Here is a 55,295-nt window from a genome sequence, read left to right as displayed (position 1 = left end):
GGAGGCGCTGCAACGCGACGGCAGCGTCACCGGGGCGATCTACGAGGCCGGCTATGGTGCCGCCAGCCGCTTTTACGCCGACGGCGCGCGGCGACTGGGGATGAGCCCCGGTGCTTGGGCGCGCGGCGGTGCGGGGACGACGATCCACTGGACGGTGGCAGCGACCAGCCTCGGCCCGCTGCTCGTCGCGGCCACCGACCGGGGACTGTGCCGCGTCGCCTTCGACGAGGATGCGGCCGCGCTCGCCCGCCGCTTTCCGCTGGCGACGATCGAGCCGAGCGATGCGGCGCTGGCGACGCTGGCCGCCGAGGTGGTCGCGCTGGTAGAGTCGCCCGGGCGCGACGCGGCGCTGCCGCTCGACGTGCGCGGCACCGCGTTCCAGGAGGCGGTGTGGCAGGCGTTGAAGACGATCCCCGCGGGCGAGACGCGCAGCTATGCCGAACTCGCCGCCGCCGCCGGCCGGCCCGGCGCGGTGCGTGCGGCAGGAACGGCGTGCGGCAGCAACCCCCTGGCGGTCGTCGTCCCCTGCCACCGCATCACCCGCAGCGACGGCGGGCTCGGCGGCTATGCCTATGGCGTCGCACGCAAACGCGCGTTGCTGGATCGGGAGCGGCGTTAAGGTCGGACACATCGCCGCAACTGTACCGGCGATAGATGCGGTCCGGAAACACGCCGAAGCAGGACGACGTCATGATGGACACCGGTGATCGCGGCAGCCTGCCATACGTGCGGCATGTCCTGTCGGCCGCAGGTCGAAGCAACCGTTTCGGGTAAAGACAGTATTGTCGTTAAACCCGATGACCGCAGTTTTTACTGTCGCTTCTCGCGATTTCCCCGCGTGAAACCTCTCATACAGGGGTATAATGTTGTTTTTACCGTGCCGATCCGTAATTTTGCGGTGTCGACGGGTTGACGCGCAATTTGGTCGGCGTACGGCTGTGGTTGGTCAAAGGAGCAAACTATGACTGATGACACGTCCGAACTGAACGCCGTCGAACTTGCAACCGAATTGACGATTGCTTGGCTCGGCAACCCCAACACCCGCACGTCCGCCGATGAGGTTCCCGCCTTTCTCGGCAAGATGCACGACACCGTGTCGGCGCTGCTTGGCGCGACCGGTCCCGCCGCAGAGGTACAGCCCGCCGCCGAATATACGCCCGCGGTTTCGGCGCGAAAGTCTCTCGCGTCGAAGGATCACATCATCTCGATGATCGACGGCAAGCCTTACAAGACCTTGCGTCGTCATCTCGCGACGCACGGCATGACGCCGGCGGAGTATCGCGAGCGCTATGGCCTGAAGCCCGATTATCCGATGGTCGCCGAGAATTATTCGGAAAGCCGCCGTGCGATGGCCAAGAAGATCGGCTTGGGTCGCAAGCCCGGCGCCCGCAAGGGCGACGATGCCGCTGCCGCCGCGCGCCGTGGCCGCAAGCCCGCGACGGAAACGCCAGAAGCCTGAGACTGCCTGAAACCGGGGCCTGCCTCCCCCAGGGCAGGCCGTCCGGCGCATGACGAAACGCCCGGTGGAGACCAGCTCCGCCGGGCGTTCGCATGTTCGCCTCGTTCGTCGGGTCAGGTGCCGAACACGCCCGTGCGATACAGCAGGGTGATCGCGACGCGGCGGTTGCGGGGATCGCCCGGATCGTCGGTAATGATCGGCTCGCGGTCCGCGACGCCCTCGATCCGTTCGAACCGCGCTTCCGGAATGCCGCCCAGCGCCAGCCGGCGGCGCGTCGCCTCGGCCCGGCCGGAGGACAGCATCCAGTTGTTCATCGCGCGCGGATCGCCATAGGGCACGCTGTCGGTATGGCCGCGGATCATGATCGTGTTGGGCGTGCCCGCGATCGTGCCCGCGATCATGCCGATCAGCTCCGACGCCTTACTATCCAGCGCGGTCGTGCCGAGCCCGAACATCGAATAATCGGCATCGTCGACCAGATCGATGCGCAGTCCGTCCTGCGTCGGCACGAAGCGGACGTGGCTGGACAGCTTCGCCAGGCGCGGCGAGCCCTTGATCTGCTTTTCGAGCTGATCCTTGATCGCCTGGAACGCCTGCCGGTCGAGCTGCATCGACGCCGGATTGCGCAGCGATCCCTTGTCACCGGTGCCGCTCCGCTGCCCGCCCGCCTCGCGCATAGGGATGCCGATCGACGCGATCGGCGCCGCCGCCGCCTTGGGGCCGAGCTTGTTGTTGCTGAGGATCGATTCGCCGCCCAGCACGCCGCTGCCGCCCAGGCCGAGTACCTTCTTGTCGATCAGCGTCGGCGCGAAATAGTCGGCGATGCCCTTGCGCTGCTTTTCGGTGGTCGCCCCGAGCAGCCACAACAGCAGGAAGAACGCCATCATCGCGGTGACGAAATCGGCATAGGCGACCTTCCACGCGCCGCCGTGATGGCCGCCGTGGCCGCCGTCGATGATCTTCTTGACGATGACGATCTTGGGCGGCTGGTTGGTGCCGTGAGGCGCGGCGCGGGCCATGGTCTATCTGCCCCCTGTCTTACTTGCCGCGCAGGCCATCGAAGACCTCGGCGAAGCCGGGCTGGTTTTTGTGTGCGATGCCGGAACGGGCCGCCTCGATCACCAGCGGCTGCGGATGGCCGTGGAGCGAGGCGATGATGATCTGCTTCACCACGTCGTAAATCGCGGCATCGGCGTCGATCACCTGCTTCAGCCGCCCGGCCAGCGGCGACACGATGCCATAGGCGAGCAGCACACCCATGAACGTGCCGACCAGCGCCGAGCCGATCATCCCGCCGAGCACCGACGGCGGCTTGTCGATCGATCCCATCGTCTTCACGATGCCGAGTACCGCGGCGACGATGCCGAGCGCGGGCAGCGAATCGGCGAGGCTGGACAGTGTCGTGTGCGGCCCCTCGACCTCGTGGTGATGCGTCTTGATCGAATGGTCCATCACCTCCTCGACCGCGTGCACGTCGAGCGTGCCCGACGACACCACGACGAGGCGCAGCGTGTCGGCGATCAGGTTGATGAGCGTGTGGTCGGCGAGCAGGCGCGGATATTCGCTGAACACCGCCGACGACTTGGGGTCCTCGACATGCGGTTCGAGTGCGATCGGCCCGTCCATTCGCAACATCTTCATCAGCTTGCTGACGAGGAAGATGACGTCGAGATAATCCTGCTTCTTGTACTTCGGTCCCTTGAACACCTTGGCGAGGCCACCGCCCATCGCCTTCAGCTCGGTGCCCGAATTGCCGATGATGAGCGCGCCGGCGGCGGCCCCGCCGATGATGAGCATCTCGTGCGGGATCGCCTCCATGACGGGGCCGAGCGCACCGCCGGTGATGGCGAAGCCGCCGAACACCATGCCGAGAAGGACGACGAGACCGATGGCAGGAAACACTGTGGGATACCCCGTTTTCGCCGGCATGCCGGCAACCCGATGACACCGGGTTAACCGCATTTCCTAGACAAGTGGTTACCAGACGCGAAGGTTTTCACCGGGCCCTCCGGCCGGCGCGCGGCCGGCGCCGCCGGCCCGCCCCGATGCGGGCGGCCCGTCATCCCCGTACCGCGCGACGCGTTACTTGAGGTAATCGAACAGCGACAGGCTGGAGAGCTTGCTGAAGCTCGCCTGCGACGCCGACAGCGCGGTCATGAGCTGTTGCAGCTGGACGACCGCCTCGGTGACATCCACCTGTTCCAGCTGGCCGCGCAATTCGGACCGGTCGGTGTTGGCGGTGGTCAGCAATTGCTGTTGCAGATCGACCCGCGCGGCGCGCGCGCCCACCGACGACTGGACGTCGGCGATCTGGTCGGTCGAGGCGCTCAGCGCGTCGAGCGACTCGGATGTGACGTCCGACACGTCGCCACCGGCTTGCAGCGCGGTCGCGAGTCGCGACAGCATCGCCAGCGCGTTGTCCGTATCGCCGATCTTGAAGATGCGCTCGGCGCTTTCGGTCGCCTGCACGCTTTGCCCGTCGGCGATCGGCACCTCGGATACCGCAGGTTCGGCGGCGGCGAAGGTGAAGGTGCCGTCGCCGTTGTCGGTGACCGCCTTGCCGCCCGCCGCATTGCCGAACAGCGGCTGGCCGCGGACGTTCTTCGAATTGGCGAGCGCCACCATCGATTCGACGATCGATTTCAGTTCGGTGCCGATGATCTTGCGCGTCGCGTCGGTCTGCGTGCCGGTCGCCGCCTGCGTCGCCAGTTCGGTCGCACGCGTCAATTGCGTGCCGATCTGTCCCAGCACGCTGTCCGCCTGCTGGAGCAGCGACCCGGCCAGCGTCATGTTCGTGCCATAGACGACCGCGTCGGCATCCTTGCGATCGAGCTCGGCGATCTGCTGCGACGCGGCGGGATCGTCGGACGGCTTGATGGTCTTCTTGCCGGTCGATATCTGCGTCATCAGGTCCGATGCGCGGGCGTTCATCTTGGCCATGCGGTTCGACGCATTGCCGTAGAACATGCTGGTGGAGATCTGCATCGCGCGCCCTACCGTATGTCGAGGATGGTCTGCATCGTCTCGCGCGCGATCTGGATCACGCGACTGGACGCTGCATAGGCCTGTTGGAAGCGGATCAGGTCGACCGCCTCGGAATCGAGGTTGACGCCGGTCGCCACCGATTGCGCGGTCGCCGCGCCGTCGCGGATCGCGGCCTGCGCCTCGGCGATCGTGTTCTTCTGCTTGTAGGCGGTGGCGTTGCCGGTGATCAGCGTGGTCAGCGACGCCTCGAACCCCTTGGTGACGCGCGTCGATTCGAGCGCCGCCAGGTTGGACGAATCGCGCACGCCGCCCGCCGGCTTGGTCGACGTCGCGGCGGAGGCGGCGGCGATCAGCTTGCCGTCGTCGAAATCCTTGTCGATCTGGATATTGGTCGCGGCCCCGATGACCGAGAACATCGGCTTTCCGGCCACGCCCGCGCGGTCGACGCCGGCGGCCTGATTGTCGTTCACCGAGGTCACGAATTCTTCCGCGACCGCATTCAGCGACTGGCGGATCGCGGCGACGCGCTGCGCGCCGTCGGTGATCCCGGCCAGCGTGCCGCCGTTGGCGGCGACGTCCTTCACCTCACCGCGGATCGTCACCGAAAAGGCGGCGGTGCCGTCCTGGTTGCGCGAATAGCTGACCGTCCCCGTCGTCGCGCCCTGCACGAACGCCGCCCCCTCGGGGCCGCCGAGCTTGACCGTGGCGCGGCCGATCGTGTCCATCCGCACGTCGATATCGACCATCTCGCTCATCTGCGACAGGATCGTATCGCGCTGGTCCATCAGCTGCGCCGCAGCGGTGCTGCCGGGCTGCGAACGGCTGATCCCCTCGTTGATCTTGGTCAGCGAATTGCCGAGCGAGGTCAGCGTCTGCGCCGCCTGCGTGCCCGCGGTCTGCAGATCGGCATCGACCTGGTCGAACGCCTTGCCGGTCGCGGTGAACGCCAGCGCCGCCGAAGAGGCCGCGCTCAGCATGCCGGTGCGCAGCGCGGTCGAATCGGGTTCCGCGGCCAACGCCTGCGCCGACCCGAAGAAGGACGTGACGCGCGACGTCAGCTGGTTGCCGGTCAGCGCGCTCTGGATACGGTCGAGCCATTCCGCACCCTTGGTGGTGCGGGTGAGGTCGCTGGTCGTGGCGCGCAGCGCCGCGGCGGAATAGATGTCGCTCGAACGGTTGACGCCCAGCAGGTAGACGCCGTTGCCGGCGCCATAGCCGTTGGTCGATCCGCTGCCGCCGGCGACCTCCGCCAGCGTCACCGCACGGCGCGCATAGCCGACCGTCCCGACGTTGGCGATGTTCTCGCCGACGGTCGCTAGCGCGGTCTGGTACGCGCGGACGCCTGACGCGCCGATCGACAACATGTCGCTCATTGCGGCGGATCTGCCTTGGACTCGTTAAGATCGGCTTGAGATTTCGCGAGAAAGTCGGTCATCGCCTTGCCGATGCCGAGCGGCGTCGATTCCGACATGCTCTGCGCGACGCGGGCGTCCTGCATCTCGGTGAAGGTGTCGAGCGCCTTCGAATCGAACAGCGGGTCGGCCAGTTTCGCCTGGCGCATGCTCTTCAGCATCATGCCGGTGAACACCGCCTCGAACTGCTGGCCGGCCTTCTTGAGGTTGTCGGCGCTCTTCAGCCGCGACGTGTCGGTGGAGATGCCGCCGACGCTGGAGATCGGGAGCCCGCTCACAGGACGATCAATTCGGCCTTGAGGCTGCCGGCTTCCTTCAGCGCCTCGAGGATCGCGACCAGATCGGCCGGCGAAGCGCCGATCGCGTTCACCGCCTTGACCACGTCGGCCAGCTTGGGGCCGGGATTGAGCAGGAACATCGGCTTCTTCTCCTCCTCGACCGACACGCTGGATTTCTGCTCCAGCGCGGTCTGGCCCTGACTGAACGGCGCCGGCTGGCTGATCCGCTGGTTCTCGTCGATGCGCACGGTCAGCTTGCCGTGCGTCACCGCGGCAGGACCCACCCTGACCGCAGAATTGATAACGACCGTTCCGGTGCGGGCATTTACAATTACTTTCGCGGACGGTTCGGCCGAGGTGACGTCGAGATTCTCGATCATCGACATCAGCGTCGCGCGCGTGTCCGCGCCCGGCGGTGCCCGCACCGCGACCGACACGCCGTCGATCGCCTGCGCGGTGCCAAAGCCAAGCTTTGCGTTGATCGCCTGCGCGACGTTCTGCGCGGTGGTGAAGTCCGAGCGGGCGAGGTTGAAGGTCAGCATCGGCGCCGAATCGAACCCGGTAGCGACCGCGCGTTCGACGGTGGCGCCTTCGGGGATGCGGCCGGTCGAAGGCACGTTGACGACGATCTTCGACCCGTCCGCGCCCTCGGCACCCAGCCCGCCGACCGCGAGATTGCCCTGCGCCATCGCATAGATCTGGTTGTCCGCGCCAAGCAGCGGCGTCAGCACCAGGCTGCCGCCGCGCAGCGACTTGGCCTTGCCCATCGACGCGACGGTGATGTCGAGCCGCTGGCCCGGCTTGGCGAAGGGCGGCAGTTCGGCGGTGATGAGCACGACCGCGGCGTTCTTCATCCCCGGATTGGCACCGGGCGGCAATTGCAGGCCGAAGCGCGAGGCGACCGCCTTCAGCGACTGTACGGTATATTCGAGATTGTCGTCGCCGGTGCCGGGCAGGCCGACGACGACGCCATAGCCGGTCAGCTGGTTCGAACGGATGCCCTGGAACCCGCCGAGATCCTTGATGCGGTCCGCTGACGCGGGCGCGGCGAGGCACAGGGTCGCGATCAGCGAAGCGAAAAGACAACGGAACATGGTTACGATACCTGCGCCAGAAATGGTTAGCGGGTTGCTAACGCCGCCCCCGCCCTTCCTGCCCTGCTGCGTCGGGCGGGGCCCTTCCCTCTCCCGGCGGGAAAGGACGACGATGCCGAAGGCGACGACGGGTGAGGCGGGCAAGCCGTTCATCAGAACGGCGAAACGACGGAGAAGAAGCGGCTCAGCCAGCCCTGTCGTCCGGCGCGGGCGACGTCGCCCTTGCCGGTATAGGCGATCTGCGCATCCGCCACGCGGGTCGACAGCACGCGATTGTCGGCGCCGACGTCGGCGGTGCGGACGATGCCCTTGATCCGGACAAATTCGTCGCCGCGGTTGAGCGTCACCCGCTTCTGCCCCTGCACCAGCATCGTGCCGTTGGGATAGACTTCGGCGACGGTGACGGAGACTTCGCCCGACAGCGAATTGGCTTGGTCGGCCTGCCCCTGCCCGTTGAAGCCACGACCGCCGCTCAGCGTCGCATCGGTTGTGTTGAACAGGTTGAGCGCGCCGGTGGTCGGTAGCGTGATGCTGCCCTGCCCCTTCGAATCAAGCTTCGAGCTCGACGATTTCGACGCGGCGGTGCGCTCGACCAGCACGATCGTCAGCGGATCGCCGACGCGGCGGGCGCGCCAGCCCTCGTACAGCGCGGCATAGCCGTCGCTGACCTGAAAGATCGACCCGTTGGCAGGCGCGGGCGCGGGTGCGACCGGCGCGCGGACGACGGTGAAATCCTCCGGCGGCTTCTTCTTGCCGAAGACGCTGGCATCGGCCTGGCCGGGCGCGAGCGCGGCGAGGACCAGCAGGCCGGACGCCGCGGCGAGCACGATCTCGGCCCAATGTCCGGCCAGAAAGGCGCCGGGGCGGAAGGGGTTGGGTGTGGATGCCATGTTACAGGTTCTGGTTCACGTATTTGAGCATTTCGTCGGAGGACGAGATCATCTTCGAATTGACCTCATAGGCGCGCTGCGTCTCGATCATGTCGACGAGTTCCTCGACGACATTGACGTTGGACGCTTCGAGATTGCCCTGCCGCACCCGGCCGCGGCCATCCTCGCCGGCGATGCCGAGATTGGCGGCGCCCGAGGAGGCAGTCTCTTTCAGGTAATTGTCGCCGGTCGATTGCAGCCCGGTCGGATTGGCGAAGCTCGCCACCTGGATCTGGCCGATGTTGGTGCCTTCGGTCTGGCCCGGCACCTGCGCGGTGACGGTGCCGTCGGTGCCGATCGTCACCTGCGTCGCGTTGGTCGGCACGGTGATGCCGGGCATCACCTGATAACCTTCGGACGTCACCAGCAGCCCTTCGGGGCTGCGGTTGAAATTGCCGGCACGGGTGTAGCCGAGATCGCCGCCGGGCAGCTGCACCTGGAAATAGCCGTCGCCGTCCAGCGCCATGTCGAAGCTGTTGCCGGTCTGCGTCAGCGACCCCTGCGTGTCGATGCGGGCGGTGCCCTGCACCTTCACGCCGGTGCCGAGGTTGAGGCCGGTCGCATACTTCGTCTCGGCCGTCGACTGCGCGCCGGGCGCGGTGATCGTCTGATAGGCGAGCGTTTCGAACGCGGCGCGGTCGCGCTTGAACCCCGTCGTGTTGACGTTGGCGAGGTTGTTCGAGATGACCCGCATGCGCGTATCCTGGGCGTCGAGCCCGGTGCGCGCGATGTGCATGGCGGAGGAGGACATCGTGTCTGTTCCTTAGCTCGGGAGGCGCATCACGGATGTGCTGCTCTCGTCCATATCCTTGGCCGATTTCATGAGGTTGGCCTGAACCTCGTAACTGCGCTGGTTCTCGATCATGTCGACCAGCGCCTGCGTCATATTGACGTTGGAGCCTTCCAGCGCGCCGCCCTGGACCCTGGCGTCGAGGTTGGCGGGCAAGGTGCCGCCGCCCTTGACGCGGAGCAGGTTGTCCATGCCCTTCAGCGTCACCGAACCCTTGGTATCGACCAGCTTCAGCCGATCGAGCACCTGCGGGTTCCGGGGGTCGCCGCCCTGCGGCACGATGCTGATCGTGCCGTCGGCGGAGATCGTCAGGCTGTCGTGCGGCGGCACCGTGATCGGCCCCGCCTGCCCCTGGACGATGAAGCCGTCGCCGGTCTGGAGCACGCCCGATGCGGCGACGTCGAGGTCGCCGCGCCGGGTATAGGCCTCGCTGCCGTCGCCGGCCTGCACCGCCAGCCAGTCGCTGGCGCCGCTGATCGCGACGTCGAGCGCGCGGCCGGTCGACTGGATCGATCCGGGCGCGCGATCGGCGTCGGTCACTTCTTCGCTGGTCGGCATGCGCGCCTCTAGCTGGGCGCCGCCGCCCTTCAGCTCGATCCGGTCGAAGACGACGCGGTCGGCGCGAAAGCCCGTGGTGGACGCGTTCGCCATGTTGTTGGCGATCGCCGCCTGCGCCTGCATATGCGCACGTAGGCCCGTCGCCGCCGTATAGACCAACTTGTCCATCTAGACCTCCGCTCCGCCGCCGTCGCTCAATTGCGGATCTGGATGATGGTCTGCGAAACCTGGTTCGCGGTATCGAGCGCCTTCGAGTTCGCCTGGAAGTTGCGCTGTGCCGCGATCAGGTTGACCAGTTCCTCGGTGATGTCGACGTTCGACCCCTCGATCTGCCCCGACATCAGCGACCCGAAGCCGTCGGCGCTCGCCGAACCCAGCGTCGCCGTGCCCGACAGGCCGGTCGCCGACCAATAGCTGTTGCCGATCTGGCGCAGGCCGGTCGGCGTCGAGAACTTGGCCAGCGCGACCTTGCCGAGCGGGACGATGTCGCCGTTCGAGAAGCTCGCCTGGATCAGGCCTTCCGAATTGACCGTCACGCCCGACAGCTGGCCGACGGCGACGCCGTCCTGGCTCTTGCTGTTGACCGCGAAGGCAGAGGCGAGCTGCGTCGAATTGGCGAGGTTGAGCGAGATCGTCTGCACCGCCGCGCCCGACAGCGGGATGAAGTCGTCATATTTGATCGGTGCCGTCGGCGTCGCGATCGCACCCGTCGTGTTGAAGGTGATCTCCTGCGGCGCCTTGCTGCCGCCCACCTCCAGCTGCTTGTCGCCGATGAAGGTATAGACCTGCCACGTGCTCGCGGTGTTGGTCGTCGCATCCGGCACCTTCGAACGGACGTAATAGCTCGTCATCGTCATCGGGTTGCCGTTGGCGTCGTAGATACGCGTCGCGACCGAGTTGTTGTAGGTCGTCGTGTCGGTACGATCGAACACCTTCTTGTTGACGGTTGAGGTGCCCGACAGGTTGATCGCGGTCGACACGTCCTTCGTCGCGACCGGCGTGCCGCTCGACTGCTGCAGCTGCAGGTTGGTGAGGCCGTCCTCGCCCGTCGCGGTGACGTTGCCGTCGCCGTCGACCGGATAGACCATCAGGAAGCTGCCCTGCGCGTCGACGACGTTGCGGCTCGAATCGACCGAGAAGGCGCCGTTGCGGGTATAGGCGATCGTGTCGCTGGCGCCGGTCGTCTTCACCGTGAAGAAGCCTTCGCCCATCACCGCGAGGTCGAGCGCGTTGGTCGTCCCCTGAAGGTTGCCCTCCTTGAACTGCTGCGTCGTCGCCTTCACGACCACGCCCGAACCGACCATCTTACGCGGATCGGTCGACACGCTCGATGCGATGACGTCGGAGAATTCGACGCGGCTCTTCTTGAACCCGGTGGTCGAGACGTTCGCGAGATTGTGCGAGATCGTGTTCATGTCGGTCTGCGAAGCCTGGAGACCGGAGAGCGAGGTGTAGAAGGACATCGGGTTACTCCTTGGAATCTGTAATCGGTTGGTGCGGGATCAAAGGGGCTGGATCAGGTGGCCGAGCGGACGTCGGACGGATCGACGTCGCCGACGCCGACGACCTTGAGCTTCGGCGCGCCGCTGGAGGGCAGCGACACCGATTCGACCGGCGCCCAGACGAGCGTGCGGCTGGTGACCGTCTTGTCGCCGCTGGTGGCGAAGGCGGTGATGGTGAAGGGACCGGCGCCGACGTCGTTGCCCGAACCGTCCTTGCCGTCCCATTCGAACGCCGTGGTCCCCTTGGCCTGGGCACCGAGCTGCAGCGAGCGAAGCGTGCCGCCCTGCGCATCGGCGATCGAGATGGTGACCGCGGTCGCCGCATCGTCCAGCTCGACCGCGCCGTCGAGGCCGCCGGCCGCGCGCGGATAGGCGGTCGATCCCTCGGTCAGCACGGTCTTGCCGACATAGGCCATCGCATCGCTGGCGGTGGTCGAGCCGAGCTTGGTCGCGACGCCGGACAGCGTCTTGTTCATCTCGCTGATGCCGGCGACGGACGAGAATTGCGCCATCTGCGCGACCATCTGGGTATTGTCCATCGGCGCGAACGGGTCCTGGTTCTTGAGCTGCGTGGTCAGCAGCGTCAGAAAGTCGGACTGGTCGAGCGTCGTCTTGGTCGCCCCCGTGGCGGTCGATGCGCCGCTCGCGGTGGTCGTGTTGGCGGTCGACTTGGCGCGCGTGATACCGAGGTTCTGCAGCGTGGAGTCGAAGGCGGTCGATGTCGTTGCCATGGTCTTAGCGGCCCAGCTTGAGGGTATCGATGGTGAGCTGCTTGGCAGTGTTCATCACCTCGACGTTGTTCTGGTAGGAACGGGCCGTCTCCATCATGTCGACGAGCTCGCGGCTTTCGTCGACGGCGGCCTGGTAGATATTGCCATCCTTGTCGGCGAGCGGGTTGTTCGGGTCGTAGACCTTGGTTGGCGCCTCGCCCGCGGTGACGATCTTCTCGACATCAACGGTGGCAAGGCCCGACGCCGCGTCGAAGCTGGTGCGGAACACCGGCTTCATCGTCTTGTACGCGGTCTCGGCGGAGCCGGTCGTCCCGCCGGCATTGGCGAGATTCGACGCGGTGGTGTTCATGCGGACGAGCTGCGCGCTCATCGCGCGGCCCGCCACCTGAAAGACGCTCATCGGATCGGCCATCGGCTTATTCCCCCTTCAGCGCGCGGGTGATCTGGCCGATCCGCCCGTTCAGGAACGACAGCGTCGTCTGATACTGGACGGCGTTTTCGGCGAAGGCGGTCTGTTCCTGGTTAAGCTCGACGGTGTTGCCGTCCATCGAGGTCTGCAACGGCACGCGATAGCCGGTCGCGGCGGTGATCCCGCCCTGGCCGCCATCCTGCTCCATCGAGGCGAGCGCCGACTTGAAGTCGATGTCGCGCGCCTTGAAGCCGGGCGTGGAGGAGTTGGCGATGTTCGACGCGAGGACGCCCATGCGCTGCGAGCGCACTTCGAGCGCGGCTCCGTGAACTCCGAACAGACTGTCTGCGGCCATCGGCCCAAATCTCCGGCGCACCATTGCGCTGCCGGGGAATAAGCAACCACCGTGCCAGTTCTCGAATCCCGGGGCCGGAGCCGCGAATTTTTCCGCTTTGCCGGGGGATGGCCGGGCGGCGGCAAGGCGGGCGGCAACCGGTTGCCGGTGATTGCCGCCGCTTGCCGGAGGGCGGCAACCGGCGCCGGGACGTATCGCCGCCCCGTCGTCGCCGGCGGTCAGGCCCGGCTGGCGGCCTTATCAAACTGGCCCGCAGCTTGCAGGGCAATCGCGCATGTTGATCGCCCAACTCTTCGATCCCGTCGCGCTTGCCATCGTCGGTGGCGGCACGCTGCTTGCCACGCTGCTCCGCTCGCCCATGCGCGACGTGGCGCGGTCGCTGTCGGCATTGCGCGTCCTGACGCGCCGGCCGTTCCGTGCTGACCCGCTGCTCGAACAGATTGCGGCGCAGGCGCGGATCGCCAAGCGCCACGGCATCGTCGCGCTCGACAAATCGGTGATCGCCGATCCCGATGTCGCCGCCGCGATCGCCGCGATCGTCGACGGCGCGATCCCGCGCGAGGTCGAGGCGGTGCTGCGCTATCGCCGGCAGGCGCGCGTCGAGCGCCATGTCGCCGCCGCCGACGTCTGGTCCGCCGCCGCGGAGGCCGCCCCGGCGATGGGCATGGTCGGCACGCTGATCGGCCTCGCCGGCATGTTCGCCAACATGACCGATCCCAAGGCGATCGGCGGCGCGATGGCGATCGCCCTGCTCGCGACGCTGTACGGCGCGCTGCTCGCCAACCTGCTTCTGATGCCGATCTGCCATCGCCTGCGCGCCGCCGGCCGTATCGAGGCGTTCGAGCGCTTCCGGATCGAGGCGCCGCTGGTCGCACTCGCGCTGCGCGAGACGCCGCGCCACCAGTTGCAGAGCGTCGCATGACCGACGCGGCGCTCTATCCCGATACGCCGCCCGCCAAACCACTCTGGCTGGTGACGCTGGCCGATCTCGCCCTGCTGCTGGTCGGGTTCTTCGTCCTGCTCCAGGCGAGCGAACGGCCACGCGCCGTCACCGATGCGCTGCGCGCCAGCTTCGGCGGCAACCCCGCACCCGCACCGCTGCCGGTGATGGCAGCGGGCATGCTCGACTTCGCGCCGGGATCCGCCGGCCTGCCGGAAGACCCCGCGGCGGTGGTCGCCTGGACGCGCGAGGCGGCACGCGATCCGCGCGTCGCGCTCACCGTCACCGGATCGACCGACGGCAGCACCGCCGACGTCGACCCCGCCACCGGCAGCGCCGCGATCCTCGCCGCCGACCGCGCCCGCGCACTTGCCGCGACGCTGACGGGGGTCAGCCGCCGGATCACCGTCACCACCGCCCATCGCCCCGGCCGCCGCGCCGCGATCGTCACGCTCGCCTTTGTCGGCGAACAGCCTTCGGACCATCAGCCATGATCCTGCTTCCGTTCCTCCTCGCCCCCCTGCTCGCGGGCGGCGCCCCGGTTGGCGGCGCCATCGCCTTTCAGGACACCGCGGGCCTCGACCGCGCGGTCGCCGCCTTCACGAGCCGGCCGGTCGGTGCGGAGGGCGGCGCCCGGACGCCGATCGATCCGCGGCTGCGGCTGGCGCAATGCTCCACCGTCGCGCTCGCATGGCGGACCGAGGCGCACGATGCGGTGGTCGTTTCCTGCTCGGGGCCGGACTGGCGCATCTTCGTGCCGGTGATCCGCCCCGCATCGGCCGCGCCGCCGACCGCGACCGCCCGCCCCGCGATGGTCGTCGCGGCGAAAACCGAACCGGTGATCCGGCGCGGCGACCCTGTGGTGATCGAGGCGGGGTCGAACGGCTTTTCGATCAGCCGCGAAGGCGTCGCGATGGGCGATGCGCCCCCCGGCGGCCGTTTCCTGGTGAAGGTCGAGGACGCCAAGGGCCCCGTCCAGGCGATCGCGATCGAGCCGGGCCATGCGACCCTGCCCGGCTGGGGCCAGTGATGCGTTTCGGATCGTGGAATCTTTTTTGCTAAACCTGCATCGCAACCGGCCGTTTATCCCTGTGTCAGGCAACACAGATAGGTGCGGACATGGTGGACTCGATCGGCTCAACGCCGCTGAACGGAAGTGGGAGCGTCTCGCGCGTCGCCGCACCCGCGGCTGCGCCGACGGTGCAGCCCGCACTGAAAAAGGCCGCAGAACAGGCGCCTGCGACGGATACGCAACTCGGCGCGCTGGCACGGTCGCTCGCGGCATCGCCGCCGGTCGACGGCGATCGTGTCGTGCTCATCAAGGCGGCGATCCAGAACGGCTCCTTTCCCATCCTGCCGGCGACAATCGCCGACCGGCTCCTCGCACTCCGGCTGAACTGGGACGGTCATGACGCGGCGTGATGCCCTGATCCGCGTCATCGACGCGCTCCATGCCGAAATCGCCGCGCTGAAGGCGAACGACGTCACCGCGCTGGAACGCGCGACGCAGGACAAGCTCGCCGGGATCGAAGAGGTCGCCTCGCTCGGCACCGGCCCCGCCGGCGACGAGATCCGCGAGCTGGCCGACGAAGCCAACCGGCTGAACGAAACCTGCCGCATCTACGTCAATCTGATGGCGGCAAATGTCCGCCGCCGCCTGCAAATCCTGACCGGCGATGCCGGTCACGGCTTCCGCCCGACGCTGGTATCGGCCTACGCCTGACGCGATCGGGGGTTTCGCGCCCTCCTCACGGTTGCTGTCGTCCGTCCACCCTCCGTCATCCCGGCGCATGCAACAAACGCAGCGGCTGACGGGGCTTCGACCCTGACGTCGGCGTAACCATGGGCTCCGGCGTTTGCCGGCATGACGAACTGGCACGGTCCTTGCTCAACACCCATCGACAACAGGGGTGTGTTCTTTCCGCAATGACCGTCAATCCGATTTCTGCCGGACGCGTCCAATCCGCGATTGCGCTTGCGAGCAGCAAGACGGGCGTCGATTTCGACTATCTGCTGGGCCAGGCCAAGATCGAAAGCGGCCTGAACGCCAGCGCGCGCGCCGGCACCTCCTCGGCATCCGGCCTGTACCAGTTCGTCGAACAGAGCTGGCTGGCTGTCGTCAAGAAGCATGGCGCGGAACACGGGCTCGGCTGGGCCGCCAACAGCATCGGCCAGACCGCCGGCGGGCGCTATACCGTCGGTGACAGCGCCACCCGCTCCGCCATCCTCAATCTGCGCAACGACCCCACCGCCGCCTCGCTGATGGCGGCCGAACATGCCTCCGACAACAAGGACGTACTCGAGGGCGCGCTGGGCCGTTCGGCCAACGGCACCGACCTCTACATGGCGCATTTCCTCGGCATCGGCGGCGCGAAAAAATTCCTGTCGGCGATGCAGACCAATCCCGGCGCGACCGCGGCGTCGCTTTTCCCGCAGGCGGCCGGCGCAAACCGCTCGATCTTCTACGCCGCCAACGGCCAGCCGCGCACGCTGTCGGCGATCTACCAGCGCTTCGCCGACAAGCTGGGCGCGGCGGGCGACAGCGTCACCGAGACGCGCAACGCCAACCTCGCCTTTGCCGCGCAGGCGCTCGCCATGGAGGATTCGACCGTCGTCACCGGCGGCAACGAAAGCGCCGAGGATGCGCTCGCCTGGGCGACGCAAGCTCTGAACGGCATGGGCGGGCGCCTCAACACGAGCGCGACGGCGGTGAACAGCCTGCTGCGCCCGTCCCCGAACAATGCGCGGCTCGCCTATATGATGCTCGCCGGCATGGGGGGCCGCTGACGTGAACAAGCTGCTCGCCACCGGTCGCGGCGCGGCGCTGCCGCTCGCCATCCTCCTGCTCGTCGTCGTCATGGTCGTGCCGATCCCGGCGTTCCTCCTCGACATCTTCTTCGTCGCCAACATCGCGATCAGCCTCGCGGTGCTGATGGTGTCGCTCAACGCGCAGAAGCCGCTCGACTTCTCGTCCTTCCCGACCGTGCTGTTGTTCGCGACCCTGTTCCGCCTCGGCCTCAACGTCGCCTCGACCCGTATCGTGCTGGTCCACGGCCACGAGGGCGAGAGCGCCGCGGGCCATGTCATCGAGGCGTTCGGCACCTTCCTGATCGGCGGCGACTATGTCGTCGGCATCTTCGTCTTCGCGATCCTGATGATCATCAACCTGATCGTCGTCACCAAGGGCGCCGGCCGCGTGTCGGAAGTGTCCGCGCGCTTCACGCTCGACGCCCTGCCCGGCAAGCAGATGGCGATCGACGCCGATCTCAACGCCGGCCTCATCACCCCGGAAGACGCCAAGACGCGCCGCGTCGAGGTTTCGACCGAGGCCGATTTCTACGGCTCGATGGACGGTTCGTCCAAGTTCGTGAAGGGCGACGCGGTCGCCGCGCTGCTGATCCTCGCCGCCAACATCATCGGCGGGCTGATCCTGGGGCCGGTCAGCCACGGCATGACGATCGCCGCCGCCGCCAAGAGCTATATCCTGCTCGCGATCGGCGACGCGCTGGTCGCGCAGCTGCCCTCGCTGATGCTGTCGATCGCCGCCGCCGCGATCGTCACGCGCGTGTCCTCGGACAAGGACCTCGCCGGCCAGATCGGCGGCCAGTTCGGTAGCCCGCGCACCTGGACGCCGGTCGCGATCATCCTCGGCCTGCTCGGCCTGCTGCCCGGCATGCCCCACCTCGTCATCCTCGCCACTGCAGGGCTCGCCGGTTTCGCCGCGTGGAAGCTGCGCCAGATCGAGAAGCGCCCGGTCGCCGCGCTGCCCGTCGCCGCCGAGGAACCCGTCGACCCCTCGACGATCGGCTGGGACGAGGTCACCGACGGGATGCAGGTCAATTTCGACATCGGCTACGGCCTCGTGCCGCTGGTCGACCCGCGGCGCGGCGCGCCGTTGATGGGGCGGATCACCGGGGTGCGCCGCCAGCTGTCGCGCGACCTCGGCTTCGTCGTGCCGCAATGCCGCGTGCGCGACGACATCAACCTCGCGCCCTACACCTATCGCATCCTCGTCAACGGCGTCGTGCTGGGCGAGGACCAAGTGTCCCCCGACGAGATGCTCGCGCTCGACACCGGCCAGGCCTATGGCGACCTCACCGGCAAGAAGGCGAAGGATCCGACCTTCGGCCTCGATGCGACCTGGATTCCCGCCGGCGACGCCGATGCGGCAACCGGTGCGGGCTTCCTCGTCGTCGATGCCGGCACGGTCATGGCGACGCACCTCAACCACGTGCTCGGCGCCAACGCCACCGACCTGCTCGGCCCAGACGAGGTCCAGTCGCTGCTCGACGGGCTGAAGGAGCGCGCCGCGCAGCTGGTCGCAACGCTGACCCCCAATCCGCTGCCGCTCACCACCCTCACCCAGGTCCTCAAGGGCCTGCTCGCGGAGAACATCCCCTTGAAGGAGTTCCGTCGTATCGCGCAGGCGATCTCGGTCGCCGCCACCCGCAGCGCCGATGCCGAGGAGATCATCGAACTGATCCGCCCCGAGCTCGGCCCGCTCATCATCCAGAAACTGTGCGGTGTGCGCGAGCCGCTGCGCGTGATGACGCTGGAGGGGCAGCTGGAAGGGTTGCTCGGCCAGGCCGCGCGCGCCGACCAGTCGCGCCGCCACGTCATCGAGCCCGACCTCGGTCGCCGCATCGTCGATGCGCTGCAACAGGCGGCGCAGCCGCTGATCGCCGAGGCCAAGCCGTTCGCGCTCGTCGTCCAGCCGGCGATCCGCATCGCGATCCGCAAGCTGGTCAAGACCGTGCTGCCTGACACGCCGGTCCTCTCCTTCTTCGAGGTGCCGGAAGAAAAGGCGGTCGAGGTCGTCGCGGTGATCGGCGGATCGCAGCAGCATCAGGCGCTGGCGGCATGAGCGCCGAACCGATGAAGCTGGCGTTCAGCGACGCCCAACCGGCGCCGGCCGGGATGGTCCCCATGCTGGCGCCAGCCGGCACGAGCCACGTCCAGCCGCTGACCTATTCGCGCGCGACGCGGCCCGGCGGCGATCAGGAAACGATGATCCGCCACTATCTGCCGCTTGTCCGCCGCATCGCCTGGCATGTGCATGGATCGATGAGCACGATCGTCGACGTCGAGGACCTCGTCCAGATCGGCCTCGTCGCGCTGGTCGAGGCGGTCGGGCAGGCGCAGGAACAGGGCGCACAGTTCCGCGCCTATCTCCAGACCCGGCTGCGCGGCGCGATGATCGACGAACTGCGCCGGCAGGCGACCGCGACGCGCGGCGCAATGCGGCGGCGGCGGCAATATCAGGCCGCCATCGCCGCGGTGACGGCAAGAACCGGCCGCCCCCCCGACGAGGCGGCGCTGGCGACGGAACTGGGCGTATCGGTGGAGAAACTGCGTGCGGATTACGAAACGGCGGACGGGGTGAGGTTCGAATCGATCGACGAGGTCTATGCCGATGACCTGCCCTGGTTCGCGGACGACACGCCCGACGCGTTCGAACAGCTTGCCGAAAGCGATCTGCGCGACACGCTGATCGCTGCGATCGGCGCGCTGCCGGAACGCGAGGCGCAGGTCATCCAGCTCTATTATGTCGAGGAACTGAACCTCGAGGAGATCGGCCAGGTGCTCGGCGTGGGATCGGCGCGCATCTGCCAGATCAAGGCCGCCGCGCATGCGAAACTGAAGAAGGCGCTGGCGAAGCGGATGTGACCTCCCCGGCACGGGGAGGTGGTGCGACGCTGCGGTGACGGGGGGCTTCGCCAAGCGATATCGCCTTAAAAAGCCCCCCTCCACCGCCGCCGCCGGTCACCCTCCCCGTGTCGGGGAGGATCGGGTCAGGCGACGACCGCCTTCGACCGCGCGGCGAAGCTCTTGCGCAGCTTCTGCAGTTTCGGCGGGATCACCGCCATGCAATAGGGGTTGGAACGTCCCGACGTCTCCCAATAGTCCTGATGATAGTCCTCGGCCGGATACCATTCCGCCATCGGTTCGACCGTCGTCACGATCGGCTTCGCCGCATCCGCCTGCGCCCGATCGATCGCGGCGCGCATCTCGGCCTCCTGGCGTTCGTCGGCCGGGAACACCGCCGAGCGATATTGCGTGCCCACGTCATTGCCCTGCCGGTTGAGCTGCGTCGGGTCGTGCGTCGCGAAGAAGATGTCGAGCAGGTCGCCGAGCTCCAGCTGCTCGGGGTCGAAGCCGATGCGGATCGCCTCGGCATGGCCGGTGTCGCCGCCGCACACCTGCTTGTAGGTCGGGTTCGGCACCGATCCGCCGATATAGCCGCTTTCGACGCTCTCCACACCGATCACGTCCTTGAACACCGCCTCGGTGCACCAGAAGCAGCCGCCCGCCAACGTTACGTATTCCGTCATCACGATCTCCTTTGCCCCAATGTAGGAACAGGTTAGAGCGCGCAAAAGGCGGGAGCAGATCGGTGACTTCAAATAGCACGTTGAACGGCAAGGTAATGGTGACCGGCGGGGCCGGCTATATCGGCAGTCATGCGGTGCTCGCGCTGCTCGACGCGGGTTACGACGTCGTCGTTATCGACAATCTCGTCACCGGGTTCGACTGGGCGGTCGATCCGCGCGCGACGCTGGTGCAGGCCAATATCGAGGACGATGCGGCGGTGCGCGCAACGATCCGCGACCACAGGGTCTCCGCGATCATGCATTTCGCCGGATCGGTGGTCGTGCCCGAATCGGTCAGCGACCCGCTCAAATATTACCGCAACAACACCGCCGCGACGCGCGCGCTGATCGAGAGCGCGGTCGGCGAGGGCGTGCCGCACTTCATCTTCTCGTCCACCGCCGCCACCTACGGCACCCCGGTGAAGGTGCCGGTGCAGGAAGACGATCCCAAGGTGCCGATCAACCCGTACGGCATGTCGAAGCTGATGACCGAGGCGATGCTGCGCGACGTCGCCGCGGCGCATCCGATCAACTATTGTGCGCTCCGCTATTTCAACGTCGCCGGCGCGGATCCCGAGGGCCGGTCGGGCCAGTCGACGGTCGGCGCCACCCACCTCATCAAGATCGCGGTCGAGGCGGCGACCGGCAAACGTGACGCCGTCTCCGTGTTCGGCACCGATTTCGACACGCCCGACGGCACCGGCGTGCGCGACTATATCCATGTCAGCGACCTCGCCGCCGCGCATGTCGCCGCGCTCGAACTGCTCGTCGCCGAACCGACGAAAAGCCACGTCCTCAACGCCGGCTACAACCGCGGCTTCTCGGTCAACGAGGTGCTCGATGCGGTCGATCGCGTCACCAACCTGACGATCCAGCGCCGCTACGAGGGCCGCCGCGCCGGCGACCCCGCCGCGCTGGTCGCCGACAACAGCGCGATCCTCGCCACGCTGCCGTGGCGCCCGCAGCGCGACGACCTCGACACGATCGTCAAGGACGCGCTCGCCTGGGAACGCAAGCTCGCCGAGCGGGCGTAACCGCCGACGCGCCGCCCCCCCGTTCGCGCCGGACCCGAACGGGGGGATGGCGGAGGGGCTAGCGTTCGCCGCCGATCGCCATCCGCGCCTGCGCGGTGGCGGTCCACCAGCCGAGCGCCCAGAGCGTGCCGAAGCTCCATCCGGCCAGCACGTCGCTCGGCCAGTGGACGCCAAGGTAGATGCGGCTGCACCCGATCGCCCCGACCAGCAGCACCGCCGCGACCAGCAGGTAGCGGCGCGCGGTCCGCTCGCGGGTCACCTGCCCGGCCAGCGCCGCGAGCGTCAGATAGACGATCGCGCTCGACGTCGCATGCCCGCTGGGAAAGCTGTAGCCGCTGACGTCGACCAGATGCGGGACCAGATCGGGGCGCGCGCGCAGCACCTGCCCCTTGATGAGGTCGACCGCCCAGCCGCCGGTCAGGCTGGCGAGCGCGATGGCCAACGCGGTCAGCCACAGCCGCTGCGCGAGCAGGAAGCCGACGACGAGCAGCACCACCAGCGTCAGCACGACTCCCCCGCCGAGCGCGGTGATATCCGCGGCGACCTTGGGCAGCCATGCCGGCCCGTGCCATTGCCGCAGGCCGAGGATGATGCCGCGATCGAAGGCGAAGGGATAGCGGCTGGTCGCGAACGCCCCGGCCAGCAGCACCGCCAGCCCCGCCGCGATGATCGCGAACCCGGCAAGCAACGGCGGAAGGCGCCGCGCGCCGCGATGGGAGGGCAGGGCTGGCTGGGTCATGGATCCGGGATCAACGTGCGAACGCCCCGACGGTGCCGGACGGGACCGACGGAGTCGAGTCTGCGTGGGGCGAGCTGGGTCGGCACGAGCCTTTACGGATCGCGGCCGGCACGGCACGGCCGCGCCGTCACCCTGAACAGGTTCCGGGGTCCACCTTGCCGCACGCCCCCCCCGCCGTCGACTGCGCGGCACAATGAATGCCGAATCCATCGGGGAGACGAGGCGCCGGACCGTCTGCTGTCACCCCTCCCCATCTCCCGCCGGCACCTAACCCACCAGTCCATCGCCGCATTTCCTCCGCGAGATAATGATAACGACTTGCAATAGCCTACTCACGCGCTATGCGCTCGGTCAGTTCACGGAGTAAGACGACATGACCGCCCTGATCGCCCTGCTGGTCGCTGCCGCAGTCTCGCCGACGGCGTCCGCCCCGGCCCCCGATTCGGCGAGGGATGCGACCACCGGCGCGGAGGATCCGCAGCGCACCGACGACATCATCGTCACCGGTCAGCGTAGCGAGGGCAGCGACGATTATGGCGTCAAGAGTCAGCGCACCGCGACGCGCCTGCCGCTCAGCCAGCGCGAGACGCCGCAGTCGATCAGCGTCGTCACCCGCGCGCAGATCACCGATTTCCAGCTCAACGACGTCAACGCGCTGCTGACGACGGTGCCGGGCATCAGCGTCTTTGCCGGCGAGACCGACCGCGTCTATTATTCCGCACGCGGCTTCGACATCCAGACCTTCCAGATCGACGGGATCGGCCTGCCCTTTTCGTTCGGCATCCAGACCGGGTCGCTCGACACCGCGATCTACGACCGGATCGAGGTGGTGCGCGGCGCGCCGGGTCTGCTCTCGCCGACCGGCAATCCTTCCGCGGTCATCAACTTCGTCCGCAAGCGCCCCTATCGCGAGCTCAAGGCGGCGGCGAGCGCGCAATATGGCTCGTTCGACGCCTTGCGGCTGGACGGCGACGTCAGCGTGCCGCTGACCACCGACGGCAGCATCCGCGCGCGGGCGGTCGGCGCCTATTCGAACAGCGACAGCTATATCGATCGCTACAAGCTGAAGCGCTGGACCGGCTATGGCATCGTCGAGGCGGACCTCGGCCCCAATACCGTCATCAGCGTCGGCTATGGCCATCAGGACCACACCAGCCGCGGCGCGATGTGGGGCGCGCTGCCGCTCTATTACACCGACGGCAGCCGCATCGACTATAAGCGCTCCGCCAATTATGCGCCCGACTGGTCGAGCTGGAACGTCGTCGACCGCCAGATCTTCGGCGACCTCACCCATGACATGGGTAACGGCTGGACCGCGAAGCTCTCGGTGCTGCGCAAGGCGACCGACGAGGACAACATCCTGTTCTACGTCTACGGCAATCCCGATCGCGCCACCGGTCTCGGCATCGCCAGCTATCCCGGCGCATTCCTGGGCGACACGCGCAACCTGACGATCGACGCCTATGCCGGCGGGCCGGTCGACATCGCGGGCCGCCGCCACGACGTGATGTTCGGCGTGATGCGCGGCGCGGAGCGCTACCGGCAGTATTCCAGCTACGACAATGCCACGATCGGCGTGTCGCTACCGCTCGACACCTTCCTGAACGGCACCTTCGCCCGGCCGAACTTCCCGACGCCCTATACGCTCAGCCTCGACACCAATACCCGGCGCGAGACGGTCTACGGCCTCGTCCGCCTCAACCTCGCCGATCCGTTCAAGGTGATGGTCGGCGGCAACTACACGCATGCGCGCAGCGAGGGCGCCTCCTATGGCGCGCCGACCGCCTATGATCACAGGCGCTTCCTGCCCTTCGTCGGGGCCACTTTCGACCTGACCGGGGCGATCAGCGCCTATGCCAGCTATGCGACCATCTTCAACCCCCAGACCGAGTTCGACATCGACAACCGCCTGCTCGACCCGATCAAGGGCGACAATGTGGAGGCGGGGCTGAAAGGCGCGTGGTTCGGCGGGCGCTTCAACGCCAGCGCGGCGGTGTTCCAGGCGCGCCAGCGCAACACCGCAGAGGCCGCCGGATTCGACACGGTGCTCGGCCGCACCATCTACCGCGGCGTCGATGCGACCTCGCAGGGGATCGAACTGGAGGTCGGCGGCAATCCCGTGCAGGGACTGCAGGTCACTGGCGGCTTCACGACGATGCGCGTCCGCGGCGACGACGATCAGGCGGTGCGCACCTTCGTGCCGCGCAACACCGCGCGCCTCAACCTGACCTATACGCCAGCGCCGCTGCCGGCGCTGAAGCTCGGCGCGTCGATGCAATATCAGAGCCGCTTCTATTTCGAACCCGGCGCCAATTCGGTCACCACCGGCCAGCCGATCCGGCTGACGCAGGGCAATTACGCGCTGCTCGACCTGCTCGCCCGCTACGACCTCACGCCGCGCATCGCCGTGAGTGCCAATGTGCGCAACGTCACCAACGCCAAATACCTGACGGCGCTGACCTTCGACCAGAGCCGCTATGGCGCGCCGCGGACGGTGCTCGGCACGATCAGCCTGCGCTATTGACCGGTTTGCCGTCGTGATCGCCGCCGCGCTGATTGTCATCCTCGTTGCCGTCGCGCTGGTCCGGCTCGGCTGGGGCGGACGGCGTGAGGCCGCAAGCCTCGGCTGGGCATTGGGGCTGGCGGCGCTGGTTGCGCTGACGGCGCGAGACGGCGCCTGGGGGCTGGCGATCGGCACCGTCACCGGCATCGCCGCCGCGCTCGCTTTCGTCCTTCATGCCGGCTGGACCTCGCCCGCCAAGATCCGGCGCGCGCCGCGGGAGGCGCCGGCGATCCTGCTGCCGCGGCGCTGGCACGATCTCGGCCGGCGCGTGCTGGTGTTCTTACTCGTCGTGCCGATCGCCTTCAGCGCGGCGCAATGGCTCGCCTTCGCCGTGCAGGCGGTGGCGCGGCGGGCCGGCGCCGGGGATGCCGACACGATGGTGATGACGCTGTTGCTGCAACCGATCCTGTGGGCGGTGCTGATGGCCTGGCAGATGACCCGCGCCGGCCCGGCCCGCATGGTCGCCCCGCCCGCTGCCGCCGCGCTGCTCGGCACTGCTCTATGGTGCGCGGCATGACCGGCACCCGCGTCCAGCGGGCGCTCGGCGGCCATGCCGCGATTGGCCTGCTCGTCAGCGCGCTGCTCTACCTGATCGCGCTATCTGGGGCGCTGATCGTCGTCCACGACCGCTGGCAGCGCTGGGAACAGCCCGACATCGTCGAGACCGCGACGCTGTCGCCGGCGGCGGTACAGGCGGCGATGCGCGCCGCCTTGGTCCGCGACCGCGGCAAGCCGCCGACCACGCACCTCTACGTCCGGCTGCCGACCGAAGACCTGCCGCGCGGCGTGGTGACGACCGATCACGGCGCCTCCTACGTCGACGGCACCGGCACGATCGTCGGCCGCGAGGCGCACAGCTGGACCGAGTTCCTGATCGGCCTGCACGAATATCTGCACCTGCCGGCGAGCTGGGGGCTGATCCTGGTCGGTGCGCTCGGTGTCGCACTGGTGGCGCTGGTCATCACCGGCGTGCTCGCGCATCCCCGCATCCTGCGCGACGCCTTCCGCCTGCGCATGCGCCAGGACCCGCAGATCGCGCGCGCCGATTGGCACAACCGCATCGGCGTCTGGACGCTGCCCTTCGTCCTCGCGGTGGCGCTGACCGGCGCGTTCATCGGGCTGGGCAGCATCGGCACGACCATGCTCGCGCGCGCTTATGCCGGCGGCAAGCTCGAAGCGATCTACGCGCCCGTCTTCGGCCATGAACCCGCGCCGAATCCGGCGAAGGCCGCGCTGCCCGACGTCGCCGCCGCCCTCACCGCGGTACGGACACGGGTGCCGGACGCGGTGCCGACCTATGTCATCGTCCACGAACCCGGGACGATGGGCCAGCATGTGCAGGTGATCGCGGAGCATCCGCGCCGGCTGATCTATGGCGAAACCTATGCCTTCGACGCGCGTGGCGGCTGGCGCGGCCCGGTCGGGCTCGCCGACGGGGCGGTCGGCCAGCAGGTCGCGGCCTCCGCCTACAATCTGCATTTCGGCAATTACGCCGGCCTGCCGGTCGAAATCGCCTATATGCTGTTCGGCCTCGGGCTGTGCGTGGTCACGGCGACCGGCACCTCTCTGTGGCTGCGCAAGCGCCAACGGCGCGGCCTCGGCGGCACGCGGCTGACCGCCTGCTGGAGCGTCGTGATCTGGGGAACGCCGCTGCTGATCGTCGCGCTGGCCGGGCTGCGCGCGATCGCCGGCCCCGACGTGCCGCTCGCCACCGTCTTCTGGAGCGCTCTCGCCGCCGCCATCGCCGCCGCCACGGCGCAGCCGCGTTGGTTTCCGGACGTCGCGCTGCGGACCATTCTGGCGGCGGCGCTGATCGCGACCGCGATCGTCCACCTGCTGCTGTTCCGCACTGCGCCGGCGAGCGTGCTCGCGATCGACGTTATCGTACTGGCACTGGCGATCGCCGCCCTCACGCTGAGCCGCCGCCAGTCGGTCTGATGCCGCACCGCGGCGCGTGGCCTTGTCACGACGGCAAGGCGCCCGACGACGCGAGGCACAGGTCGGGCCACGCCGATCGCCCGTAACATATCGTTGCAGGCGTTCGGGAACATCGCGGTGCTGGGGCTGCAGCGCTGCCGGTTGATCGGCTTCGATGCCGAGGACGCGGACGAGTTCGGCCCAAAATTGCGGTTCGATCGCCCCCATGGTGTGGGTGAGCGAGACCCGGCATCCGACGTTGCTGGCGGCATCCGGAGGGATGAAGCAACCGGGATCGGCGTAGAGAGCGGCGGCGACGACCGGCGGTATCATTGGGAAAAAAACGATGGTGGGTCCGCCGCCCACCACACTCTCATCCGAAACTGGCAGAAAGCCGACATTCGGATGCTCAGATGTAACGCGAATGCCCCCAGCGATGCCCCCTGCCCGCTTATACATGTCGTGACAGACGGATGGGCGGGTTTCAGCCAGGCGATGGCCCAAGAATCATCGCTGCGCGCTAACTCTCTCATGATGACCGTCATCGCCACGACAATGATCCTGTTAGGACTGCTGCTCCTCGCTTTCGGGCTCGCCCGCTGGATGGCGCAGACGTGAAATGCACATGCATTTGGCGCATTTATTTAACGCTGTTTGCATTCGTCAGCGACGAGGCTGCGTTGCATAGGGAGGGTGCCTTTCAGGCATCCTCTCCTAAAACTCCCATAGGCCGCTTAGAGGCGGCTTTTTTTGTCAGCCTCAAGTGACGCGCACTGCGGCGAAGGCTCACCCCGAGACGACGACCGCCGTCATGGCTCGACCTCCCCGCGATCGCTGACAGCGCCCGTTTGATCCGGATGCCTGGCGTTGATCGGCGAAGCTGACGCTATGGCAGCGCGTCAAGAAGTAGTGGAGGTGATCAGTGACGGCACGAATTCCTTCGTCAACAAAGTGATGGACGGACGAGCTGCAGCAAGGCAGTTTCCACTAACCGAATGGACCGAATCATTACCGGGGCGCTGCGCTGAACCACCCTCAAACCTCAGCTTAGAATTTTGTAGATTCTGTCATATTGGCTGCTTTTGATACGAGATAAGGATCTCCTGTGATCAGCAAATTCATTATCAATGTGCTCGCAGTAGTAGTCGCTAATTTGACAGTTTTACCAAATACACAAGTGACCCCGCCCCCCGCCCCGACGTCCCCGCCCACGGACGACATCGTTGTCAAAGGTCTCCGAGATCTTGATTTAAATGACCCTAAATCACCGGTAACCCATCGGACTATGGGGAGCAATAGAACCGGCCATAGTGCAGTTGCCAGTAACAACCTTGCTGCGATGGCCGAGCGCTTTGCACGTTGCGCGATCTCAAATGACTTACCCTCCGTCCCGAAAGCACGAGAGGCGCTTCAAAACGCCCTTGACGGAGCAGTGAACGGCGCTGGCCAGCGCTTCTGGCAAAGTCGTTTTGTACAGACAAATTCAACATGCGCACAAGACTCGCAACTCGCCCGCCAACAAGGCTTGGCATCTTTCGAGCAAGGCCGATATGATCCGAGTTACTACGATCGGGGCGCAATGTACCTTAGAGCTATACAGGTTTTTGCTCCTGAATTGCACCTTATAAAGGCTCAAACTGGCGATCCGATAGTCCAGCGGCGATTTGATGCGCGGGAGATACCTCTCGCACGATATCGCCTTCCAGTAGACCGCCGATACTTTGAAATCGCAGTTTGCCTTGTCCGAATGGAACCGGAGATCGCAGTGCGTCTCGTGCAAACGCAGCGAAAATCTACAATTACCAGCCTTGAAGCATCCCTCGTTAATCAAGGTCTAGTGTGCTTAGGGGGCGCTAATAAAGTCTACTTTGACCCGGCGCAGTTTCGAATGTACATCGCTGATGCGGTTTATCGGTGGGCGATAGCCGCAAAAGGATCTAGTTCACTTGTTCCGACCAAATAGCTTTGTTCGCCGTCCCCCGCGGGCAGCATCGAAGATCGGGATCGACATCTCGACATGGCCGCAGTCCACGCATTCGACGGCAAGAAGGCGGTTGTCGAAAAGCCGATTGCCGCGCACGCTCACCCCATGAACGAAGATGAAGCGACTCACCGGCTGGGCGAAGCGCTCAACCACCTCCACGCCGTTGCGGCGACATTCGAAGCGGGAGCGTACGTCGATGAGGAGAGCGCGCTGACCGCGGACGATCTGAACGTGATCCTGGCGAAGCTCGAGGTCGTGCATGGCGCGGAGAAGCGGGCTTCTGATCAGTGAGCGACGTAGGTACGATCGAGCGAGCGTTTCAGCTTGCGCGGGAAGGCGCCTGTCATTCGGTCGCCGACATCAGGCAGCAGCTGGGCGCAGAGGGGCACGAAGGCGTCCAGAGCCACCTGAGCGGCACGACGATCCAGCGGCAGCTGAAGGCGGCACTGAGCGCGCGCGGGGTGTCGTCGTTGGTGATGGATGACGAGGTCGACGCCTGACCGCGATTCGACGGGTTACGGCATTGAGAACAAATGTGGAACATGGCGACGCTGATCGAATTGGAGTCGCCCATGTCCCCGCTCAAAAACCTGCGTCAGCTTGCCGCTGAGCGCGGCGAAAGCCTCGCTAACCGATCGGCCCTCATCGAGCGCAATGCCGCCTATCTCCAGCAGTTCGTCACCCGCGGATCGCCGAAGCGGCTGGAGCCGGACGACCGGCTGCACCTGGCGAAATATCTAAACGTCGACGAGCGCAAACTCGGCGCCCGCAATCCGTGGGAGCCGGCGCTGTGAGGCGCGTTACCCGCGAGCAGCTGCGCACGAACATATGAGTCGCGCTATCCGTCCTGAAGCCGTTCCAGAAGCGGGCGCTGGGGCTCGATATCGAGCGCATCCGGGGCAACGTCACCGACGTCCTAGTCGAGCGCATCATGGGCCGGCCAGAGAGCGAGACGGTGATGCTGCAGCCTGACATGGTCGGCCCGGCACACGCGCCCTCGCACGGGCAGTGGGATGTCGACGAGCCCCATCCGTACCCCGATCCGGTCAAGCGCTGACGGACCGTCATAGCCTCCGCACCAAAAAGGACGGAAACAGAGGAGCGCTGATGCTGACCCTGCTAATTGGTCGACGACTTAAATACGCCGGCGGGACCTGCGCACGTGAGGAGCACTTTCTCTGTGGTCGCATCGATGTCGCTGCCACGCTCCATGACGGATATGGTCGTCGCATAGACCTTTTTCGATGTGTCGTTTGAGGTCACTTCATACCGAGCAGAGGCGGGATTTGCAGGCGGCGAAACACGATCGATACATGCACGAACATCGGCGGCCGGCTTTGATGTCCAGATCCCTGCGTAGGCCCCGTCGGCCAAATCGGTGGGATAACCGGAACCCATGATGCACCCGCTCAGTGCCAACCCAAGCGTCAGACCTGCACACACCTTCTTCACAGCCGGACCTCCGATTTGATACGCTTGGCTCTAGCGCCGGCCGGTAGCGCAGGATGACAGTTCAGCAAAGTGGCATCTGGCTCGACCATCGACCTTATCTTTCGACCGGTGATCGGCTAGAGACGTTTGGTGAACAGCCCAGATCTCACACTGATCGCCTTCGGCGTTGCACTGATCGTCGCCATCGTGGTCGGGCTACGCTCAATTAGGCGCTAAGCATGCTCTTGCGGACCGCTTGTCCGAATCGTCGATAAGTGCGTAACCTGCCGCATGACGCTCCTCGACCACATTCGTTCGCTCAACCAAGCGGCAGTGATGCCGGTCTCCTTCGGGCTGGGCATGGATAACTCGCCGATCGAGCGGGACATCTCGGCAGGCTACAGCGTGGCGGCGATCGACGAGACGCTTGCGGAGGCGTCGGACACCGACATCGTCGAAGCCTATCACCAGACGGACGGCGCGGAGGGGGATCTGGCAGCTGAGATCCTGCTCGCCGAGGTCAAGCGTCGCAATCTCAACATCTGAGGAGGTCGGCATCGCCTGGTCAGTAGACGACCACCGTCTGCTGCCACGCGAGATCCTCACCGCCTGAGGTCGGCGCTACGAACCGGATCGTCGCGACTTGCCCGGACGTGCCGCCCTTCAGCCAGAACTTCATGATCGGCCCGTCATAAGTGACCCGGTCGACCATGAGCATGGAATCGCTGCTGATCGCGGTGATGGTGTCGACGATCGTCTGTCCGTTGAGATCAGCCGACCAGTCCGCCTGATACTGCCGCTCCTCGGCTGCGTATTTCGTGATGGACGACATGCAGGTGCCTTTGCGGATGAGGAAGGAGCGCTGCCGGCGCGAGATGTTGAAGCGGCGTCGACGCGCGGGGATGACGAACCGGTGACGCAGCGGGATGATGATCGGATCGGTAGGCTCGATGGGATCGTCTTCGACCCTGCCAGCGGCGAGGACCGTGACGGCGCTGATGGTCGTTGCGGCCCACGCCTTGATCGCGAGGCCCGCAGCCCCCTGCCCGGCGATGGGCGCGAGAGAGGCAGCGGAGGTCGATGCGATCGGCAACTGCGCTGCGCCTGACGCGACGACAGCGCCGATGACCAGCGCGGCCGATCCGCGTGCTGATGCTCCGGACGACGAAGCTATTCTGATGGCGTCGAGAGACATCGCCGCCCGCCCGGTGATCGGGATGATCGCGACGGCTGCGACATCAATTCGTGCCAACGTCTGCGCAAAGTAAGCGGCGCCGGGTTCCTGCGTGCCGCCGATCGCGGCAAGCGTGATTGATCCCAGCGTGGGCGCGGACGAAGCGGTGATATCTGCTCGTGCAGCCGCGGTCGTGGTCACCGGCGCGAGGGCGATCGACGACGCGCCGGCAAGAGCGGCGCGCGCCCAGGATACGACGGCGATCACACCGATATCAGCCGCCGCGTAGCCGGCGATCTGCGAAACCGCAGACGCCTGCGCGGTGACTGGGTCCAGTTGGACCGCCGCCTGGGCGATCGCCGTAAGGCCGCCGGCTCCACTCGCTGTGACGTTGCCGAGCGATACCTGCGAGGTGCCAATGATCGGCAAGCTGGCCGCACTCGCCGCGGCGATCGGCTGCAGCGCCAGCGATGCGGAGGCCGCGACCAGCAGCGCCGCCGCAGCGCCGACCCCGATACTTCCCAGCGTGGCTGCAACCGCCGCGACCGGACCGGTCGGAGTGGGGGTAGCAATTTCCGCCCGGCCGCCGCCGACCGGTGCGCCGCCTACAGGATAGCCGCCGACCATCGCCTACATCTGCCGGAAGATTACGAGGTCGAGCGCCTTTATGTTCGGCGGGGTTCCGCTGCCGATATAGTAGAACGCCTCGAGCGTCTGACCCTTCTCGAAATAGGCCACCCGCCGATAGGTCGTTCCCTGCCGCTGCAGGTTGCCGCCCCACCAGCTGAAGGAAGGCGTGTCCCCGCGCGTCGTGCCCACACCGGTGCCGAACGACAGCGTCCGAATGTCGCCGTCGTTGAGCCGGAACTTGAACAGGATGTCGTAGATCCCGTCCTGCGGCACGGTATAGACCGAGGTCGACAGGTTGAACCCGGCGTGCGTGTCGGTCACCAGGGTGTTGAGCATGGCGCGAGCGAACGAGTTGCCCGTCGCCGCAACCTCGCCGTCGAAGGTGGCCTCGAAGAACGGCCAATCCGCTACGTTGTCCCGCGACAGGAAGTGGACACCCACCGTGGCAGAACCGGACAGGTTCAGTTTACCGCCGGTGGAGCTGCTGTCCACGATCGTGCGAGTGAGGGTGTTCGCCGCCTTGGCGAAGGTGCCGATACCGGCTTCCCACGCCACCCCATCCTCAATGACATACGAGACAACCCGATCAGCGGCATAGGCGCTGTCGAATGCCTGCCACCCGGCCACGGCCGCGCCGAGCGCGATCGTGCCGGTCCCGGTGGTGGCGGTGGTCGCTTTGACCCTGTCGGCAAGACCCGGCATTCGACGGCCCTCCCTCAGGCGTTCGCAGCGGTGATCGTGAAGCTGTCGATGCTGAACTTCTGCCCCGCGGCGAAATTCGTGTTGTCGACCGTCATGTCGCCGCCACCGTTGGTCACCGTAATCGTGCCTTGCAGATGGCAGGTCGTCCCGTCAGCCGCATAAATGCGGAAGTGGCCGGCGGTGCCATTGGCGTCGGCGGCATCGTCCGCCCACGTGCCCTGCTTGGCTTTCACCCCGCCGGCCGCCGGCGCCATCCAATCGGCGGGCAGCGCAACGGTAGCTAGGACGGTGCCGCTATCGGCTGCCGAAGGGCTAGCCGGCGCCGCACCGGTGCGGACCTTCAGGATCGCCGAAGCGCCGGCCGCGGCCTCGATGGCATCGAGCAGCGCGTTGCGCACCGCTGTGGAAAACTGGATCGTCATGTCGGGTCCTTCAGAAGATGAGGAGGAAGACCGCGACCCAAAGGGCGGCGGCAAGGATGAGGGCGAGCAGCAGGCCGCCCGGCGGGGAAAGGTCGCGCATCAGCTTCCAGCCGCCGTCTCGACGACAGCCACCGCCGCCTCCGCTTGCCGGAGCGCCGCGACCTGCTCCGCTGCCGTCGTCGCGGCCCGAGCCGCCAGCAGCGCGCGGTCCGCCAGCACCAGCGCCAGCCGCACGCGCGCGGCCCGCTCCGGCGACAGGAACGGCAGCACGACCTCCGCGGTGTGCGCGATGCGGTCATAGGCGGCCTGCGCCCGCTCTACCCGCGGCGCGATCTGGGCCGCGGTCGGCATGGTCGCGCAGCTGGCAAGCGTCATCGACGCCGCGGCGAGCGCGGCGATCAGCATTCTCTTCATCGTGGTATTCCCCTTTCCGGGTATTGAAGTCAGCGAACGTCGCCGAGCGTGAGGCGGGTGACTTCGGCCATGTTGCCGCGATAGAGCGCAGCCTCGGCTGCACGGCGCCGGACGAGGCCGGCGGACACCTTGCCGCCCGCCTTATTCCAGCTGGCGAAGGCGAGCGCTGCGGCGTCGTATTTGCCGGCGACGTGGAGCTTGAAGACCTGCGACTGGCGGAAGCCCTGCTTCATGCCAGAGAGCCAGACCCGCGGGCCGGTGCCGATGTTGTAGGCGAGCGCCACCATCGCGCCGAACTGGCCGGCAGTGGTCGGCGCCTCGCCGATCGCCGCGTCAACGACGCCGGCGAAGTCGCGCGCCAGCAGCTGCGCGAACATCTCGTCGGCCTGCACCTGCGTGATGCGATCGCCCAGCTTCACCTTCCGGCCGTCGGGATAGTAGGTCATCCCCCAGCCAATGGTCGGCCGGTCGGCCGGGCAGAGGTACGCCACCAAGCGGCACTCCTCAAAGTGATGCATGAGGGCGAGCGCCTTCGGGCCCACCTTTCGGTCGGTCATTGTCGATCCTTTCGGTGGATTTTCGATGTGGCGGGCGGCAACCAGAGGGCGGCCGCGATAGTCATCCTGTTCCCGCGGCCCGCGCCCTGCCAAACCCGTCCGTCGAGAGGCTTCGGTGGGGCGCGTCAGCCCTCTTGCATTGCGATTCGTTTCAGGATTTCATGCCGTCGGCTGCTTGAGGGTGATGCCTCGCCCGCGTCCTGCTGCCCGCGCCCCGCCTCGTCACTGCGGGACCCTCCTTGGGCGGGGCGCGTCAGCCGCATTATCGGCCTTCCATGACGCTCACCGGTCGTTGCAACCTCCCGGTAAGCGTCACCCCGCAGCCTCCGGCCGCAGATTGCCAGCGCGCCGTTTTCGAGTCAGTCTCGCTGTCAGATCGCAGCATGGGGACGCTCGCGATCCGGCATCCCGGCGTCGCTCTCCACTCCTGCGCCGGGATGCCGTCTTCATCTGACGTTCATAATAGATAGGTCATAGATGCTGTCGCTGTGGTCGACCCCCAAGTGGACATGGCGTTTGAGGACCCCGTTGCAGCGCCTGGCTCGCAGCGGGGTCTTTTTTATTCTCCAGCCTTATCCCCGCTGCCCGGCAGCAGCGCGATCGGAGAGGCCGACGCCTAAAGCGCCGACGCTTATCCGTCGTCATAGATGAGCCTTCCTGTTGATGGGCGGATGCGTTTTTGCGAAGAGCGCCTTGATCGCGCCGGGGAGCTTCATGCGGCCGCGATTCGGCGCCGGTCGGACGGGACTTCCGGCCGGCGCCGTTCAGCCGACCTTGTCGATCTCGCGAAGTGTGGCGGTCATTTCGGGCGGCACGGCAGGCTTGCCGGGCATTACCGCGTCGAGCGCGTCGATGGCGCTCTGCCCGCGGCGCTTGAAGAAGCTGATGATGCCGGCGCCGACGCCTCCGGCCGCGCCACCGGTGCCGAGGGCAGCGAATAGGTCGACCTGATGTTCGGCGATCCAGACAGCGGTGACGAGCATGGCGAGGCCGGTGACAATTCCGTCAAGCAGCCAGCGCTTGGGGCCGGGGGTGTCGAGGGTGATGAACAGCCGGACCATGAGACAGGCGAGCAGCCCGACGATCATGGAACCTGCCGGGAAATGGTAGCCGAGGAAGGACCAGACGACCGGGACGGTGACGCCGGGCGCCGCGGAGATGGCCTGCTCCTTCATCAGCGCAGGCCAACGGCCGCGGCTGCCATGAGCAGGCTGACGATCAGGATGTAGACGGGACGACGCAGTTGGGGCCAGCGGCTGTACATGTCGACCGGCAGCGGCGCCTTCCGCAGCTGAAACTCGAGCATCGGCTCAGCGAGCACGTGCAGCGTCATCCACAGGAAGCCGCAACCGACCGATACAGGGTCGAGCCAGCGCTTGGCCTCCGCTACGCGCTCAATCGTTCGCGCGTTGCCAGATGACCATGACCACAGGCTGACTGCCTCCGCGCCGCCCCGCGTCGCGACAGCGCAGCCGGCGAGCAGGATGACGAAACGATAGATCGACACGGGGTCGGTCGGGTGGTCATCGTATCGCGCCGCCCAGATCCTGCGAACCTGCTTTCCAGCCATCATGATCCCGAGGCACATAGCCGCGGTCATGACGAACAGGTTCCAGGCGAGGAGGCCGGGATTGTCGGCAAGGCTGGGCGGCGCCAGCGCCGTCGTCGCTTTCATCGCCTCACCGATGTAGTTGCTAGTGGCTGTCGCGTTCATGCGTCAGATCCTCCCGCGACCGTTTGGGCCGCGAAGCTGGAACTATTCATAGGATACTCCCGGCAGATCAGGCCATGACCGCGGCACTGCGCAGCATATCGAGCAGTGCGTTGAACGCCGCAGGCGTTACCGTATCGCCTGCGGGCGCCACGGGGGGCTCCACCGCATCGATCGACAGATAGTCAAGGTCGATATTTCCGTTGGCCGCACCAGCGTTGTAGATGAGATAGACCAAGCGGTCGCCGACCGCCCAGTTGCGCAGGTCTATGGCGAACCGGTCGACGTTGAACGCGGCACCGGTGCCGTAGGTCAGGGGATGCGCCTCGGTCGCGACGGTTCCGTTCGCCCGAATCCGTTTGATAAGCACCACCCAGCCCCCGGAGGCTGACACCTTCGTTCGGGTCGTGATGGCCAACCAGGATGGCGGAAGGTCGCGCCCGATGACCCTTTCGGCGGACAGGCCGCCGTTCATCACCGCCGCTATACGGATCGTCCAGCCGGTGCTGGCGGTCGCGTCGGGCATCATGCCGGCGATCCCCGCGCTCGCCTCCGTCCCCTCGTTGTTCTGCCAGCCCCAATTCAGCGCCGACAGCACCTGTTGCTTGGGGGCAAGGATACCGCCCGCGCCGCGCGCCATCGCCACGAATTGACTGGGGCGGCTGTCCGGCATCGCGTCGAGGTCGTCGTTGATGAGCCGGGGATGGTCGCCAATGATCGCGCGGGCGTTGTGCGACATGCCGGATGCACGAAGACGATAGTCGGACTGGTTGCCGCCAAAATTCCACGATGCAGGCGCCTCATAGGTCGGCTGCCAACTCGCCATATACTTGCGGACGTGCGGATCGTGGATCTTCACCTCGCGCGCAAACGGGGCCGCCACCCAGAACTTGCAGGCGAACTGCGGCCCTTGGACGACGGTGCCGTGACCATTCAGGTAATAGGCGCCCATGGCATTGGGCGAGGCGTTCTCGAAGCTGTTGTTCAGGAAGGTCGTGCGGTTACCGCTGTCGTAGATTGCGAACTGCGGGACCGAGGACTGCTCGCTCGTGTTTCCGAGGAACTTGGCATCGACCGTATTGTCGTTCGTAAAGGTCCCGCTCGCCTCGAGCCGGATATGCTGTCCGTTCAATTCGCAGCGCATGCCGATCTTGTTGTTGTCGCAGCCCTTGAACCAGACCGCGTGGCGCCAGCCGCGCGCATAGCAATCGGTGCCGATCGCCGAATTCATCACCTTGGCGCCGCGGATACCGTCGCCAGTCTGGGCCGCGCCGCCATGTGCGCCGTAGAAGCGGCAGCGCTTCCACTCGATCAGCTCGGCATAGCTATAGGCAGAGGTGTCAGAAACTACACCATGCCCCGCGGTGTTATTGAAATCGAACGCCGATGCCTTGGGATCGTCGCAGATGAAGACGAGGTCTTCCCACGTCCACCAGCCACTGCTGCCACCGCCTGGCACGATATTCCAGAGCGCCTTGTCACCGGTGTAGCGCAGGCGCACACCCGGGCCGAATTCGCCGTTCGGGTCGCCCCGCGCTTCCCCGATGAAGCGCATGCCGGGCGAGAGGTCGCCGTCGACAATTGAACCGTCGAAGCGGCCTTGGCCGGTCGAGCCCCATGGGAACAGGATCGAGCGGACTCGCAGTCGCTTTGCTGCGGCGATGCAATCGAGGAGGGCTTGCCTGTTGTTGCTGCCGACAGCTCCGGTGTCGTCACCACGATAGCCGAAGAAGGCCGCGTTGAAGGTGACTTCGGCCAGCTGCCAGCGCTGGCCGGTGTCGGTCGACGTGAAGGTGCCAGGCAGACCCGCCGCTACAGCCGCGCTGTCGACCCGCTCGTACCGAGCGCCGCCGCGATCACCGGGCGCAGAGTGGGAACTCGTCTGCACCAGCGCCGCGCCCGCGCCGATCGCGAGCGCCGAGGCGGACGACAGCGGCCCGATCGCCATGACGTTGCCGCCGGAGCTGCCTTTCAGCCCGCGCCCGACGCCCCATCCCGCCGACGTCTTCGGCCCGTAGAATACCGGGTTGAGCCAGTCGGTGATGTCGTAATAGGCGCTGCCGACGATGCCGATGTTCGCGGCCGGGGCACCGGTTCCCATCAGCGGCTTCACTGCGTCGCGCGCGTCCTGCGCCTGCTTGACCAGCGGCGCGAGGAGATCGGCGCCGTCGATCGTGACGACGATGTCGTTCTCGCCGAACTCCAGCGTGGCACCAATGCGCATGCCGCTGACGCCCGCGCCGGCAGCACGGCTATAGCCGAATGGCCGGTTGAGCGGCGCATCGTCGGCGCCGGTGACCCCGGCGCCGACCGACACCTCGCCGCCCATCAGCACGCGCTCGTCGTTGCCCAGCGTCCCGATCAGGTCGTAGGCGAGTGCCGTCGCATCGCCGAGCTCGCCCGAGTAGGGCAGCGACTTCATCGTCGTCTTGTTGACGCGAATCTGCACGACACTGACCGGATACCCGTCGGTCACCTCGACCGAGAGCAGCTTCAGCCCCTCCGCGTAGGTGTAGTTGACCGTCTGGAGGTCGACGAGCGGGGCTCCCGGCGTGTCCGGGGCAAGGCGCCACTGCATCCGCAGCGACACGCCGGTCAGGTCGAGCCCGCGGAACGTGATCTTCCGGACACATGGCGTGTAACGGTCCGCCGCGAGGGCGACCCGTGCTGCATAGGACATCGATTTCTCCGACCTAGTTAGACGGCAGCGTGCCGTCTTCCGGCTGCTGTTGCTTGATGTTGTGGCTCAGAATGCCGTTCGAGACGTAGGTGTGAGCGCCCGTCACGGTGATCTTGACGATCGCCAGCTTCCCCTCGACGCGCGCAGCGCCCGGCAAGTCGCGGATCATCACCCATTCGCCGATGTAGACCCGGTGATCGCCGGTCGCGCGCAGCATCTTGCCGGCGATCGTCGCCTTCCAGACGTCATTGCTGTCGACGATTTCGATCGCCTCGACGGGATAGAAGCCCCAGCCCAGGGTTTCTTCGTGCCGTGTCCAGACGCGATCGCCGACGACGATCTCGCCTGCCGGCTTCTCGGTCATGTCGGCCATCAGGATCGGCGTGTCGACCGTCGGGCAGCTGCCGCCCGGCGGGGTTGCACCACCACCGCTGGTTGGAGGCGAGCCAGCTGTCGGGATGATCGCGTAACCGAGATAGTGCCGGCCGGGATGGTCGGGTGACGCTCGTGCGGCGATATCGTCCTGATCCAGAACGTACGCAACGGCGCCACCGAGCCGATCGGGATCATCGTAGCCGATCGCCCGGAAGCTGCCCGCCGCAAGTCCGCTGGCAATGGTCATGCCGACCACCAAGACGTCAGGATGTCCGTCGTTGTAGCGTCGCACGTGGTCGCTGATAGTAATTGCCCCATCCGAGGCGGCGGTGATCGTCAGGTTGATGGGGAAGGACGTGGCTATTGCGAGTTGCAACGCCGAGGTGTTCTCAATCGGATAGCTTGGCGGCACCGAAAGGTCAGGGGTCGGCGGTGCCTTGCCGGTTTTGCCGAGGCAGAACGCGTGCTTCGAATGCGTCTCCGAACGGCAGGTGAGCGTCACCGCCATCGTGCTTCCCTCGATCTCCCGATTGCGCACCACAACGTCACGAGCGACGAGCGCCGCTTCCGGAATGTCGACCGTCAGGCAGTCGCCCGGCCGATATCCGATCGCATAGACCTTGCAGGGCAATACGATGCCGTCGAGCTCGCGGCCATTGAACATCGTGTAGAGGCCCAGCTGCGCGCCCTGGTCGACCTGCTGCACCAGCGGAAAGCTGATCTCGGTCGGCCGGCTGCCGCCATCGGCGCTCACATAGTCGGGGATCTCGATCGCATCGAGCGGGACCTCTTCCCACCCGTGGGTCTCGAGCCGGACGCGCGGGATGACGGTGTTGCGGCGCTGCCGACGTGAGGCCGTGCCCGGAACGTCCACGTCGCCCATGATGTCGTTCATGGTGATCGTCCCGATCGATACGCGGGGCGCGTTGAAGCTGCACGACAGCTGCGCGCCGACCGGGAACACCTCGCCGCCGCCCGCTTGGGCGATCATCTTCAGAATGTCCCAACTGTTGTCGCTGGTCGTGTAGACGATCCCGCCGACCTTCCAGTCGTTGGCGTCGCAGACGTTGGCCCAGTCCACGAAAGGTGCGAGATCGATACCGTCGACGTCCAGCCCGCCGCCGGCGACGAGAACGCCATTCTGGATATGGCCATACGCCCAGGTCAGCGCATGAAGCGCGGGGCGCTCCGACCAGACATAGGTTGCTGGCTGACCCAGACGGCAGGCGCCAGAGCCGCCAGGATAGGTGCTGTCGAGGCGGGGATCGTAGACATAGACACCCTCGACCACGCGCCCGCGCTGCGGAACGCCGTTCGGATAGACCTTGCCCTTCTCGTCGAATTTCAGCGTCCAGAGATCCGCGGCAAGGCCGGACAGCTTCGAATTGCCGGTCCAGCCCAAGAAGCTGCCTTGCGGTCCGGCCATTGCGCGCGATTCCGGGCAGGCGCCCAGTTGTTGGTCGAGCCACATGAAACCGGCGTAGCTCCCGCCGACCGCTGTCCCGTTCAGGCTGACGCCGACCTTGTTGATTAGCAGCGGCCCCAGACTGCGGACCGGGCCAATGCTGTGCACCGTCACCCAGCTTTCGAGGCTGTTCTTACTCCCGTAGTATTGACGATGCACGACGTTGCCGCCGCTATATGTCCGGCCGATCGCAATCGGCAGGCCGGCGTCCTTGTCGATCTTGAACTGTGTCGCGCTGCCGCCGATGCTACCCTTCGGTGTCGCAAGGCCCGAGACAAGCGAAAGCCCGGCACCCACCGCGCCAGCGATTGCACCCACAGACGCGAAGGTGGCTGCCGAAACACCGAGGAACGTTGCGGTCGAAGCGCCTGCTGCGACCGAGCCGAGCAGGCCAGCGCTGACCGCGGCTCCGACGCCCGTTGAAGCAAGTGCAACTGCACCGACGACAAAAGCTGCGGTGCGAAGCGCCTTCACTTGATCAGACCCTCCATGCCGCGATGAAGTCGACCGGTTGCAGCACCTCGGCCGAACCAGCGTCCTCATGGAATCCAAGCACCCGGCCATTGCCGACCGCGATCGTCAGAGCACCGTCGAGCGGTGCCTCGCCGGGGATCATGATGATGTCAGCTACGCGCGCAGCCGCAGGCGCAATGCGCTCCAGCCCGAGCGCGTCCAGCGCCCCGCCGAGACTGTCATGCCCCGCGCGCTTGAGCGCCCGCATCGCGCCCGCGCCGGTAGTGTAGCTGCCAGCCTTCCCCAATTGCGGGCGATGGCCCATCTTTCGCAACACGAATGCGGCCATGCGGACGCAGTCGTTCTTGCCCAACTGCCAAGGTTGCCCCTTGAAGCGGTCGACCGCCGCCTGTGCCGCCTGCTGGCGCCGGATCATCTCGATCATAGCCCCATGGCTCCCAGGAACGATGCACGCGTGCTGCCGCTGATCACGGACACCGCCGAGGGGGGCTTCTCCACACCCCAGTAGCTGGTGCGTTCAATGCCCGTCATGTTGGCGAGACCTTCTTCGCCGGGCCATACCAGCCGATGCCAAGCGTCGGACAGGCGCGCGCCGATCTCCTGATCGTGGAACGGCTCGAGCGCCGAGGTGCAGCGCCATTCGACCGTTCGCGTTCCCTTGCCGACGCGGAGCCGCGGCACATCGAGTTCACCGGCGAACAGCTGCAATGGATCAGGGATGATCCGCCCGGTCGCGCGATCGACGACGGCGAGCCAGCCCCGCACCTTGCCGCCCTGCGCTGTGGCGGAAGCGAGCGCCGCCGCGGCGACGCTGCTTGGTGGCACGAAGGTCAGATCCCAGTCAGGGGCCTCGTCGCCGACGCCGTCTTTCAGCGTTCCCGCCGCTACCAGCGAGCCGAACATATCGTCGCCGCCGGTAAAGAGCTTGTCACCCCACGGCACCTCACCGGCACCAACGAGGTGGCGCATGGTGTAGCCGGGCAGGACCACCTCGACCAGCGGGGCAAGCGGGTGCTGGCCGGACCGGAGTGCGGCAGATGCCTGGGGGCTGAGCCGAAAGGTCATTTCCGCTCCTGGATCATGAAGGCTATCGGCTTGGTGCGGTTGCGCTCGAATCCTGCGCCCCTGTCGAAGCCGACCAGCTGGCCTTCGATCATCGGGTCATCGAAATGGCAGACGTCGCCATCGGTGGTGACGAAGCGAAGCATGGGCCAGATCGGCAACGCCACCTTGCCGTCCGCGCCCGCCATCGCCCGCCCGCGCACCATGTGGACATAGTGAACGCCGCCATGGACGATGCTGAAGAATCGTCGCACGAACTCGGTCTGCCGATAGGCGCCGCGCAGCAGGATCGTCGATCCGGTCTGACCGGCGCCGTCGGCGACGATCCCGCTGCCGATGGACCGCGGCGCGTTCGGCAGGCGAAGCTGCATCCGGGCATCCGCGGTCGTCGCCTCCATCAGCAGGCCGATCATGTCACGACTTTCGGCATCCTGACGCAGCTGCGTCGTGCTCACGTCGACGGCGAAGCGATCGCCCATCCGCGAGATTTGTAAATCCTCGCCGCCGAGCACGCCCTCCTGATTGGACGAGAATAGCCGGGGCCGGATCGTCAGGTCGGCGATCCGGGTCCACGGGATGAAGACGCTCAACGGAAGCGCCCGAGCCGGCGCGCCGCGGTGCGCGTGCCTTCCGCCTGGCTCATCGCCGCGCCGCCAGCCGCCCCTTGGGTGGCAGCGACGCCCATGCCTTCGGTGACCCATCCCCGAACCGTATCGGCCAGCACCGCGTCGTTGGCGTAGATAGTCACGCTGTTGCCCCCGCCACGATTGTCATTGGCGAACATGCGACGAGTCTCAGCCGCGGTGCTGACACGCGAGCCGCGGGGAAGGCTCACCATCTCCTTGCCGTGCTCGCCGACCAGCGTCATTCCGCCCGACCAATATTCGGTCCCGGCCGCGTTCTTCCCGAACAGCTTGCCGACGTTGCTGATCGCCGAGGTGAGGGTCGGCAGCTTGCTGTCGCCGTTGATGAGGTTCCGGATCGGGTTGAGCAGGGCGAGCTTGATGAACTCGCTCTTCAGGCTGCCGAGGATCGTACGCCCCGCATTGCCCCAGCTTGACCAGGTGTCAGGGCTGAGGACCGTGTCGACGAACTCGATGCCGTAGCCGCGCAGTTCGTCCATCGACGCAGTGATCTTGTCCATCTCCGCATCGAACGCTTCTGCCGCCGAGATCGAGGCTGCATTCCGGCCGGCGCCGCCCAGCGCCTCCGCAAGCGGGTCTTCCGAGCCGAACAGCGTCTGGAACGTCTTGAGGCTGGCCTCGGCTGCGCGCTTCTGTTCGGCCTGATAGGCCGCCATGCGGTAGCCGCCGGCCTGGTCGATCGTCAGCTTGCCGCCCTTCACCAGTGCATCGATCTTGGCGAGGGTGGCGGCATAGTCGTCCGCCGCAGCGCGGGCCGGGTCATAGGCGGCGACAACGTCGCGCAGATCGTTTTCCAGTTCGCGCTCAGCTGCCGCCGCCTCGCGGACCTTCTTGGCGGCATCCTGGCGGTCCGCAGCAGCCTGCCGCGCCGCATCGCCGGTCTTCCGGAATGCGATATGGTAGTGGCTGCCCTCGTCGAGCGCCTCGGAGAGCTTGACGCCCGCCTGCCGATACGCGGCGATGATCTTGGCGAGCGTCACTCCGCCGGACTTGGCGATGTCGAGCGCCTGGCCGGTCTCGTGGTTGCTGGTGCCGGGCTTGGCCGCCAGCGCCGCCCACGGGCCGCTCCCGTTCTTGTATGCGACATACTTGTCATAGAGGCGCTGCTGCTCTTCGCGCGACCGGCGCTCGCTGGTGACGCGGCCACCGATGCTCTCGGCGATCTGGCGTGCCTCGGCCAGGCTGACGTTGCGGCCGATCTGGTTCGCCGTCTGCGTCGACGCGCGCTGCTTGTCCTGCTCCGCCTTCACCGCGGCCGCACGGTTGCGCTCGATGCTGCCAAGCTCGGCCTCAAGCGACGCGCGCGTATCGCGGCCGCTCTTCGCCGCCGCCCGCGCCGCGGCCGTCGCAGCGTCGGCCTTCTGCTTATAGGCGTAGTTGTTCCGCTCGATCGGATCCGCCTCGCGCCTCGCCGTCTCGACCGCGAGGTCGACGCCGGTGCCGAGCAGGTTGCGCCTCGCCTGGTCGATCAGCTTCTTCTGTTCGACGAGACGCCGGGTCAGGTCGTTGACGTTCGCGACGTCGCGACCACGCGCAACGCCGGCGCCTTGGTCGGCGTCGTACTGGACATTTTGTTCAGACGCCTTCTGCTGCGCAATCGCCTTTTCGAGCAGCGCGGCCGTCACCTGTCGGGTGCTCAACTCGGTCGCCAGATTGGCCTTGGCCAGGTCGTAGGCGCGCTGGGTGGCGTTCTTTTCGCTGTCCGCCGCCTTGTCGAGCGCTGCCGCCTGATCCCGGATCGATGCAGCGACCCCGTCGGCCGACTTCTCGTAGATTGCCTTGGCGCGGGCGGCGTTTTCGGTCTCGCGGGCGTCCTTCTTGAGCTTGTCGACGGCCTCGTCGAGGGCGTTTCCGAAGTCGAACATGCCCTTCGTCAACGGACCGAGCACCAGCATAGCCCCGGTCAGCGCGAGCCCCCACGGCCCGATCATGAACCGGGCAACGGCCCCGGCCTTGCCCTCGATGTTTGCAAACTGCCCCGCCAGCTGGCCGCCCTGGATGGCGACGACCTGCATGACGTTCGCGCCCATGCTCAGCTGCGTGAACGTGTCCTGCACCTGATAGGAGGCGCCTTGCATCGCCGACCGGAGTGCGCCGGCAGAGTTGGCGCCGCGCGCGTTCGCGATGGTCACCGAGTTGAGCTCGCCGATCAGCTGGCGCTCGACCTGCGCATATCGCTCGGCGCTGAGCGCGCCGGCGTCGAGCAGCCCCTTGGCGGTCCGCATCTCGCGGTCGAAACGCTGTTGAGCGGCGAAGACCGGATCGATTGCGGCGACGAGGGCGTCCGCGCGCTGTTCCATCTTGCGGTAGGCGGCTTCGAACACCTCGGCGCTGGACGCCGCCGACTTGCCGACATTGTCGTTCACGCCGGCGAAGGCGTCGAGCCTCATCGGGTTGAGGTTCGGCGCGAGCAGCGCACCTTTCGTCTGCGCTCGCTCGTACCGGGTGCGTGCCGCTTCCATGTCGCGCAGGGCTGATTCCTCGGCGCGCTGCCAACGCTTCGCCTGCGCCTCTGCGGCGTCGCCGACCTTGGTGAACGACGCGGTCCCGGTCGCGGCGACATCGGCGAAGTCGGATTTGACTTGCGCCTTGCCAGTGGTGCCGAGGCGGATGTTTACGGAACGTGGCATTCCATCCTCCTCAGTCGTCACCGTCAGGGGCAAGGGCGGCAATGATCGCGGCCTGGGCGGCTGGCATCACGTCGGCGAGCATCTCGGCGTCGGCGCCGAGCGCCGCGCCCATCGTCATCACCGCGCCGAAGTCGAGAGCGAACGGATGCCCCATGCCGCCGACCCGCAGCTGTCGGTCACACGCGTTCAGGACGTCCCAGACGACCTCCGCGGCTTCGTCTTCCGGGGCTTCGATCCGGTACGGGCACTCGCCGCACCGGCCTTTCGCGTCCGATTGGCACGAGAGGGCGCAGTATCGCCCTCCGCGATCGCCGCCGCCCCAGTGCCATTCGGAGAGACGGCGGAGCCGTTTTTTACCCGCTCCCGTGCCGCGAACGGCACGACATAGGCAGCGTCGAACGCTTCGAAGGTCAGCGGATCGGCAAGGATCATCGCCTTGTTCTCGTCGGTGCAGGCGAGAGGCTCGCCATCGCCCGCATCGTCACCGTCCGCCATCAGGCAGACGTCCTTCCAATCGATGATGCCCTGCATCAGAAGCGCGTGGCTGAGGGCGTCCCCAAGGTCGGCCAGCTGCTCTTCGGCCGGCGCGGCGTCTTCACCCTCGTGCTCGTCGCGACCGAGTGATGCCAGAGCGGCCCGCCGCGCCCGGCGAAGCGCCTGCCGATCAATGGGGGCGAACAGAACCTGCGCTCCCATGACCGTCTTCCATTCCGGCCCGGCCGGTCGGCGAGCAACCAGCATCAGTAGGTCGCGACGTCGGTGGTGAGGGCGGCGCGCATGCTGAACCCGCCAGCGCCGCGAGCGGCCTGCCAGGCGAACTCTGCCTGGATGCCAGCCGGCCCGGTGATCGGACGCTTGGGCTTCGGCAGAAACACGCGCGGCACGGTGAAGACCAGCGCGAAGTCGCCGAAGGTCCAGCCGAACGAGAGGTCGACCGGCTCGCTGCCGGTGGCAGAGTCGAGCAGGCTGAGATCGGCGAACCGGACGGTGATCGATCCGCTCGACTGCGCCATACCAGGGTCGCTGTCCTCGATCCGGCCATCCGCCTGGATGGTTTCGACCTTCTCGAGGTTGTTGGAGAACGTCAGGTCGGCGCCAACCACGCTGCCGAGCGCCTGGCCACCCTTGTTGACGTAGCCGGTCGCCTGCGGGAAGCGCGCCGTTTCCAGCGCTGCCGGGTTGACGGGGCCGGCGCTGGCATTCGCCGCGTCGGTTTCGCCGATGCAGATGAGGCTGCACGTCGCGTTGAGAAGCCCGGACCGCGACAACGCGATGCGCAGCTGGTTGCCGCGGGCGCCGCGGTTGACGCTGAACGCAGGGACCTCGGGCGAGCCGACCTCGATCGACATCGACGGCAGTACCTGCGCACCGGAGGTGAAGGTGTGCGTGTAGCCGACGTCGGCATTGCCGGTGGTGGTCGGGTCACCGAAGAACAGCTTGAGCCAGCGGCCGAAGTTCCGGGCGTCGACGGGCACGACGATGTCACCGTCATTCGTCGCGACGTCCGGGGTCGGGTCCGACATCTCACGGCCCTGGCCGAGCAGGTCGCTTTCGATGAGCGGACGCTCTTCGCCCAGGCTGTGGCTGACGATCGGCAGGCTGAACCAGCCGCCATTCGTTGCAGGAACGGCGCCGGGCGTGGTCTCGAACGCGCCGATGATGCGCGCGTTCGATCCGCGCGCCCGCTTGGTGGGCGTGAGGGCCATGGGGCTGTCTCCGATCAGGTAAGGGGTGAGGCGGTGGTGTAGCTGGCGATGATCAGCAGGTCGGCGCCGCGCAGCGGGGTGGCGCCCTCGGCGAATATGTCTTCGGTCCCCGCCGCCATCGCGTCGAGATAGGTGCAAAGGCCGCCCAGGAACCGGTCGGCGACGATGGCGGCATCGATCGCCATCAGCATGTCGTCGAGCGCTTCTTCGGAAGTCCGGCCGGCGTTTTTGTAGGCGGCGACCTCGATCGGGATGCGATGCTCGTAATTGTAGCGCAGCGGCGAGAGGTCCATCTCAGCCTCGCCGGGATCGCCGGTGCGCAGGATCACGCGCCCGCCATCCGGCACCCGGGCCGGGGCGACCTCCTCTCCGTCCAGCCCCAGCACCTGCGCGCCAGGCAGCGCGGTTTCGATCAGGCGCTTGATCTGTTTCAGAACGTCGAGGCGATGGCTCACAGCGCGGCAAGCCTGCTGCTCAGCCGTGATTCGAAGTTCGTCGCCCACTGCGCCGCGACGCCTTCGATGTCGAGGAGACGGGGCAGCGCGACCGTGCGGCGCAGCACGAACATCAGCACCGGTTCTGCCTTGCGACCGGCAGCAACGCGGCGCTTCGTCGCGCTCCTGACCGCTCGGCCGTTTCGCGCCCGGACGACATCGATGAAGGCGAGCAAGGTGCCGTTTCTGCCGCGCCGAATCTGGAAGTCGCTGTTGAACATGTTCTCGACCTCCTCCGGCGACATAGCGCCGCCCTTGATCACCCGACCGCGCACATTGACGCGACCGCGGGCACGGGGGACGTTCTTGGTGGGGATCCAGAGATACTTGGCGCCGCCCATAGGTCGGATGACGGCACCGCGGTTGAAGCTGTCGACGATGTCCGGGGCGTTCGACCAGATATAGCCCGACGGGGTCATGCTGCGCCGCTGCTCGGGGAAAACGCGGTCGCGCCAGGTGTTCGCCAGCCGCTGGCCAAGGCCGTTGGACGTCACCTGCCTGCGCAGGGTCAGCAACGCCTTGTACGTCGATTCCTTCATCGCCTGGGTAGCGGCACCGGCGACATCGCCTTCAATTTCTTGCATGACGGCCGTGAGACCGTCGAAATCGACATCAACCCGCATAGGGCTCGACGCCGAGCGTCCACGTCAGCCCCTCGACATCGAGACGGGGCTCTTCGCAGATGCTGAACAGGTCGCCGCCGGACACGACGCCGTCGACGAGCGCGCCGCCGATCGCGAGATAGCCGCGGCGATCCGGGTAAGGGACCTCAGACTTGCGGATTTCGATGATGTTGGTGGCCATGATGACCTGCCCATCGCCGAAGCTGGTGAGCGCGTCCGGCTGGCTGCGGATGACCCGCACACCGACCGGTGCACCCCCGGTAGGAACATAGACCGCCGCCGCGGAGCCAGGCGCGTTGAAGAGCGCGTCCAGCGCCGCGGCGAACGGGTCCATCTTACGCCGCGATCTGGCCGGTCAGCAGCACGCGCCCGATGACCGCTGCCGATGCCTGCGCCTGTGCCGCGGCGCCGATCAGAGCATTCGATCCGGCGGTCGTGGTCGCGACGTTGGTCGTCGCGTCCCAATAGACCTTCTGACCGGCGGTCCAAGCCTGACCGCTCGCCTTCGCGACGTCGAACACACCGACGCGCCGACCCTCGACGGGCGCGCCCTGCGCAGCTGCGGCGAGTGCGACCGCCATGATCGCGCCGACCATGAACCCATCGCCGCTGGCGAGGGCGCGCGGCGCGGGGAGGGTGATGGTCTCACCCGGCTGAATGAAATTGCGGGCCATGCTGGCTTACTCCTTCTCGGCCGCGGGCTTACGGCCGGCGGACTTGGCGGGGGCAGGCGGGGCATCCGCCTGGTGGGGGTTCGCCGGCGGGTCGGCGGGGATAGCGCCGCTGGCAGCCGAGATGGGTTCGGGTGTCGCGGCCTTGATCTGCTCGGCGGAAAAGCCGTCGGTGACGTCTTCGGCGGCCTTGTCGTCGACGAGACGATTGGCCTCATCATCGGCAACGGAGATCGCGCCCTCGTGCGGGTGGCGAAGTACACCGCCGACATAAGCGGCGGTCAGTAGCGCAATGAACTTCATCGGAGCTCTCCGGCTTGGAGGCGGGCAGCGCGCCCGCCCGCCTCAGGGTTCAGCAAGGGTGGAGAGGGCGCTCAGCCCGGCGCGCCCGGCTGCTTGTACGCCGAGCGGTAGTTGACCGCGCCGGTGCCGTAGTCGTGGCGGACCTTCCACTCGACACCGTCGACGCGCCAGCCGTCCTGGCTGTCGGTGAACGGCTCGGTGACGCCGTTGAGGAACACGACCTCAAGCGCCGGGGCGGTGCTCGGATCGGCGAACCCGTAATAGGCCGGACCCGTCAGGCGCTGCGTGGCGATAATGTCGCTGAGCAGGCCCTTTACGATGTTGGGCTTCTGGAGCTTGCCGACGGCATCGGGGTCGTATTCGCTGCCGTTGATCGTGATCGCGGCGCCGCGCAGGCTGCGCGGCACGAGCAGGCGATCGAGGCCGATCTCCAGATACTCGTTGCCGCTGATGTCCTTTTGCGCGCCCATCGCCGCATCCATGTCGTCGAACGCCTGCACCGACGGCGCGGCACCGGTCTGGGCGAGGTTGCCGTGGCGTGCGTCGAACAGCGGGATACCGTCGTTCATGACGGGGTTGCTGTTCAGCAGCGCGTAGACGTCGACCTCGATCGTCAGCTTGGCGGCGCGGCCGAGGTCAACGGCGAGGCCGGAGAACACGTCCATGTCGTCGTTCACGATCGCCTGCCGCGACAGGTTGATCATGTTGCCGACCGTCTTGGCGACGATCATCTCGCGGGCGAGATCGGGGATCGGCTTGTTCTTGAACTCGCCGGCCTCATTCACCTGGTCGAGCGCACCGAAGCTGCCGCGCAGGTAGCGCGTATGCGGACGGAAGTCGGTGACGGTGCCGGTGCCGCAGAAGCGGGTCCAGGTGTCCGGCGTGGTGGCATAGGCCGCCTGCAGGATCCGGTGGATTGCATTCTCGAACAGCACCGGGAAGTCGCTGGTCGTCTGCGTGATGACGGCACCCTGCGAGGTCATCGCATGACGGACGATCAGGTCGGGGTCACGCATGCCGCGGGTGTTGGTGCCGCTGTTCTCCAGCGATTCCCGCGCCAGATCGACGTTGCGCATGCCGCGGAACTCGCCGGGGTCGACCTTGACGGTTTCGCCCTTCAGCGCCGCGGCCTTTTCGACGAGGTGCGCGACGCCCGCCTTGACGAGCAGCCAGTTGGTCGCGCCTTCGCGAAACTTGTCGCGCTGGTCGACGGTCACGCGAGCCGGGCTGTTGTGACCGACGTTCGCCGCGTCGCCCTGCTCGGCGAGCTTGTCGAGGATCTTCTCGCGGGCCGTGGCAAGCGAAGTCTCGCTGTTCACCAGACCGTCGATGAAGTCGTTTGCCAAGCCATGCTTGGTGCCCAACGCGCGAATGCCGGCGACGCGGGCGCGCTCGCTGGCGACTGCGTTCTGGACGTCTGCGGTGGTCAGCGCGACGACGGAGGTGTCGGTGGTCACCGCCGGCGAAGCAGCGGTCGCCGCAGCCGCTGCCAAGGCGCCGGTGGCAGGGAGAACGTCACGGGCATCGAGCGCGATCGCGGACTTGGCGATCTTGTCGATCTCTGCCTGCGTGCCGCCGTCCTTCTGGAAGGCAGCGATCGCGGCAACCAGCGCCGCGCGGGTCTTGTAGAGGTCCATGGTTTTCTCCTGTGGACGTTGAGGAGCGGACGCGGCCGCTTTGGGCTTGCCGATCATCGCCATGGCGGAGATGCGCGGGGTTTCCGGGGCCTTGCGGAACCCGAATGCGGTGACGTCGCAGGCCGCGGCGCTGGACGCCTCGGTGACGGACGTGACAAATTTCTGCTCAAGCGCCTGCTCGCTGGTCAGCCAGGTTTCGGCATCCAGCATCGGCACGAGCTCATGGGCGGTGAGGCCGGTCTGACCCGAATAGATGCGGACCAGCTGGTCGCGGATGACATCGAGCTTGTCGGCTGCGGCGCGGAGCTCGCGGGCGTCGCCGATCGCGACATCCCACGGATTGTGAATCATCATCAGGGCGTTGTCGGCCATGATGATCTCGTCGCCGGCCATGGCGATCACGGACGCCATCGAGGCGGCGAGGCCGTCGATGTAGATGGTGACCTTGCGGCCCGCTGCCTTTGCGCCGATCAGCGCGTTGAAGATCGCCAGACCTTCCATGACGTAGCCGCCCGGCGAGTTGATGCGGACGGTGAGGTCGTCATCGCCGCCGGCGATCAGGCCGAAGAGGGTCTTGGCGTCGAGGCCATCCCACTCATCGCCCACGATGCCGTAGATGAGGATGTCGGTCATGCATTCGCCTTTCGGGTTGCGTCGGCGATCGCGTCCGCCGTCTGCTCCGCGGGGTTGCCGACCGCAGTGACGCGGCGCGGATCGCTGTCGAAGATCAGGCCGAGCGCATCGAGCTTCTCAAAATCGGCCTTGGCCTCGGCCAGGAAGGTGTCAGGATCCTCGCCGCGCTCGCGCGCCCACTGCGACAGCGTCTTGCCGCCGGCACGGATCGCGTCGCGACTGGCCTTCACCTCGTCCGACGGGTTGATCATCTCGCGACCGGGCGGGGTCCAGCGGACGGTAACGCCGGTGACGTCCTCCCCGGTCATCGCCAGCGCGTCGAGCATCCATTGCCCGACAGCGCCGCAGAACTGCGGAATGAACATGGTCCACTGCCAAGTCGCCAGCGACCGCTGGTATTCGAGCCAGCCCATCCGGCCGGACGAGAAGTTGACGTTCGACAGGTCGCCGGTCAGCGCCTCGTATGGAGTGCCCAGCCCCGCCGCGACCGCGCGAAGCGAGACCTTCGTGTAATCGGCATAGCCCTCGGTTGCGGGCGGGTTGGAGAAGGTTACCTCCTCGCCGGGGCGTGCGTACTGAAACGTGCCGGGCTCGATGTAGTCGAGCGGCTCCCGACCATCGGCGATCTCGCCGTCTTCGGTCTGGATGCCGGGGATCGCGCCACCGTCATCCTCGCCCGTGACGACGCCGACGAACGCGTTGGCCAACTTCTGCCGAGTGAGCGTCGCGTCTTCGAAGTCGGCGAAATCCTTCATGCGCAGCACGATCGGCGCCAGCCAGGTCGCGCCGTGCTCCATCTCCGGCCGGTCGGCGCGGAAAACGTGAGCGACGTCGGCCGCCGGGATCAGTGTCGATCCGAGCGACGACGTGCGGCCCGCGCCGGGGTGGCCGTTGTAGAGCCAGTAGCCCTCTCGCGCGCCGATCGGGCTGAATTGAACGCCGTTGACGATGAAGCCGCCGTTGACGCCGGGTGCGCTGGCGAGCGGGCCATGCTTCGACGGGTCGATATAGTCCGGCTCCAGTACCTGAAGCTGCACCGGCAGGGGTAGCCCGTCCGAAGATCGGCGCCACCGCCGGCGCATAACGACCGCGCCGCTCTCCACGATGGTGCGTGCGGCCTGCAACTGGAGGCCGTACAGATCGTGCCGCCCGCCGCTGTCGCACGCCTTAGTGTCGAAGTGCGCGCGGGCCTTCTTGTTCAGCGCGTCGTCGATTTTGCCATCACGGTAAACCTGAAACGTGATGCCGGTGCCGACCATGTTGTTGGCGATGGTCGCCACGCCGCGGGCGGCGAAGGGGTTGTTGCGGACCAGGTCGCGGGCGATCCCGCGAAGGGCTGCCATGACGGCCGGGGTGAGCTCGCCATTCGCGTCCCGTTGCGTTCGACGCCAGCCGGCAGCGCGCCGCCCGAAGGTGGCACCGTCGTATTCGGCGCGCGGGCCACCGCGGGCGATCCGCTGCCGCACCGGCGATGATTGTCGCGGTGCAGCGCCCGGCCGCCCGAGCAGCCGGTCGAGGAAGGTGCGTTCGGCCACTTTTTACAGGCCGCTGCGATAGTAGGGGATGCGGTGCCGCACGATCCCACCGAGCGCCCGCGTCTGCATTTTCAGCTGCGCGTCGACGACCTTGATCGCCGCCGAGACGGCATCGACCGATTGGAACGTCGTCTCGCGGCCATCGGCAAACCGGACCTTCTGCGGTCCGGTCGCAACGGCGAGCAACGTTGCATGCAGCTTGTCGAGGTCGGTTTGCTGATACGCCATGCCTACCTCCTTCGATTGCTGGTGAACGGGTTGACCTTTGCGCGTTTCGCGCGGGGCTTTTCGTCGGCAACCTTGTCTGCCGTGGTTGCCAGCCATTCCGGCTTTGCCTTCGCTGCGCGCTCGTCGGCCTTCTGCTTGGCCATGGCGCGAGCAATGTCGGGATCTGTTGATGTGGCATCGACGACCATGTTCAGCTTCATCCCCAGCTGGATGAGACCTGCGAGCGCGGCCATCGCGTTCACTCGGCAGTCCGTCGCTTCGTTGGCCTTGCCCTTCGGGCAGTCCCAGACCTGAAATACGCGGCCGCTGGCGACCTTCGGGATGAGGCGCTCTGCCGTCAGCTGTTCGTACCAGGCGAGTTCCCGCTTGCTACTGAAGTGCATATAGCCGGGGCCTGGATCAGTGAATGACAGGCGGGCGCGCAGTGTGTCCTTCGCCGAATTGACGCCGATGATGATCGGCTTGAACGTTGCCCGGTTTCGATTGCTCGGCCGCGTTGTAGGCCACAGGGGTGAGCGTTTGCCGGTTCGATCCGAAGCGCCCTTCGTCGCCCAGACCTTGCGGCCGAGGCGAGCCTTGGAGAAATTATAGACTTCCTGCGCCCGGTGACCGCCGGAATCGATGCACGCTGCCTCGACCGCAAACTGACGACCGTCGGCGCGGCTGAAGGTGCGAAGCAGCTGTCGGTCGACCTCGTCCCACGTCGCCTTTTTCGACGTGTCGCCTTCAACGATGACGTAGAGCAGCGACCAGCTTTCTTCGTTCCTGCCCCAGCCTACGAACTCGAGCTCGACCCGGTCATCCTGTGTGTCGCCGCCTACGGTGATCACGCCGACGCCGTCGGGCACCTCCGCTGCCCAGATCTCGGCGCGGGCCGCGAGCATCTCCGCGACCACTTCTTTCGAATTCGACCGCTTGTGCGGCTTACCCAACTGGGTGTTGTCAAACTTGACGCGCTTGTCGGGATCGTTCTTGCTCGACAGCCACTTCGCCGCGATCTTGGGTGGCGCATCGCGGGGCCAGGGGCTGAACACCTTGCCGGCCGTGAAGCTGGCGTGCTCGTTGGACACCGGCCAAGTTCCACAGTCCGTGCAGCGCGCCCGGTAAACCGCGTGCCGCGGACCTTCCCACCAGTCCCATATCGCCGCGACCGCGGCCGCGCCGCCTTCGGCTTTCCAAGCTGTGGCGTATGCAGTCAGCGGGTCATGATGCTTGTCGCAGCAGCGGAATCGCTTGGTCTGGTGCCACCGGATGGTGCCGAGCGCGGTGAGCCGCTGCCCCTCATTCCAGCCGACGCCGCACCCTTCGCAATAGACCTGCGCAGTTCGAGGGTGGTGCGCGATGACGTTGCCGTCCTCGCCGAGATCCTTTTTCCACTCGACGTGGCGGAAGAAATCAAGAAACTGCCGGTGACCACATTCCGGACAGGCAACCGATGCCTGCCGCTGATCGCCCTCCAGGTAGCTGCTCTCGATCAGGCTTTCGCCCTCGATCGTCGGTGAACAGGCTCGTACCGACAGTGCGCCGACATATGTCGCCATGCGCTCGTCGGCGAGGCCGATGGGATCACCCTCGCGGGTGATCGGATACTTGTCCGTCTCGTCGCAGAACACGCGTTTGACAGGCCGTCGTGCCAGATTGTCCGGACTGCCTGCCCCAGCGAGAGCGAGGAAGCCCCCCGGGAAAGCCTTGTAGAGAAGCGTCTCTTCGACGCTGCGGGTCTTCTTGGTGCCGATCAGCCGACGCAACACCGGCGTCGCGCGGATGAGCGGGGTGATCCGCTCCTTCGAAAACTGCTCGGCCGCCGCCTCTTTCGGCTGAACGATCAGCATCGGCGCCGGGTCGAGGTGGACGAAGAAGCCGACTGCGTTCTCAATCAGCGCCGTCTTCATCAACTGGGTGCAGACCATCGCGGTGATGGTCTCAACGCCAAGCTCCGTCACCGCCAGCATCGGCCCGCGGGCGATTTCGACGGTCCTTGTCGACCAGTCGCCCGAGGTTGAACCTGCCTCGGGTGCCAGTTTACGATATCGGTCAGCCCACTCCGGTACGCTGATGCGTGGCGGTGGGGTCAGTCCCCGCCGCCACGCACGCTCTAGCCGTTCATCCTTGCTCTGCGCCGGCGAAGTCGGCTTCGGGCTCGCCGAGGGAGGCGAGGTGCTGTTGGACATGGTCGTTGAGCGCCTCCAGCAACGGCTCGACTGCAATGCCCAGCGATGCGGCGATCAGCGGCGCGACGCGCGAGGGCCAATTCAGCCAAGCGTCACGCAGTGATCGGGCGAGGTTGAACAGCAGCGTGTCGGCAACCTCGAGATCGACGACATCGCCCGCCTCCCGCCGGGCCGCCAACAAGGCCCGCACGGCCAGTCCGTTTTCCTTGACCCGTTCGGCGTCACCGGTGAGCACGAAGCGACCGGCGAGCACTTCGGCGATGAAATCCTCATCGGCGAGGTCCGCCGGATCGATCGGCGCCGCTGCGCCTGCCTGGCCACGCCGCCGGGGTGTTTCCACCTGAGCGGGTCGGGTGGAAACCTTCCGTGCAGACGGGGTGGAAACAGGCGGGGTGTTTCCACTCTGGGTTTCCACCTCAGACGCCTCGCGATTACGCTTGCGCCAGCCGCTGCCGGCGAGACTGGAATCGATTAGGCCAGCCTCAGAAACTGGCAGCTTTCCTTGCTTTACGGCCTTGGCGACCAGCGTGTGACTGCATCCGTCGAGCTTCGCGAATTGGCGAATCGACACCGGCCCTGCATGGGGTGGCGGCATAAGTGGCAACCCCTTTCACGATCTATAGCTGGGGGAGCCAAACGCCTTTGCCCCCCGTACTGCTTGGATGCCCCGGAAGGACCCGACCGATTCGGACCCTTATCGGTCCGATCCGGTCTGACCGGCATCGCCGCACCCTGAAAAAATGGCCTCAGGTGCGACGGTTAGCCGGAATCCGTGCAATACTCGGAGCGAGCGGATGGCCGCGGTGCTTAGCCCTTCTTGTCGGACGCCCTGCGCCCGGTAGCGCGCTCGGCCGCAATGAACTCGGACGACCG

General features: G+C 66.7%; 62 protein-coding genes (2 of these 62 only partly in view). 19 read left to right on the top strand and 43 right to left on the bottom strand.

The window, feature by feature from the left end:
* On the top strand, window positions 1–619 hold the 3' portion of the coding sequence (locus AC1RTO_RS08865; protein ID WP_493160513.1) for a methylated-DNA--[protein]-cysteine S-methyltransferase. The gene continues 407 nt to the left of window position 1, outside the view; the window shows 619 of its 1,026 coding nt (coding positions 408–1,026); the start codon falls outside the window, past its left edge; its stop codon occupies window positions 617–619.
* A gap of 342 nt (window positions 620–961) precedes the next feature.
* The gene (locus AC1RTO_RS08860) at window positions 962–1,459 is read left to right on the top strand and encodes a Ros/MucR family transcriptional regulator (protein ID WP_493160512.1); all 498 of its coding nucleotides are present in this window, start codon (window positions 962–964) and stop codon (window positions 1,457–1,459) included.
* Window positions 1,460–1,572: 113 nt separating this feature from the next.
* On the opposite strand, the gene AC1RTO_RS08855 is transcribed toward AC1RTO_RS08860, so the two are convergent.
* The 13 genes from AC1RTO_RS08855 to AC1RTO_RS08795 form a co-directional block, all read right to left on the bottom strand.
* Window positions 1,573–2,478: a flagellar motor protein MotB gene (locus AC1RTO_RS08855; RefSeq protein WP_493160511.1), complete on the bottom strand. Its 906-nt coding sequence runs from the start codon at window positions 2,476–2,478 to the stop codon at window positions 1,573–1,575.
* A gap of 19 nt (window positions 2,479–2,497) precedes the next feature.
* The gene (motA, locus tag AC1RTO_RS08850; protein WP_293874629.1) at window positions 2,498–3,361 is read right to left on the bottom strand and encodes a flagellar motor stator protein MotA; all 864 of its coding nucleotides are present in this window, start codon (window positions 3,359–3,361) and stop codon (window positions 2,498–2,500) included.
* 180 nt (window positions 3,362–3,541) lie between these two features.
* Window positions 3,542–4,444, bottom strand: a complete 903-nt coding sequence (locus AC1RTO_RS08845; protein ID WP_493160510.1) for a flagellin N-terminal helical domain-containing protein — start codon at window positions 4,442–4,444, stop codon at window positions 3,542–3,544.
* A gap of 8 nt (window positions 4,445–4,452) precedes the next feature.
* Window positions 4,453–5,817 (bottom strand): flagellar hook-associated protein FlgK, encoded by a 1,365-nt coding sequence (gene flgK, locus AC1RTO_RS08840; RefSeq protein WP_493160509.1) that lies wholly within the window; start codon window positions 5,815–5,817, stop codon window positions 4,453–4,455.
* On the bottom strand, window positions 5,814–6,134 hold the full coding sequence (locus tag AC1RTO_RS08835; protein WP_493160508.1) for a rod-binding protein: 321 nt from the start codon (window positions 6,132–6,134) through the stop codon (window positions 5,814–5,816). Before AC1RTO_RS08835 ends, flgK begins: the two co-directional genes overlap by 4 nt.
* Window positions 6,131–7,228 carry a flagellar basal body P-ring protein FlgI gene (locus tag AC1RTO_RS08830; protein ID WP_493160507.1) on the bottom strand — a complete coding sequence of 366 codons (1,098 nt, stop codon included), beginning with the start codon at window positions 7,226–7,228 and terminating at the stop codon, window positions 6,131–6,133. The genes AC1RTO_RS08835 and AC1RTO_RS08830 overlap by 4 nt, the downstream gene beginning before the upstream one ends.
* A gap of 152 nt (window positions 7,229–7,380) precedes the next feature.
* Complete coding sequence (locus AC1RTO_RS08825; RefSeq protein WP_493160506.1) at window positions 7,381–8,118, bottom strand: flagellar basal body L-ring protein FlgH; 738 nt, start codon at window positions 8,116–8,118, stop codon at window positions 7,381–7,383.
* A 1-nt stretch (window position 8,119) separates the two neighbouring features.
* Window positions 8,120–8,908: a flagellar basal-body rod protein FlgG gene (gene flgG / locus AC1RTO_RS08820; RefSeq protein ID WP_493160505.1), complete on the bottom strand. Its 789-nt coding sequence runs from the start codon at window positions 8,906–8,908 to the stop codon at window positions 8,120–8,122.
* 12 nt (window positions 8,909–8,920) lie between these two features.
* Window positions 8,921–9,673 (bottom strand): flagellar basal body rod protein FlgF, encoded by a 753-nt coding sequence (locus AC1RTO_RS08815; RefSeq protein ID WP_493160504.1) that lies wholly within the window; start codon window positions 9,671–9,673, stop codon window positions 8,921–8,923.
* A gap of 26 nt (window positions 9,674–9,699) precedes the next feature.
* On the bottom strand, window positions 9,700–10,968 hold the full coding sequence (locus tag AC1RTO_RS08810; protein ID WP_493160503.1) for a flagellar hook protein FlgE: 1,269 nt from the start codon (window positions 10,966–10,968) through the stop codon (window positions 9,700–9,702).
* 53 nt (window positions 10,969–11,021) lie between these two features.
* Entirely contained in the window at window positions 11,022–11,738 is a 717-nt protein-coding gene (locus AC1RTO_RS08805) for a flagellar hook assembly protein FlgD (RefSeq protein ID WP_493160502.1), read from the bottom strand.
* Window positions 11,739–11,742: 4 nt separating this feature from the next.
* On the bottom strand, window positions 11,743–12,150 hold the full coding sequence (gene flgC / locus AC1RTO_RS08800) for a flagellar basal body rod protein FlgC (RefSeq protein WP_293874614.1): 408 nt from the start codon (window positions 12,148–12,150) through the stop codon (window positions 11,743–11,745).
* A gap of 4 nt (window positions 12,151–12,154) precedes the next feature.
* A complete protein-coding gene (locus AC1RTO_RS08795) occupies window positions 12,155–12,502 on the bottom strand; it encodes a flagellar basal body rod protein FlgB (RefSeq protein WP_493160501.1) in 348 nt (115 codons plus the stop codon).
* Window positions 12,503–12,776: 274 nt separating this feature from the next.
* On the opposite strand from AC1RTO_RS08795, the gene AC1RTO_RS08790 reads away from it, so the two are divergent.
* From AC1RTO_RS08790 to AC1RTO_RS08755, 8 genes are all read left to right on the top strand, one after another.
* Window positions 12,777–13,424 carry a motility protein A gene (locus AC1RTO_RS08790; RefSeq protein WP_493160500.1) on the top strand — a complete coding sequence of 216 codons (648 nt, stop codon included), beginning with the start codon at window positions 12,777–12,779 and terminating at the stop codon, window positions 13,422–13,424.
* Window positions 13,421–13,936, top strand: coding sequence for a hypothetical protein (locus AC1RTO_RS08785; protein ID WP_493160499.1), 516 nt, complete (start codon window positions 13,421–13,423; stop codon window positions 13,934–13,936). The genes AC1RTO_RS08790 and AC1RTO_RS08785 overlap by 4 nt, the downstream gene beginning before the upstream one ends.
* Window positions 13,933–14,472, top strand: coding sequence for a flagella basal body P-ring formation protein FlgA (locus AC1RTO_RS08780; RefSeq protein ID WP_493160498.1), 540 nt, complete (start codon window positions 13,933–13,935; stop codon window positions 14,470–14,472). The genes AC1RTO_RS08785 and AC1RTO_RS08780 overlap by 4 nt, the downstream gene beginning before the upstream one ends.
* Window positions 14,473–14,561: 89 nt before the next feature.
* Complete coding sequence (flgM, locus tag AC1RTO_RS08775) at window positions 14,562–14,864, top strand: flagellar biosynthesis anti-sigma factor FlgM (RefSeq protein WP_493160497.1); 303 nt, start codon at window positions 14,562–14,564, stop codon at window positions 14,862–14,864.
* Window positions 14,851–15,165, top strand: coding sequence for a flagellar protein FlgN (locus AC1RTO_RS08770; RefSeq protein WP_493160496.1), 315 nt, complete (start codon window positions 14,851–14,853; stop codon window positions 15,163–15,165). Before flgM ends, AC1RTO_RS08770 begins: the two co-directional genes overlap by 14 nt.
* A gap of 203 nt (window positions 15,166–15,368) precedes the next feature.
* On the top strand, window positions 15,369–16,229 hold the full coding sequence (locus tag AC1RTO_RS08765; protein ID WP_493160495.1) for a lytic transglycosylase domain-containing protein: 861 nt from the start codon (window positions 15,369–15,371) through the stop codon (window positions 16,227–16,229).
* 1 nt (window position 16,230) lies between these two features.
* A complete protein-coding gene (flhA, locus tag AC1RTO_RS08760) occupies window positions 16,231–18,306 on the top strand; it encodes a flagellar biosynthesis protein FlhA (RefSeq protein ID WP_493160494.1) in 2,076 nt (691 codons plus the stop codon).
* Window positions 18,303–19,109 (top strand): sigma-70 family RNA polymerase sigma factor, encoded by an 807-nt coding sequence (locus AC1RTO_RS08755; protein ID WP_493160493.1) that lies wholly within the window; start codon window positions 18,303–18,305, stop codon window positions 19,107–19,109. The genes flhA and AC1RTO_RS08755 overlap by 4 nt, the downstream gene beginning before the upstream one ends.
* A gap of 125 nt (window positions 19,110–19,234) precedes the next feature.
* Here AC1RTO_RS08755 and msrA read toward each other — a convergent pair whose 3' ends face one another.
* Entirely contained in the window at window positions 19,235–19,774 is a 540-nt protein-coding gene (msrA, locus tag AC1RTO_RS08750; RefSeq protein ID WP_493160492.1) for a peptide-methionine (S)-S-oxide reductase MsrA, read from the bottom strand.
* 95 nt (window positions 19,775–19,869) lie between these two features.
* Between msrA and galE the strand changes: the two genes are divergently transcribed.
* Window positions 19,870–20,847 carry a UDP-glucose 4-epimerase GalE gene (galE, locus tag AC1RTO_RS08745; protein ID WP_493160829.1) on the top strand — a complete coding sequence of 326 codons (978 nt, stop codon included), beginning with the start codon at window positions 19,870–19,872 and terminating at the stop codon, window positions 20,845–20,847.
* 58 nt (window positions 20,848–20,905) lie between these two features.
* Here galE and AC1RTO_RS08740 read toward each other — a convergent pair whose 3' ends face one another.
* Window positions 20,906–21,586, bottom strand: a complete 681-nt coding sequence (locus AC1RTO_RS08740; RefSeq protein WP_493160491.1) for a phosphatase PAP2 family protein — start codon at window positions 21,584–21,586, stop codon at window positions 20,906–20,908.
* A gap of 373 nt (window positions 21,587–21,959) precedes the next feature.
* Here AC1RTO_RS08740 and AC1RTO_RS08735 point away from each other — a divergent pair, with 373 nt between their 5' ends.
* From AC1RTO_RS08735 to AC1RTO_RS08705, 7 genes are all read left to right on the top strand, one after another.
* Window positions 21,960–24,110, top strand: a complete 2,151-nt coding sequence (locus AC1RTO_RS08735; protein WP_493160490.1) for a TonB-dependent siderophore receptor — start codon at window positions 21,960–21,962, stop codon at window positions 24,108–24,110.
* A 13-nt stretch (window positions 24,111–24,123) separates the two neighbouring features.
* The gene (locus tag AC1RTO_RS08730) at window positions 24,124–24,666 is read left to right on the top strand and encodes a hypothetical protein (RefSeq protein WP_493160489.1); all 543 of its coding nucleotides are present in this window, start codon (window positions 24,124–24,126) and stop codon (window positions 24,664–24,666) included.
* Complete coding sequence (locus AC1RTO_RS08725) at window positions 24,663–26,087, top strand: PepSY-associated TM helix domain-containing protein (protein WP_493160488.1); 1,425 nt, start codon at window positions 24,663–24,665, stop codon at window positions 26,085–26,087. The genes AC1RTO_RS08730 and AC1RTO_RS08725 overlap by 4 nt, the downstream gene beginning before the upstream one ends.
* A gap of 93 nt (window positions 26,088–26,180) precedes the next feature.
* On the top strand, window positions 26,181–26,684 hold the full coding sequence (locus tag AC1RTO_RS08720; RefSeq protein ID WP_493160487.1) for a hypothetical protein: 504 nt from the start codon (window positions 26,181–26,183) through the stop codon (window positions 26,682–26,684).
* Window positions 26,685–28,083: 1,399 nt separating this feature from the next.
* Complete coding sequence (locus AC1RTO_RS08715) at window positions 28,084–28,341, top strand: hypothetical protein (protein ID WP_493160486.1); 258 nt, start codon at window positions 28,084–28,086, stop codon at window positions 28,339–28,341.
* Entirely contained in the window at window positions 28,338–28,550 is a 213-nt protein-coding gene (locus tag AC1RTO_RS08710) for a hypothetical protein (RefSeq protein WP_493160485.1), read from the top strand. Before AC1RTO_RS08715 ends, AC1RTO_RS08710 begins: the two co-directional genes overlap by 4 nt.
* Before the next feature lie 42 nt (window positions 28,551–28,592).
* A complete protein-coding gene (locus tag AC1RTO_RS08705; RefSeq protein WP_493160484.1) occupies window positions 28,593–28,844 on the top strand; it encodes a hypothetical protein in 252 nt (83 codons plus the stop codon).
* Between the two features lie 325 nt (window positions 28,845–29,169).
* Here the strand turns inward: AC1RTO_RS08705 and AC1RTO_RS08700 are convergent, their stop codons facing one another.
* A complete protein-coding gene (locus tag AC1RTO_RS08700; protein WP_493160483.1) occupies window positions 29,170–29,502 on the bottom strand; it encodes a hypothetical protein in 333 nt (110 codons plus the stop codon).
* A 270-nt stretch (window positions 29,503–29,772) separates the two neighbouring features.
* Here AC1RTO_RS08700 and AC1RTO_RS08695 point away from each other — a divergent pair, with 270 nt between their 5' ends.
* Entirely contained in the window at window positions 29,773–30,027 is a 255-nt protein-coding gene (locus AC1RTO_RS08695; protein WP_493160482.1) for a hypothetical protein, read from the top strand.
* Window positions 30,028–30,046: 19 nt separating this feature from the next.
* Here the strand turns inward: AC1RTO_RS08695 and AC1RTO_RS08690 are convergent, their stop codons facing one another.
* The 27 genes from AC1RTO_RS08690 to AC1RTO_RS08560 all read right to left on the bottom strand — a co-directional run.
* The gene (locus tag AC1RTO_RS08690) at window positions 30,047–31,282 is read right to left on the bottom strand and encodes a phage fiber-tail adaptor protein (RefSeq protein ID WP_493160481.1); all 1,236 of its coding nucleotides are present in this window, start codon (window positions 31,280–31,282) and stop codon (window positions 30,047–30,049) included.
* Between the two features lie 3 nt (window positions 31,283–31,285).
* Window positions 31,286–31,987: a hypothetical protein gene (locus AC1RTO_RS08685; RefSeq protein ID WP_493160480.1), complete on the bottom strand. Its 702-nt coding sequence runs from the start codon at window positions 31,985–31,987 to the stop codon at window positions 31,286–31,288.
* A gap of 14 nt (window positions 31,988–32,001) precedes the next feature.
* Window positions 32,002–32,409 (bottom strand): hypothetical protein, encoded by a 408-nt coding sequence (locus tag AC1RTO_RS08680; RefSeq protein ID WP_493160479.1) that lies wholly within the window; start codon window positions 32,407–32,409, stop codon window positions 32,002–32,004.
* 99 nt (window positions 32,410–32,508) lie between these two features.
* Complete coding sequence (locus AC1RTO_RS08675; RefSeq protein WP_493160478.1) at window positions 32,509–32,823, bottom strand: hypothetical protein; 315 nt, start codon at window positions 32,821–32,823, stop codon at window positions 32,509–32,511.
* 29 nt (window positions 32,824–32,852) lie between these two features.
* Window positions 32,853–33,380 carry a lysozyme gene (locus AC1RTO_RS08670; RefSeq protein WP_493160477.1) on the bottom strand — a complete coding sequence of 176 codons (528 nt, stop codon included), beginning with the start codon at window positions 33,378–33,380 and terminating at the stop codon, window positions 32,853–32,855.
* 764 nt (window positions 33,381–34,144) lie between these two features.
* Window positions 34,145–34,555, bottom strand: a complete 411-nt coding sequence (locus tag AC1RTO_RS08665) for a hypothetical protein (RefSeq protein WP_493160476.1) — start codon at window positions 34,553–34,555, stop codon at window positions 34,145–34,147.
* Window positions 34,555–35,094, bottom strand: a complete 540-nt coding sequence (locus AC1RTO_RS08660) for a hypothetical protein (RefSeq protein ID WP_493160475.1) — start codon at window positions 35,092–35,094, stop codon at window positions 34,555–34,557. The genes AC1RTO_RS08665 and AC1RTO_RS08660 overlap by 1 nt, the downstream gene beginning before the upstream one ends.
* 67 nt (window positions 35,095–35,161) lie before the next feature.
* Complete coding sequence (locus AC1RTO_RS08655; RefSeq protein WP_493160474.1) at window positions 35,162–37,420, bottom strand: hypothetical protein; 2,259 nt, start codon at window positions 37,418–37,420, stop codon at window positions 35,162–35,164.
* A 364-nt stretch (window positions 37,421–37,784) separates the two neighbouring features.
* Entirely contained in the window at window positions 37,785–40,085 is a 2,301-nt protein-coding gene (locus tag AC1RTO_RS08650) for a Hint domain-containing protein (protein WP_493160473.1), read from the bottom strand.
* Between the two features lie 4 nt (window positions 40,086–40,089).
* Window positions 40,090–40,509 carry a DUF6950 family protein gene (locus tag AC1RTO_RS08645; RefSeq protein ID WP_493160472.1) on the bottom strand — a complete coding sequence of 140 codons (420 nt, stop codon included), beginning with the start codon at window positions 40,507–40,509 and terminating at the stop codon, window positions 40,090–40,092.
* Window positions 40,506–41,150, bottom strand: coding sequence for a hypothetical protein (locus AC1RTO_RS08640; protein ID WP_493160471.1), 645 nt, complete (start codon window positions 41,148–41,150; stop codon window positions 40,506–40,508). The genes AC1RTO_RS08645 and AC1RTO_RS08640 overlap by 4 nt, the downstream gene beginning before the upstream one ends.
* The gene (locus AC1RTO_RS08635) at window positions 41,147–41,659 is read right to left on the bottom strand and encodes a hypothetical protein (protein WP_493160470.1); all 513 of its coding nucleotides are present in this window, start codon (window positions 41,657–41,659) and stop codon (window positions 41,147–41,149) included. The genes AC1RTO_RS08640 and AC1RTO_RS08635 overlap by 4 nt, the downstream gene beginning before the upstream one ends.
* A gap of 74 nt (window positions 41,660–41,733) precedes the next feature.
* On the bottom strand, window positions 41,734–44,454 hold the full coding sequence (locus AC1RTO_RS08630; RefSeq protein WP_493160469.1) for a phage tail length tape measure family protein: 2,721 nt from the start codon (window positions 44,452–44,454) through the stop codon (window positions 41,734–41,736).
* Window positions 44,432–44,575 carry a DUF7697 family protein gene (locus AC1RTO_RS08625; RefSeq protein ID WP_493160468.1) on the bottom strand — a complete coding sequence of 48 codons (144 nt, stop codon included), beginning with the start codon at window positions 44,573–44,575 and terminating at the stop codon, window positions 44,432–44,434. The genes AC1RTO_RS08630 and AC1RTO_RS08625 overlap by 23 nt, the downstream gene beginning before the upstream one ends.
* 32 nt (window positions 44,576–44,607) lie before the next feature.
* A complete protein-coding gene (locus AC1RTO_RS08620) occupies window positions 44,608–45,162 on the bottom strand; it encodes a hypothetical protein (protein WP_493160467.1) in 555 nt (184 codons plus the stop codon).
* Window positions 45,162–46,127, bottom strand: a complete 966-nt coding sequence (locus tag AC1RTO_RS08615; protein ID WP_493160466.1) for a phage tail tube protein — start codon at window positions 46,125–46,127, stop codon at window positions 45,162–45,164. The genes AC1RTO_RS08620 and AC1RTO_RS08615 overlap by 1 nt, the downstream gene beginning before the upstream one ends.
* A gap of 14 nt (window positions 46,128–46,141) precedes the next feature.
* Window positions 46,142–46,582, bottom strand: coding sequence for a hypothetical protein (locus AC1RTO_RS08610; protein ID WP_493160465.1), 441 nt, complete (start codon window positions 46,580–46,582; stop codon window positions 46,142–46,144).
* Window positions 46,579–47,244 carry a DUF6441 family protein gene (locus AC1RTO_RS08605; protein ID WP_493160464.1) on the bottom strand — a complete coding sequence of 222 codons (666 nt, stop codon included), beginning with the start codon at window positions 47,242–47,244 and terminating at the stop codon, window positions 46,579–46,581. The genes AC1RTO_RS08610 and AC1RTO_RS08605 overlap by 4 nt, the downstream gene beginning before the upstream one ends.
* Window positions 47,234–47,578 (bottom strand): head-tail joining protein, encoded by a 345-nt coding sequence (locus AC1RTO_RS08600; RefSeq protein WP_493160463.1) that lies wholly within the window; start codon window positions 47,576–47,578, stop codon window positions 47,234–47,236. The genes AC1RTO_RS08605 and AC1RTO_RS08600 overlap by 11 nt, the downstream gene beginning before the upstream one ends.
* A gap of 1 nt (window position 47,579) precedes the next feature.
* Window positions 47,580–47,918, bottom strand: a complete 339-nt coding sequence (locus AC1RTO_RS08595) for a DUF2190 family protein (protein ID WP_493160462.1) — start codon at window positions 47,916–47,918, stop codon at window positions 47,580–47,582.
* Window positions 47,919–47,924: 6 nt separating this feature from the next.
* Window positions 47,925–48,218, bottom strand: a complete 294-nt coding sequence (locus AC1RTO_RS08590; protein ID WP_493160461.1) for a hypothetical protein — start codon at window positions 48,216–48,218, stop codon at window positions 47,925–47,927.
* 71 nt (window positions 48,219–48,289) lie between these two features.
* On the bottom strand, window positions 48,290–50,488 hold the full coding sequence (locus AC1RTO_RS08585; RefSeq protein ID WP_493160460.1) for a ClpP-like prohead protease/major capsid protein fusion protein: 2,199 nt from the start codon (window positions 50,486–50,488) through the stop codon (window positions 48,290–48,292).
* Window positions 50,485–52,023: a phage portal protein gene (locus tag AC1RTO_RS08580; protein ID WP_493160459.1), complete on the bottom strand. Its 1,539-nt coding sequence runs from the start codon at window positions 52,021–52,023 to the stop codon at window positions 50,485–50,487. Before AC1RTO_RS08580 ends, AC1RTO_RS08585 begins: the two co-directional genes overlap by 4 nt.
* Before the next feature lie 3 nt (window positions 52,024–52,026).
* The gene (locus AC1RTO_RS08575; RefSeq protein ID WP_493160458.1) at window positions 52,027–52,251 is read right to left on the bottom strand and encodes a phage head-tail joining protein; all 225 of its coding nucleotides are present in this window, start codon (window positions 52,249–52,251) and stop codon (window positions 52,027–52,029) included.
* A 2-nt stretch (window positions 52,252–52,253) separates the two neighbouring features.
* Window positions 52,254–54,272, bottom strand: coding sequence for a phage terminase large subunit family protein (locus AC1RTO_RS08570; protein WP_493160828.1), 2,019 nt, complete (start codon window positions 54,270–54,272; stop codon window positions 52,254–52,256).
* Window positions 54,273–54,354: 82 nt separating this feature from the next.
* Complete coding sequence (locus tag AC1RTO_RS08565; protein WP_493160457.1) at window positions 54,355–55,017, bottom strand: hypothetical protein; 663 nt, start codon at window positions 55,015–55,017, stop codon at window positions 54,355–54,357.
* A 212-nt stretch (window positions 55,018–55,229) separates the two neighbouring features.
* Window positions 55,230–55,295: the 3' end of a hypothetical protein gene (locus AC1RTO_RS08560; RefSeq protein WP_493160456.1), read on the bottom strand. 237 nt of this gene lie beyond the right edge of the window; only the last 66 of its 303 coding nucleotides appear in the window; the start codon falls outside the window, past its right edge — the gene reads right to left on this strand; the stop codon is at window positions 55,230–55,232.

This window comes from Sphingomonas sp. GW821-FHT10F09 (assembly GCF_058809195.1).
This window is presented reverse-complemented; position numbering and strand designations above follow the sequence as displayed.

Bases quoted from the DNA above. Each gene is read 5' to 3' on its own strand.
- AC1RTO_RS08860 (WP_493160512.1), top strand. From the start codon at position 962: ATGACTGATGACACGTCCGAACTGAACGCCGTCGAACTTGCAACCGAA.
- AC1RTO_RS08855 (WP_493160511.1), bottom strand. From the start codon at position 2,478: ATGGCCCGCGCCGCGCCTCACGGCACCAACCAGCCGCCCAAGATCGTC.
- AC1RTO_RS08845 (WP_493160510.1), bottom strand. From the start codon at position 4,444: ATGCAGATCTCCACCAGCATGTTCTACGGCAATGCGTCGAACCGCATG.
- flgK (WP_493160509.1), bottom strand. From the start codon at position 5,817: ATGAGCGACATGTTGTCGATCGGCGCGTCAGGCGTCCGCGCGTACCAG.
- AC1RTO_RS08830 (WP_493160507.1), bottom strand. From the start codon at position 7,228: ATGTTCCGTTGTCTTTTCGCTTCGCTGATCGCGACCCTGTGCCTCGCC.
- AC1RTO_RS08825 (WP_493160506.1), bottom strand. From the start codon at position 8,118: ATGGCATCCACACCCAACCCCTTCCGCCCCGGCGCCTTTCTGGCCGGA.
- flgG (WP_493160505.1), bottom strand. From the start codon at position 8,908: ATGTCCTCCTCCGCCATGCACATCGCGCGCACCGGGCTCGACGCCCAG.
- AC1RTO_RS08815 (WP_493160504.1), bottom strand. From the start codon at position 9,673: ATGGACAAGTTGGTCTATACGGCGGCGACGGGCCTACGTGCGCATATG.
- AC1RTO_RS08810 (WP_493160503.1), bottom strand. From the start codon at position 10,968: ATGTCCTTCTACACCTCGCTCTCCGGTCTCCAGGCTTCGCAGACCGAC.
- AC1RTO_RS08805 (WP_493160502.1), bottom strand. From the start codon at position 11,738: ATGGCAACGACATCGACCGCCTTCGACTCCACGCTGCAGAACCTCGGT.
- flgC (WP_293874614.1), bottom strand. From the start codon at position 12,150: ATGGCCGATCCGATGAGCGTCTTTCAGGTGGCGGGCCGCGCGATGAGC.
- AC1RTO_RS08795 (WP_493160501.1), bottom strand. From the start codon at position 12,502: ATGGCCGCAGACAGTCTGTTCGGAGTTCACGGAGCCGCGCTCGAAGTG.
- AC1RTO_RS08790 (WP_493160500.1), top strand. From the start codon at position 12,777: ATGTTGATCGCCCAACTCTTCGATCCCGTCGCGCTTGCCATCGTCGGT.
- AC1RTO_RS08785 (WP_493160499.1), top strand. From the start codon at position 13,421: ATGACCGACGCGGCGCTCTATCCCGATACGCCGCCCGCCAAACCACTC.
- AC1RTO_RS08780 (WP_493160498.1), top strand. From the start codon at position 13,933: ATGATCCTGCTTCCGTTCCTCCTCGCCCCCCTGCTCGCGGGCGGCGCC.
- flgM (WP_493160497.1), top strand. From the start codon at position 14,562: ATGGTGGACTCGATCGGCTCAACGCCGCTGAACGGAAGTGGGAGCGTC.
- AC1RTO_RS08770 (WP_493160496.1), top strand. From the start codon at position 14,851: ATGACGCGGCGTGATGCCCTGATCCGCGTCATCGACGCGCTCCATGCC.
- AC1RTO_RS08765 (WP_493160495.1), top strand. From the start codon at position 15,369: ATGACCGTCAATCCGATTTCTGCCGGACGCGTCCAATCCGCGATTGCG.
- AC1RTO_RS08755 (WP_493160493.1), top strand. From the start codon at position 18,303: ATGAGCGCCGAACCGATGAAGCTGGCGTTCAGCGACGCCCAACCGGCG.
- msrA (WP_493160492.1), bottom strand. From the start codon at position 19,774: ATGACGGAATACGTAACGTTGGCGGGCGGCTGCTTCTGGTGCACCGAG.
- galE (WP_493160829.1), top strand. From the start codon at position 19,870: ATGGTGACCGGCGGGGCCGGCTATATCGGCAGTCATGCGGTGCTCGCG.
- AC1RTO_RS08740 (WP_493160491.1), bottom strand. From the start codon at position 21,586: ATGACCCAGCCAGCCCTGCCCTCCCATCGCGGCGCGCGGCGCCTTCCG.
- AC1RTO_RS08735 (WP_493160490.1), top strand. From the start codon at position 21,960: ATGACCGCCCTGATCGCCCTGCTGGTCGCTGCCGCAGTCTCGCCGACG.
- AC1RTO_RS08725 (WP_493160488.1), top strand. From the start codon at position 24,663: ATGACCGGCACCCGCGTCCAGCGGGCGCTCGGCGGCCATGCCGCGATT.
- AC1RTO_RS08715 (WP_493160486.1), top strand. From the start codon at position 28,084: ATGGCCGCAGTCCACGCATTCGACGGCAAGAAGGCGGTTGTCGAAAAG.
- AC1RTO_RS08705 (WP_493160484.1), top strand. From the start codon at position 28,593: ATGGCGACGCTGATCGAATTGGAGTCGCCCATGTCCCCGCTCAAAAAC.
- AC1RTO_RS08695 (WP_493160482.1), top strand. From the start codon at position 29,773: ATGACGCTCCTCGACCACATTCGTTCGCTCAACCAAGCGGCAGTGATG.
- AC1RTO_RS08690 (WP_493160481.1), bottom strand. From the start codon at position 31,282: ATGGTCGGCGGCTATCCTGTAGGCGGCGCACCGGTCGGCGGCGGCCGG.
- AC1RTO_RS08685 (WP_493160480.1), bottom strand. From the start codon at position 31,987: ATGCCGGGTCTTGCCGACAGGGTCAAAGCGACCACCGCCACCACCGGG.
- AC1RTO_RS08680 (WP_493160479.1), bottom strand. From the start codon at position 32,409: ATGACGATCCAGTTTTCCACAGCGGTGCGCAACGCGCTGCTCGATGCC.
- AC1RTO_RS08675 (WP_493160478.1), bottom strand. From the start codon at position 32,823: ATGAAGAGAATGCTGATCGCCGCGCTCGCCGCGGCGTCGATGACGCTT.
- AC1RTO_RS08670 (WP_493160477.1), bottom strand. From the start codon at position 33,380: ATGACCGACCGAAAGGTGGGCCCGAAGGCGCTCGCCCTCATGCATCAC.
- AC1RTO_RS08665 (WP_493160476.1), bottom strand. From the start codon at position 34,555: ATGAAGGAGCAGGCCATCTCCGCGGCGCCCGGCGTCACCGTCCCGGTC.
- AC1RTO_RS08660 (WP_493160475.1), bottom strand. From the start codon at position 35,094: ATGAACGCGACAGCCACTAGCAACTACATCGGTGAGGCGATGAAAGCG.
- AC1RTO_RS08655 (WP_493160474.1), bottom strand. From the start codon at position 37,420: ATGGGCGGCGAGGTGTCGGTCGGCGCCGGGGTCACCGGCGCCGACGAT.
- AC1RTO_RS08645 (WP_493160472.1), bottom strand. From the start codon at position 40,509: ATGATCGAGATGATCCGGCGCCAGCAGGCGGCACAGGCGGCGGTCGAC.
- AC1RTO_RS08640 (WP_493160471.1), bottom strand. From the start codon at position 41,150: ATGACCTTTCGGCTCAGCCCCCAGGCATCTGCCGCACTCCGGTCCGGC.
- AC1RTO_RS08625 (WP_493160468.1), bottom strand. From the start codon at position 44,575: ATGGGGCATCCGTTCGCTCTCGACTTCGGCGCGGTGATGACGATGGGC.
- AC1RTO_RS08620 (WP_493160467.1), bottom strand. From the start codon at position 45,162: ATGCTGGTTGCTCGCCGACCGGCCGGGCCGGAATGGAAGACGGTCATG.
- AC1RTO_RS08615 (WP_493160466.1), bottom strand. From the start codon at position 46,127: ATGGCCCTCACGCCCACCAAGCGGGCGCGCGGATCGAACGCGCGCATC.
- AC1RTO_RS08605 (WP_493160464.1), bottom strand. From the start codon at position 47,244: ATGCGGGTTGATGTCGATTTCGACGGTCTCACGGCCGTCATGCAAGAA.
- AC1RTO_RS08600 (WP_493160463.1), bottom strand. From the start codon at position 47,578: ATGGACCCGTTCGCCGCGGCGCTGGACGCGCTCTTCAACGCGCCTGGC.
- AC1RTO_RS08595 (WP_493160462.1), bottom strand. From the start codon at position 47,918: ATGGCCCGCAATTTCATTCAGCCGGGTGAGACCATCACCCTCCCCGCG.
- AC1RTO_RS08590 (WP_493160461.1), bottom strand. From the start codon at position 48,218: ATGAAGTTCATTGCGCTACTGACCGCCGCTTATGTCGGCGGTGTACTT.
- AC1RTO_RS08585 (WP_493160460.1), bottom strand. From the start codon at position 50,488: ATGACCGACATCCTCATCTACGGCATCGTGGGCGATGAGTGGGATGGC.
- AC1RTO_RS08575 (WP_493160458.1), bottom strand. From the start codon at position 52,251: ATGGCGTATCAGCAAACCGACCTCGACAAGCTGCATGCAACGTTGCTC.
- AC1RTO_RS08565 (WP_493160457.1), bottom strand. From the start codon at position 55,017: ATGCCGCCACCCCATGCAGGGCCGGTGTCGATTCGCCAATTCGCGAAG.